The sequence below is a fragment of the Gracilimonas qinghaiensis genome (assembly GCF_046602855.1).
Lineage (GTDB): Bacteria > Bacteroidota > Rhodothermia > Balneolales > Balneolaceae > Gracilimonas.
In genome coordinates this window covers 2,071,389-2,129,059 of the sequence record NZ_JBKINJ010000001.1, presented here as the reverse complement: position 1 = coordinate 2,129,059, position 57,671 = coordinate 2,071,389, and the positions used below count along the sequence as shown (strand labels likewise).

The window sequence follows — 57,671 nt, the reverse complement described above, 5'->3', positions numbered from 1 at the left end:
CCGCAGGTGCCAACGGCCCCGAAAACGGTAGCACGGATAGCCATTTCTATATCAGCATTTTCTGAGATGATGATGGCATTGTTACCGCCAAGCTCAAGAATGGTTTTACCCAATCGGGAAGCAACGGTTTTGCCAACTTCCTTACCCATTGGGATAGAACCGGTTGCTGAAATAAGGGGAATTCGGGTATCTTCTGTCATCCATTCTCCAACTTGTCGGTCTCCGGTAACAAGGTTGAAAATCCCTTCCGGGAGATCATTTTCTTTCAGTACTTTTGCCACTATCTTTTGAATTGCTACTGCACACAACGGCGTCTTTTCAGAACCTTTCCAGATCATTACGTTTCCACAAACGGCAGCAATCATAGCGTTCCAACTCCACACAGCTACAGGAAAGTTAAAGGCTGAGATAATCCCGACTATTCCAAGTGGATGCCATTGCTCATACATTCTATGTTGTGGACGTTCACTGTGCATGGTCTTACCGTAAAGCATACGCGATTGTCCGACTGCGAAATCGCAAATATCGATCATCTCCTGAACTTCACCGAGGCCTTCCTGATAGATCTTACCCATTTCGTAGGTTACAAGTTTGCTTAATGGCTCTTTAAATTCGCGTAGTTTTTGTCCGATCTGGCGAACAATCTCACCACGTTGAGGGGCCGGCATGTCTCGCCATATTTGAAATGCCTTTTGAGCTTCTTCAACCACATGGTCGTACTGATCTTTAGTAGTGACTCCCACAGTAGCAATTTTTTCACCGTTTGTGGGTGTGAAGCTGCTGATTGTCTCTTTACTTTCAATATGTTTTCGTCCGGTGCTTGTTCCCGGGTTAATGCCTTCTATTCCAAGTGTTTTCAGAAACTCCATAATCATAATTTATTTACTGGATTCTAAGGAAGATAGGGAAGTAAGTAGTCAGAATACAGAAGCAGAACATCGAACATCAAAAAAGGAACACCGAGTATTAAAGTTTTATACCTGTACTCTGAATTCTGAGTTCTGTATTCTTACGACATGAGAAATGCATCGAACAACGAAGTCAAATTACTTAGAAAACTAAACCGCAAAAAATATCGTGAGAAAGAGCAGCGGTTTATCGTGGAAGGAGAGCGGGCGGTAGAGCAGGTGGTTGAGAATGGATTGATAGAAGTTGTGTCGGTTTTTATAGGAGAAAGGTTCAAGGTTCATGGGCATAGGTTCAAGGGCCTCGACGTTTGTATTTTGGAGGATGAAGTTTTTTCTGAGGTGGCGGATACGGATAATCCGCAGGGGATATTGGCGGTCTGTAAGATGCCGGAGGCAATTGAGCATGAGAATTTTGCAAGTGAGAAGGGGCTCATTGTAGCTACAGATGCTATTCAGGATCCCGGAAATATGGGCACGATACTCAGAACGGCTGCCTGGTTTGGAGCAAAGGCGTTGATCGCTGGAAAAGGCAGTGTGGATGTTTATCACCCCAAAGTGGTAAGAAGTACGGCCGGGGCAACTGGGAGTATCCCTGTTTTATCGGGTGTGCTGGGTGAGGTTTTTGAACGGTTTGAAAAAGTGGGTTGGCAAGTTTTGTTATTGGATGGGGGAGGAGAAGCTGAATCTTTAGTATCAGTTCAAACCGCAGAAAAAATAATATTGGTTGTGGGAAATGAAGGGAGTGGGATCAATGAAAAATTGCTTAGTTCAGGAAGAAAAAAAGTAAAGATCGAATCCGCTCTGGGTCAAGAGAAAGTAGAAAGCTTGAATGCAGCGGTTGCAACAAGCATTGCACTTTTTCAGTTAACAACGATCAGTAAACATTAATTAAGAAACCCGGGTATAATTTTGGCTCTACTGTTCGTTTCAACCAGGTTCTGATAACTGCTAATAATTTTGTGTTAAATCTTCAAACTTCGTTGCATAAGAGTTTGTCATTAGCTTTATTTCGTGGGTTACTCATTTTTCATCTACATACAGTGTTTGGTATAAACCATCTAAAAACCAAAACTTCCCATCTATGCCAAAGAAGAAAGAGAAGAAGATCTTCGTTCTCGACACCTCCGTTCTGCTCTACGACTATGAAGCTGTCCGAAACTTTGAAAAAAATGATGTAGCCATACCCATTACCGTTCTTGAAGAGCTAGATACCTTCAAAAAAGGTAACAACGTGATCAACTTGCACGCAAGGGAGTTCATTCGCTATCTGGACGGGATCTCTGATACCAACATGCTTCAAAACTGGATCCCATTGAATGGAAGGTCACATGGTAAACTTCGGGTTATTACTAATCAGAACAGTTCACTGGATGCTACAAAGGTATATGGTTCTGATAAAAATGACCACCGCATTATAAATGCAGCTCTACATCTGAAAGAGGAAAATCCTGATCAGCGAGTGATACTTGTTTCAAAGGATATTAATCTCAGGCTGAAGGCCAGGGCCCTTAACCTGGAAGCGGAAGATTATGAGACCATTCGTATCAAGGATATTGAACACCTTTACAGAGGGAAGACTGAAATTGAAGTCGAAAACCCTGCTACCATTGCAAAGTTCTATGAGGAAGGAGAGATTGATCCTAAGGATCTGGGGCAGCAAGATCCTTCATGTAATCACTATTATATCATGAAAGCTCATGGAGCCTCGGCATTAGGTTGGTATAATCCAGGCTCTGAAATGATTGAGGTGGTAGACAAAGTTCATGCCTACGGCATTCATCCCAAAAATGCTGAACAGACCTTTGCGCTACATGCACTGCAAAATAAAAAGGTACTTTGTACTACTGTAACCGGTGCAGCCGGAACCGGAAAGACATTGCTTGCCTTGGCGGCGGCTTTGGAACAGCGAAGTGATTTTAAGCAGGTTTATATGGCTCGACCTATAGTTCCCTTAAGTAACAAAGACCTGGGTTATTTACCGGGTGATGCGAATCAAAAGATCGATCCCTACATGCAGCCACTTTGGGACAATCTTAGCTATATAAAAAATCAGTATAAAGAAAGCAGTAAGCATTTCAAGAAAATTGATGAGATGCTGCAAACGGATAAGCTCAGAATTGTTCCACTTGCTTACATACGGGGACGAAGTCTATCGAATGTGATATTTATCATTGATGAGGCTCAAAACCTGACACCTCACGAAGTCAAAACTATTATTACCCGGGCAGGGCAAAACACAAAGATCGTATTTACGGGTGATATCTTTCAGATCGATACGCCATATCTGGATGCACAAAGCAATGGTCTGAGTTATCTTGTTGACAGGATGCACGATCATGAATTATATGCTCACATAAATCTTGAGAAAGGCGAACGATCTGATCTGGCTAATTTAGCCTCTAAACTTTTGTAGTGTAATAGGCGCATGATTTTAGGTTCAAAGTGTAAGTGGTAACTTGGGCCTTGTACCTAAGATTAGTGTTCTTTGGAGGGGCTTAGGAAGTCAACCTGGAATCTGAAATGCTCTGTTTCGAGGGCCATAATATCATAAAGGTCCTTAACTACTTTAAAGACTTCTTTCGGAGCTCCGATGATGGTAGAAGACAGATATCCAACTTCAATTTCCACATCATATTGAGCCAGATGCTCCAACAGGTCCTGTACTTTTTCTCTTGGATCGTCTTCTGATAACGGAATATAGGTTAGCTGGGCAATCGTTCTCATAGGCTATTATGCTGAATTTGTTTGATACTTTTGATTCATTTAAAGATAAGGCAGAAGAGGTAAAGAGGCTAAAAAAACCTTTATTGCTTGAGGTTTGCTTATTTGTCATATTTGCAGAAAATTTATAAGTAATCAAAAGATTTAAATGAAAGACTTATTCAAAGAATTTAAAGAGTTTGTATCACGCGGTAATGTAGTAGAACTGGCTGTTGGTTTGATCATGGCTACGTATTTTGGAGCCATTACAAAGTCATTTGTTAACGACATCATTATGCCACCGGTTGGTTATATGATCGCAGGAGTGGATTTTGCTGAACTGAAATGGCAGTTCGCTGAAAAAATACTTCAGGATGGAACAGTTGAAGCGGTGACAATAAATTATGGGGCCTTCATAAATACGATCATTACATTCGTTATTGTTTCTGCAGCCATCTTTTTTGTTGTGAAAAGTTATAATCGGTTCATGAAAAAAGAAGAAGCCAAACCGGAACCTAAACCCGTCAAGCCCTCAAAAGAAGAAGAATTACTGACTGAGATAAGAGATCTGCTGAAAAATTCTTAATAACTCAGCAAAACTAAAATTCTGATACCTTAAAACATAAGCTAACCAATGAGTAAAAAAGATACCTTAACCCCATTTGTTTCTGCTGATGATGATCTTCCACAAATTACCGTAAAAGCTGTGATCTTGGGGTTTTTGCTCTCTGCTATTCTTGCCGGAGCAAATGCCTATTTGGGCCTGAAAGTCGGGATGACGGTCTCTGCATCCATTCCGGCCGCAGTGATCTCGATGGCCGTGTTACGACTTTTCAAGGAATCCAATATACTGGAAAATAATATCGTTCAAACGGCAGCATCAGCTGGTGAATCACTGGCTGCGGGAGTTATATTTACCCTTCCTGCTTTAATTTTACTCAAATACTGGCTCGATTTTCCCTTTATGCAAACAGCAGCTATAGCTATGTTTGGGGGTATTCTTGGCGTGTTGTTCACTATTCCATTGCGACGTGCACTGATCATAGAAAGTGAGCTTCAGTTTCCTGAGGGTGTCGCAACCGGTGAGGTTCTCAAAGCAGGAACTGAAGGTGGGAAAGGAATTAGGACTATAATTCAGGCAGGTGTTGCGGCTGCTTTGTTCAAGCTGAGTCAAACCGGATTGAAAGTATTTGCAGGTTCTGTTGGAGGCTCAGTAAAAGCCGGAAAATCCATATTTGGAATGGGAGCGGATCTTTCGGTAGCCTTGCTAGCCGTAGGATATATAGTTGGTCTTAATATTGCTGTGCTGATCTTTGCAGGTGGGCTTATTTCATGGCTGTTTGGTATTCCGATCTACATGGCTTTTTCAAGTCCTGAGGAGATCACTGCAATTGTTGGGGCTGCTGAAGGTTACGATGCTGCTCTAGCTATTTGGAGCCAAAAGATCCGTTATATGGGTGTGGGGGCTATGGTTGTTGGGGGTGTCTGGGCTCTGATATCTTTAGCCAAACCATTGGTAGATGGCATCAAGTCATCCATGGCTGCTGTCAAGCAACTTAAGAAAGGTGGCAGTGCCAGTGTTCCAAGAACAGAGCAGGATACTCCCATCAATATTGTGATCTGGGGTGTAATTGGGTTGGCTATTCCGATCTTTATTGTATTCATGTATGTGATAGACATTGATCACTTAGCGGTCAGTTCCGGCGCTTACTGGACGGCTATTACCTTTGGTGTGGTATTCTCATTATTTGCAGGATTTTTGTTCTCATCAGTAGCAGGTTATATGGCGGGTTTAGTAGGGTCTTCCAATAATCCCATATCAGGTGTAACGATTGCTACAGTACTGGCAACTTCCCTCTGTCTATTGGCTATTTTAGGTGGAGAAGTTGATTTCGCTGCAGATATTGAAAAGGCCAAAAGTGCGGCTGCCGCGGCTATTATTGTTGGGGCGATGATCGCTTGTGCAGCGGCTCTTGCCGGAGATAATTTACAGGATTTAAAAGCCGGTCAGATCGTAGGGGCTACGCCATACAAACAGCAGATCATGCAGGTTGTGGGTGTTGTGGCCGCTGCAATTGTGATAGCCCCGATATTGAGCCTGCTTTTTAATGCCTATGGTTTAGGAGGTGTCTTCCCTAGAGAAGGAATGAATCCACAGGAGATGCTAACTGCTCCTCAGGCCACGCTTATGCAGTCTGTGGCAGAGGGTGTATTTGCAAGGAATCTTGAATGGCCCATGATCATTATTGGCGGATTGATAGCGGTCGCTATAATTATTCTTGATCAGATCCTGAAGCGTAAAGGTTCTGAATTTAGAACACCGGTATTAGCTGTTGCCGTTGGTATCTATCTTCCGGTTGAACTGTCTGTACCGATCTTTATTGGTGGAATGATAGCCTGGAGTGCTTCTAAAGTAGTGCGGAACAGAGCCCGAAAAGCTGGTAAAGATATTCTTGAGGCAGAAGGAAATGCTGAAAGGAATGGTCTGTTATTTTCTTCAGGTTTGATCACGGGGGAAGCATTGATCGGAATAATTCTGGCTATTCCCTTTGCTTTTTTTGAAAGCACCGATGCCCTTCGCCTAATGCCCGAAGGAATGGAATGGCTAACCAGTCTGCTGGGTGTAGGTGCAGCTATTTTCTTTATGATCTGGTTGTATAAAGTTGCTATCAGAAAAGAAGATTAATAATTAATTTTACTTATCGAGGCTGACCACATCAACGGTGGTCAGTCCTTTTCCTAAGAAACGTTCTGCGAGTTCATGAAATCGCTGGGGGCGATCGCTGACGTAACAGTGAAATTTTCCACCTTTAGTATTGAGAAGGTCCAATTCAGTCAGTTTCAGCTTGGCAGATCTTGCTATTGATTCTGCGGAATCAACGATCTTTACTTTTTTGTCTTTCAGTATATGTGGGATTGTTTCTTTGAACAAAGGATAATGTGTGCAGCCTAGGATCAGGGTTTGGATCCCCGTATCATCAAAATGATCCAGATAATGGTGCAGAGTTTGAATGGCAACTTCATTATCGATCCAACCTTCCTCAGCTAAAGGTACCAGCATAGGGCAAGCCTGCTGTTCAACGTTGATGGTGGAGTCAAAAGCATGTATAGATTCCACATAAGCACGCGAATTGACGGTTCCAAGCGTGCCAATCACACCGATATTCTTATGTTCGGGTATTCCGACGGCGGTTCGTGTTCCGGCTGTGATCACGTCCAGTACAGGAATGTCTCCGGCTGCCTCAATGATCTCCTCTTTTGCAGAAGCAGAAACGGTATTACAAGCAATGAGGATCATTTTTACTCCCTTGTTGAGTAAAAACTTTGTGATCTCAAGTGCATAGGCTCGTACTGTTTCTTCTGATTTAATACCATACGGTACACGGGCAGTATCCCCAAAATAAATGATATCTTCATCGGGTAGAGCATCTATGACTGCTTTAGCAACTGTAAGCCCGCCAATACCGGAATCAAAAATACCTATGGGCTGATTTTTATTTATCAATTTATTAGTGATTTGTTCCAAAAAGCAAAAGGTACAAGTAATGTGTTTGATTTAATAGTAGAGGCTGCCGAAGTTTCCTTTTTTAGATTTTATGAAATTTTTAATCAATATCTTTGATCCATGGTTAAGATATTTTTTATAAAGTGCTTATAAATTTTATTACCATCTTAAATGTCTGTCAAATATTTTAAATACTATTAATGAGTAGAGAAAGGCAATCTCAAAATAGAGGAGAGCTAGAACGAACTCTTGGGCTTGGTCCTGCCCTTGCTATTGGTATCGGAACTATGGTAGGCGCAGGTATATTTGTATTTCCAGGTATTGCCGGTGGAGATGCAGGTCCGGCCGCGATGTTCTCTTTTCTGATAGCCGGAAGTATAGCCATGGTTGTAGCCATATGTACCACCGAACTAGCCACTGCCATGCCACAAAGTGGAGGAGGGTACTATTTTGCCTCTAGAATATTTGGCTCGTTTACCGGCTCTTTGATAGGTATCGGTCAATGCGTGGGGTTGATATTTGCCAGTGCATTCTATTTAATGGGGTTTGGTGAATACGCCAGTAAGATATTCAGTGAACTGGGATTATCTCTTGGGGATCCTATTGTATTATTCGCTTTAGGAACGGCAATATTTCTGACTATAGTAAATTTGGCTGGAACTAAGGGTGTTGGGAAACTTCAGAATGGTGTAGTTATAATTCTGACCGGTATTTTGACAGCATTATTTGGCTATGGAGCCCTTGAGGCATTAGGTGTGATAGGGCCGGTAGAACTACAGTCTGAGTTTGTTCCAAAAGGGTACAAATCAATATTTACCACGACGGCTTTGATCTTTACATCATATTTGGGTTTTGTTCAGATAGCAACCGTTGCCGGCGAGATAAAAGATCCACAGAAAAATCTTCCCAGAGCTCTTATTGGCAGTGTAGCGATTGTGACACTACTTTATGTTCTCACTTTGTTTGTCAGCACCAGTATTTTTAGCGCTGAAGAGTTGTCCGAGTTAGGTGAGACAGCCACTGTTGAGGTAGCGCGTTCTATTATCGGCCCAATAGGAGGATTGCTTGTTTTGGGAGCTGGATTACTTGCAACTCTATCATCGGCAAATGCTTCAATTTTAAGTTCGTCCAGGGCTATTTATGCATTGAGTACAGATAGATTATTACCCCCAGGGATTAGTCAGGTAAATAAAAGATATGGAACGCCTCATTGGGCATTATTTATAGTCGGGGCCTCAATAGCAGGCGTAACACTTTTTGGGAGAATTGAGCTGCTTGCTGAAGTTGCCTCTCTTTTACATCTGGTGCTTTATGGCGTTATTTGTCTTGCGCTCTTCTCAGTGAGAAAAAAATCTCCAATTTGGTATGCCCCAACATTCAACGTTAAGGCAGCACCTATGGTCTCGGTAGTGGGTGCTCTTGCCTGTTTTGGATTGATCGCTTTTATGCAGAGCACGTCAATTATTATAGGAACTGTAGTCCTGATATTTGCAACAGTTTGGCACTGGTTATTCGCACGTGAAACAGAAATACAGAAACCTATACCCCCTCATATTCAACCCTCCATGCGAAATCCTAAAATTCTTATACCGCTTGAAATTTCTGACCCCAAGGAAATACCGGATGCACTTCTCACACCTTTTAAAGAATTGGAAATAAACCTTTTGTGGTATAAAATAATCAAAGAACAAACGAGTCCGGAACAATCAAGGGAGAAACTTGATGATGAGGAAAAGGAGAAAATGGAAACTATTTCTGATGAGATCAGAAATAAAGGATATAAGGTTGAGACAAATCAGGTTTTCACTCCTGATCTTGGGAAAAGTATAGATCGGTATATTGACGAAGAAGAATGCAATGCCGTGCTTACTGTAGAATCCGTTCCATCCATAGAACGGTTATTGGTTCCTGTATATTCTAAAGATCAACTTAATAAACGACTTTCAACTATTCTTCACGATCTATCAAAATCGAGTGATCTGCCAATAACTTTGATCACCTTATCCAGTGATGAAATGGAGACTGAAAGTGAAAATCGTGAAGAAAATCTGGAATTCGTTGCCAAGAGTTTGTTGAGAGAAGCCGGATTAGATGAGAATAGGATCTTTTCGAAGAGCGTAAATGTTGATGATGTGACTAAAGCCGTGGAACAGATTTCAGGAGAAGACGACCTGGTCATTTTAGGAGAAACAGGATCTTCAGACCGGCAAAGCTTTTTTAATACAGTACACAACAATATATCAGAAACGGTAACTTGTCCCGTATTGTCTATCATTAACACGGAAGAAGAAAACAGTTAAATCATTTTTAAGTATTTTATGAAACATTTTTTTTTAGGTATCAGCTTACCATTACTGATTTTGCTGTATCCAGCTACAATTTTTGGGCAGACTGAACCGGATACTCTTCAAGGTGATCTCGGTGATATAGTAGTTGTGGGCTATGAGGGTAACCGAAGTCTAATGGAGACACCCGGAGCGGTTTCAAATATCAGGGCAGAACGAATTTCGGGCTTTGATGAAAGCTCTATTGTATATGGCCTGAATGCTGTACCGGGTGTGAGGATCGAACAGCGTGCACCGGGCAGTTACCGAGTGGCTATCAGGGGGAGTTCTCTTCGGGCACCCTTTGGAGTTCGAAACATTAAGATATACTGGAATGATATTCCTTTTACAGAACCTTCAGGCAGTACACCGCTCAATTTACTGGACGTGATAAACATGCAGGAGGCGGAGGTTATCAAGGGGCCGGCCGGCAGTATTTATGGAGCCGGAAATGGCGGTGCCATATTATTCGATAGCAGGCAAAGCAACCGGAATGTTGTTGGGGCCGGCGCTATGATCGGTTCATATGGTTTGAACCGATATACGGCATTTGCTGAACAACAGACTGACAAAGCTAATTTGAGGTTTAATTATTCGAATCAGAGTTCGGATGGTTATAGAGAGCAATCCTTTTTGGAAAGGCAGACAGCTGAACTCTCTTCTCGATTTCAGTTGAACGACAAACAGATCATTAAAACCAGCTTCTTATATTCTGACCTTTATTATGGCATTCCGGGGGGATTGACATTACAGCAATATCAAGAAGATCCAAGCCAGGCCCGGCCGGGTAATCCTTTTGTGCTGGGAAGTGTTGAGGCTAATGCCAGTATCGATCAGCAGGCCTTTCTTGCCGGTATCAGTCATGATGTGGAGATCAACGATATTTTATCCAATCTGACCACCCTGTATGGAACATTCAGTGCATTTGAAAATCCTTTTAACCTGGATTATAAAAAAGACAGCCGTAAAACAGGTGGTGGCAGAACCCGTTTTTACCTGGATACTGAAATTGGGGATGTTAGAACACGGTTTACTTTTGGTGGTGAATATCAGGCCGCAAATTACGCTGCCCGAAATTATGAAAATGCAGGTGGTGTAACAGGCGATTTGAATTTTGATGATGAGATTAAGCTGAAGTCATCATTATTTTTTGTGAATACTGAAGTGGATCTGCCCAGTGAAATTTATCTGACAGCGGGACTAAGCTATAATAGATTAAAATATCGCCTGAATCGATTAGAAACTAACTTGCAGGATGATAATACAGGCATAGCGCAAAAAACTTTTGACCCGGAGATCATCCCAAGAATTGGAATGGCAAAAAAGTTTTTTCCAGGCATGTTAGTACACGGTAGTATCAGTTACGGATTTTCTCCACCAACCATAGAGGAATTCAGGACTAACGAGGGTAGCATCGCCTTGGACCTGGAAGCGGAACAGGGAACTAATTATGAATTAGGTTTCAGAGGCAGTTTTTACCAAAGCCGTTTCAGTTACGATATAACCGGTTTTATCTTTAAACTGAGTGAAACCATCGTTCAGCAACCTTCTGACAGGAATTCGACTGTTATTTTTGAAAATACAGGTGCCACTGATCAATATGGTATCGAAGTTGCGACAAGTTGGCAAGTCATCCAAAACCCGGATCAATTTATAGAAGGACTAGCTTGGGATCTCTCATATAGTTATCACAATTTCAATTTTGTGGACTATCAAAGAGGAGGTGAAGATTATTCCGGTAATGAACTGACCGGCGTCGCACCACATACCTTGAACACCAGCTGGAAAGTAAACACTGCTCTAGGTTCATATTTGAATCTGAATTATAATTTCACGGATGAGATACCACTTAACGATGCAAATACGGTTTATTCAAAAGCCTATCATTTATTACAGAGTAAAATAGGCTACAGGTTGGAGCTTTTTTCCGATTTTAACCTTGATGCCTTCTTCGGGATAGATAACTTGCTGAATGAAAAGTACAGCCTTGGCAATGACCTCAATGCCTTCGGTGATCGTTTTTATCAGCCGGCTGCACCCAGAAATTGGTTTGCGGGTGTAAAGCTGAACATTAAATTGTAATATGTGATCGTTACAACGCAGAAAAGATATTTACAGGCGAGGATTTACAACATTATTATAGATTGAACCAAAAGAAAATGACAGCCCAAATCTTATTTCGTAAGAATATGAGGTGAATCGCTGTCGAAGATTAAGAAGCTGTTCAGCATCTGTAATGTTGCCTGCAGGTATGGATAATTGATTACGGATCCAAGCATATTCACCGGATACGTAAATAGAAAAACCTCTGTATATTCTGAAATTAAGGCGTGATTCTGTTACCAGTCGGTTTTTACTTAGATCCTGCATGTAGGCGGAAGCATTGATTTCAGTCCGAAATTCTCCCCAAGGCTTAGTAAAACGGATATTTGATCTAAGTTGGTGTTCAAGCAAAAATTCAGATGATTTTCCATATATAGTCCGTTCATTATAGTCGTTGTAACCACCGGTGAATCGATATAGAAATGTAATTTCACGTTCAGTGAATTCTTCATAAGGAAAAATACTGTACTCCAAAGCTAGACTTCCATCTGCTAAAAGGGCAAGGTTGTCGCGCGTAGAAGAACGTAGATTAGATGAACCTCCGAAAGACCAATGGTCAGTTAGACTTTTTACAAGCAATAAATCTGCTCTGCGACTTTCGGTATTAAAAACACGAGTTGTATCGTCGTCGTTGAACTTTCGACGTTCATAATACTGTTGAATTTCAAATTCCAGCTTCCATTCCGGTGTAATTCTTTCAGCTTTTGCATCCCCCCGTAGAGAAAATTCTTTTTCAGACTCTTCACCTTCTAAGTCCATATCAGCATTTAATTCAAATACCCAAGAATCCCACTCATCTACCGTCTGTGTTTCGTCCTGTAAATCTGTAGGAATGTAGTTGATTGTCAAGCTTTCAGAAACGGGTAGATTGGCTAAGAAAAAGAATAAACCCTTCTTTATATAATCATTGAGATCATTTCTTATTTCGTCATCTGTATCTGATTCAGCAGAAAAATACGTTAATGTTCTGCTCACTTCAGTGAATTCATTATTCCCGATAAATTGAAGAGTGAATTCATTACCACCGCTTCCGGTTCCTTGCGTCGTTATTAGCAGATGAAGGTCAGCATCATCTTTATTCCTAACGTAATTTATAAATGGGATCTTCTCTCTAATGTAAGATTCATCGCAGCGCCATGTACGGCAATCTAGAAAGACATCTATTGTTCGGGGTGGGGGGTCGGATGATTTCTGAGCGGATGTAACTTCTGGTGGCAATAGAAAAAAAAGAATAAAGGAAAAAAAGATAGATCTTTTTAGAATCACCAGATCAATAAAGCTGTGAATTATTTTTAGTTTCTTAATAAGAAAAGTCGGCATTCAACAATTTTTCAGTCGGAAATTTAAATTAGTACAAGAATTAATAATGTATATAAATAACGATAGTATCCATCTAAAATCATGTAAAACCAATGTTTTGCTGACCTTAAGCTTGAATGTATTGTTGTGCCTTTAACATCATTACAATAGTTTAAGTTCATTAAAATTTCCTTGCCAGAACTACCGTTTTTTTAAAAGTCTTATTTTTCCCTTTAGCACTGTCGTAAGCCTCAAACAGTATAATATAGATGCCAACTCGATTTTTTTTGTGGTCATCGGTCAGCCCATCCCACATAAGCGAACCATCAAATCCGGCTGGTGAGCCGTCTGCCAATTTTTTAACCTGACGACCATAACGATCAAAGATCCTGACCCGCAACATATAGTCGGATTCATCCAGCTTATAATTGATAAACAGGTAGTCTTCGAAGCCGTCATTATCCGGAGAAAAGGGATTGGGGGTAAATGTCAGCCCTGTCTCATCAGGCAACGAGCCGGGTATCTGATAAATGGAGTTTTTCTGAGCCGGGGTGCCTCCGTTTACCCGTGTGCTTGAGCTCCAGTTGGTTTTATCATTGCTCGGTCCGTTTGGGTCAATTCGCTCAAGAGCTACACCATCAGTGTCAAAGAGATTAGGATTATGCCAGCTTTCATCATAGAATACAGAATCAATAGCTGTACCTGTGCTGTCAGCTATATAAATAGCATCATTGGCTGAAGTTAAACTTAAACTCGAACGATCTATTCTGATCTTGAAGTCTTCGGTTGGATTTGATATTTCAAAGAATTTTGCCAGACGGCTATTGGCAAAATCAACGGATTGATCTTCTGCATAGACTAAAACAAAATCGCCGGAAGGAATCCATTTGAATTGGGAAGATACAGGATCTATGGAGCGTACTTCGTTATTTTCATCGGGTGCATCATGGATAAACAGACCCTCCAGCGAGATAGCATGATCTGATCGGTTATAGAGTTCGATATACTCAGTTTGATCCGGTAGGTTATCCTCAGAATCTGCAATAGGGTCGAACAGGATCTCATTAATAACTATGGAGCCGGGCGTAAGTGGTTGTGAGACCTCAATACTGAGTTCGTGACTGATGTTTCCCCGGTAATCTTCAATTTTCGTAATACTCAGATTTAAAGCTTCACCGAAACTGGCTGCTAGCGGCCCTGCAATGATCTGATTTCCGTTGTTAGGATCAAAATCATAGATCGAAAGAGGACTGCCATTAACCGTCAGGGTTGTATTAGTTGGAATTACAAATTCTGAGAACACCAGAGATATACGACTATTATCTACGGTTTTAGCAAAGATGATCTGCGGTGCATCCTGATCCGGTTCAAATACGGAACTCTGAGATCCAGCAGTATTGCCAGTCTGAGCCTCACTGCTGGCCCAATTATTCGGATCGTTAGAGGCGGAGAGTGGATCTTTTCGTTCTAACGAAACTCCGCGTGTATTCCCTCCCCACGTATTTTTATAACTCAAGCTATCGATCACCATACCGGATTTATTTTTGATGACTACTATATCCTCATTATCATTTAACGTGGGCAAACCGCTAAGGTAAACAGCATCAGTACTTTGCAGGCTATTTGTTGCAGTAAAATCTTTAGTATCAGTAAGTATCAGGTATTTACCACTTTTGATGTGTGTACCAGAGGGTATTGTTGTGGAATTTGAAGCATCAGAAAAAGTCCAGTTAGTTAGATCAAAGTTTTTATCACTTTGGTTGTATAGCTCTACGAATTCAGGAGAATCACCGCTCAGTCGTTTGTATAGGATCTCGTTTATTATGACATCTCCGGGTAATGCATTTGAAAACTGAGTAAATTCAATATCTACACTCGCAGTATTCTGCAGATTGCCGAAAATATCCATCTGATCCTGAATGTTGACGCTATAATATGTGCCATCGGTCATTTTAGATGACAGTGCGATTGATATCGTGTTGCCTGTGGTTTGGATAATGTCTCCGATTTGAATAGATGGCTCAACAGAATAATTAGAGACATCTAAAGCTGGCACAGATTGAACCCGTTCATTGTAACGAAGGCACAATGTATCTGTGCCGATTGTGAAGGCATGAATTATGATTGGCGCGTCTGTATCAGGCGTAATCTCGTTCGGTTTGCCCGGAGTGGCCAGATCAGGTGAGGGTGAATTACGCCAATTCTCAGAATATATGGAAGCTGCTTGGGGATCAAGTCGTTCTAACGAGATCTGATCACCGCCCCAATCAGAAAAGTATGTAAGTGAATCGATCAGCGTGCCGTTTTGATCTCTTATTACAATATCGTCAGAGCCGTTATTGAGAGAAGGGAAGGCGGTACCGAGAACTAAAATATTTTTGTCCGGGAATTGATCAAAAAGAGTACTGTCAGCTACGAGGACCACATATTCTCCCTGTACCAACTCCGCTTTGGAATTTGCGATACTTCGCCGGGTTCCTGTGTTATCGTTCAGCGTCCAGTTTCGCAGGTCTATATTCTTATTACTTTTATTGTAAAGTTCGATGAACTCAGAATATGCAATAGCCGGATCGTACATAAATTCGTTGATCACAACATCGCCTGAATCAGCCTCCTGAATATCGATCAGGAAAAATGACTGTGATAGGGAACCGGCTATATTTCCGAATACATCAGCCTGATCCTGAATAGTGAGTAGATAAGTCGTCCCCAGATCTTGCTTGGGCAGAGAACTTTGAAATTGAATGATGACGGTATCCGGTTCCAGAAAAGTTATAAATGATATTGGTGGAACCTGAGTTTCAATTTCAGCCGGTACGAACAGTTCAAAGTTTGCTATGTTTTCAGCTGGAGTTTGTTCTATTCGCTCTGAAAACAGAACTTGCAAGGTAGTTCCATTGATTACATTCAGTTCCACAATATCAGGTGAAGTCAAATCTTCTGAAATGAGATTCTCACTTCCCGGAGTACCGAGTTTGGGTGAAGGAGAGTTCCCCCAGTTTTCAACATAAGTTGGTGAAACAGATACACTTCTCCGTTCCAGTGAGGTCTTATTGCCGCCCCAGGTATTGCTGTATGTCAAAGAATCGATCAGAACACCATCCCCATTCCTGATTACAATATCATCAGCAGTTGTACTATTCAGGTTGGCAAAGCGTGAATCCATTACTATGAGGTAAATTTCAGGGAAACTATTTTTAATGGTACTATCGGGTGCAAGCACTACACGTGACCCAGGAAGCAGTGTAGATTGTTGGTCAGTCAGTGACCTCCTGTTTCCTGAGTTGTCATTGAACGTCCAGTTTTGCAGGTTATAGGCACTGTCTGTTGCATTATATAATTCTATGAAATCTGTAAAACCATCAGAAGGATCGTACATAAATTCAGTAATGAATACGTCGCCGGAATCCGCTACTCCATAGTCAATTATAAACAAGTTTGGAGTTAAGGTTGGACTGATATTTCCAAAGAGATCCGTCTGATTCTCAATGCTCAGTTGGTAAGTAGTACCTTCGGGTTCGCTGGGAAGGTCCATGGTCAGTTGCAATAGAACAGTATCCGGTTTAGTGTAAATGATACTTTGAATGCCAATGCCGGTATCCGTGCTGTTATCTGCCTGAAGAGTGTAATTAAAAATTTCAATTGCTTGAGACTCCTGAATTCTTTCTGAATAGATCAGCTGAATTTGTGATCTGCTAATCAAATTTATTTCGCTCAGTTGAGCGGGCTCGGTATCCGGTTCAATTAGGTTTAAATAACCGGGTGTACCGAGATCGGTTGAGGGTGAGTTTCCCCAGTTTTCTTTATAAATGGATGATACGGTTGGATCTCTTCTTTCGAGTGAAACATCTTCACCACCCCAGTTCGTCTCATATTGAAGGGAATCGGCAATTGCACCGGCTGAGGTTAAAAGCCTGACCTGGTCGGAAGTTGTGCTGTTTAGGTTTGGTAGGGAAGCCTGAATATAATAAGCAGGGCCAAATATGTTGATCAATGCTGTGGTATCGGGTGTAACCACAGCAAAGCTGTCAGGATATAAGATAAGATCAGAACCAGAGATTGTGGTGAGTGAAAGCTCATCTCCAATTTGCCAGTCTTTGAGATTGAGATATTTCTCTGAAGTATTTTTCAGCTCCACATAATCTGTAGCACCAGATGGTGGGTCTTTCATAAATTCATTGATAATCACATCTCCGGCCGAAAATTCATCGAAGGTGAAGAATTCAAAGTAGGTATCGTCATTGATCGTCCAGCCACTTACACTTTGCAGATCATTAATAATTATGTCACTCGGACCTGACAAAAGAGGAGATGTAAGATCAAGCTGAATTTGATCTCCGGTTGGTTGAGAAATTCCGGTGGCAGCATCAATTTGAATACCCTTGATAATAAAATCGCTCGGTTGTATGGACACAGGGTCGATGCTTTCGCTGAATTCAAGAAGTAGTTGCTCTCGGTTTATAACAGTTAGATCTATGAATACGAACGGGTTTTGAAACTCAAATTCAAAGATGCCATTCGCATTGTTACCAAAAATATCAGTGAGATCGGCTGCATTAAGATTCCAGCTTCCATCGTATTCATTGATCTCAGTATCTAAAGTAAGTTCAGTAGTATCTGCCGCAACTTGAATGGCCGTTGTTATAGAAGGAATAACCGGAGTGTTGGCACCCGCTCCAGGGTTTAAACTCAAGCTGTAATTACCGGGATTTTCAGCTGTTGCATTTTCAAGACGTTCGGAAGTAACCATCAAAAGAGTGAGAGGTTTCTGAAGGATCACTTCCATGATCTGAGGGGCTTCTGTATCTGCTGAAACTTCGTTAGGGAAACCGGGAGTGCCGAAATTTGGATTGGGTGAATCACCCCAGTTTTCAAGATAGATGGAGGCAGCAGCCGGATCTCTTCGTTCAATGGCCACATCTATACCTGCCCAATCCGATGTATATGACAGAGAATCAACAGTAACCCCTGTACTATCAAAAAGGCGAACCTCATCACCCCCATTGTTTAGAGGAGGCAGTGAAGCCTGAATATAATTGGCAGAACCGTAAAAGGAACTTAATTTTGATGTATCGGCTGAGATAACTGCATAGCCATAAGGTAAGATAGGCGTGTCGGAAATAGATATTGTAGTAAATGTCCCATTATCAGCGACCTGCCAGTTTTTTAGGTTTAAATATTTGGCCGAAACATTGTGGATCTCCACATATTCAGCTGTACCGGTGGGAGGGTCTTTCATGAATTCATTGATCACAATATCCCCGGGTACAAAATTATCAAAAATAACAATCTGAAAAGTGGTATCAGCTAATGTGGTGGAACCTGAAATGTCGTCTACACCTGAAATATTCAGATCATTCACACCACTTGGGATAGGGTCTGCAAAACCAATCCTGACTGACTCTGCACTTATCTGACTATAAGACTGGGGATTTAGCGAGCCGGGAAACAGGGTGAAATCAGTGGTTTGAACTGATGCCGGATCATAAGCTTTATTGAAGATGATATCGATCTCAGAATCATTAAAAAGGGCTATATTATCAACGGCTACTGGCGGAATATAGATCTTGAAATCGAAAGCAAATTTATCGGTTCGGGTTGAGGTATAAGTGGTTACAAATCCGAAATGTGAGGCTGAAGTATATGTGTTATCTGTTCCTGAAGCTTCCTGAGCGAGTAACCCTGTGTAACCTTCAGCGACTTGAAGTGACCAGTTGCCGGAGGCATCTCTTGTGACTTTTACCCTAAAATCTCCACCAGAACTGATGTCTGTAGTCCCTGTCAAAACTTCTACATCTTTGTTTCCCGCGGTTATCCTAAATAATCTGAAAACATCACCGGAAAGATTCTCACCGGCCTGCAACATATAGCCATTTATGGGAGTAGTGAAGTCTGCTGCATCACTCATAAGATAAATTTCAGCTTTGTTTCCATCAGACGGAGAGAAGCCATCCAAACGGAGGAAGAATTCCCAGTATCCAATAACGTTACTGGAAGGAATACTTAAAGAGGAAGTTCCTGCAGATGCTGCATTTTGTTGTAGTAGAACGTTGTTGCCTTCAGATATAAAGGTGAAATCTGCAGTTGTACCCGACCAGTCAGAGATATCCTGATCAGAGAAATCATCCTCGAAATTTACCGTTTGTGCGCAAATTGACATCGGCACAAAGATCAGTAAAGTGATGATATGCAGTCGTAAACTTGACATATTGTACCCAAACCATGTTACAAATAGTTTTTATTAGAACACAGTCATGCAGTTTTAATTAAATGATCTATAAACGTCTCTTGGAATTATATTTATCCGTTTATTTACTTTTTCTTTTGAAAGCTTTTCTAAACTTGGAATATCAATTAGTGCATTTATCTCATTTTGTTGTGAGAAGGCAAAAGATCTTATTTGTTCAAGATAATTGAGATAGAATTTCCGGAATGGTGTATTCCCCTCAAAACCCAGTCTTGGTTCAACAGGATCAGACCCCAGTTTATTAAGTACCAGCAGCAGATTTCTCTTCTGATCAGAAAGTGTTTTGGGATCAGTAAACTCACAAGAAAATGCGGATCTAACCTGTTCCAAAATTGGGTTTTTGATTTTTTCAGATATCATACCTGAATCGGCCCTCAACAATGCCTCAAGTATTACGGTTTCTGCATACTTGATTGTAAGTTCCATTTGAAGGTCTTTGATACCATACTCAAAGGCAGGTTTATAGGTCTCATCTACGATCTTCAGAAGATCTTCAGGCGCTTGAGCTGTTGATTTCGAATGCCAGCCTCGAATAGTGACGTCAATCAATTCAATAATTTTTCGAATGCTGCCGGCGCATGCAAAGTTTTTATCCCGGGGAGAAATGAGAACCTGGTGCTTATCAGCATATTCGTACAAAAAATTAGCGTCGGCAGGTTCAATATCATTGAAAAACAGTTCGCCTCTTTCGATCATCTTTCTGCCGACCATGAAAACGCCGGCCACCAGTTTGGTCTGAGAGGTAAGTTCAACAGGCACGTGTTCGTTTTCGTAATCAAATTTTTGAGACCGGATCAAATAGGCTGTGGTAGCAACTAATAATTTAGAGAATACAAACAGGTCAACGGTTGTAAGTTCTTTATAGCTGATCTTGAACTCACTCTTATAATAATTCCTGAACCTATCGATCAGATTCATGACTTCAGGCCACAGCTTCATCATATCATGCAGTGCCGTCATGTTGTACTGCTTACCGTCTCGGGAATCACCGAATTTACAGATATGGTATTCAGTGGGAATAGGCTCACAGTAAAAAGCAGGTGAAGCATTATCTTCACCTAAATACCTGCCATCGCTTCCTTTTACAGTTGAAGTACCCCTCCAGGCTCCATACATGAATTCCATGTCATTCCTTAAAAAGGGAGGAGGGTTAATCTTTGAACCTATCTTCACAACCGTTCTTGATAGTAAAGGATTAGAAGAGGCCTTTGTTATAACATTTACTATGATATTTTTGATATTGTTCAATGTACCCGAGTGTTTTTCTCTAATCTATAAAAATGAAATGAGCTTTTCTCTAAAGTTTAAAAAAAAATAGGGTAAAAGGATCGTCAACCTTTTACCCCTGAAAGGACATTGAGGATACTCTAAAATCCTCGTGTAATGATTAGTTATTTCTCTCTGTGTTAGCTGTAGGGTTAGAGCGATGAGATAGGAAGTCCTTACAAAATTTTTGTACTTTTTTTGAATAAATATTATTTGGCCTAAATGAATAAAAATCAGGTGACAATATGAGGGCTTTGCCTTTTACTATCGAAAATTTGAACGGCGGGTTCATGAAACTGGAAGGAATTCTGAGAGTGAAGGACGACCATTTGCTTTTTGAATTCAAAAAAAAGGATGCTGTGATCGAGGCATATCAGTCTGAACTTAAGACTGTTGAAATTCCATTATCCGAAATTGAGATGCTGGAATTCAAAAAAGGATGGTTCAGTGCAAAGCTGATACTTCATGGAAAGTCGGCATCAAGTTTCAGGGAACTGCCGGGTAAGGACCTGATCGAAAGGGTATTGAAAGTAAAGCGCAAACATAGGGAGGTGGCTGCAAGAATCTCTTCAAATCTCAATCTTATGATATCGGAAAAAAAACTTCAGGAAATGGACGGTGACGAATGAGTATTCCCTATAAATATTCCATGTATGAATCAGATGATGTGAATGTGAAGGCCAAAGAAGTTAAAGGCATTATTAGTTACGCACATGATGAGCTATTGTTTGAATATAAGGTGTATGATGCAGCTGGAAATGGGATCAGTAATCTGTCCAAGTTTGCCATTCACATCGATAATATAAAGCGGGTGGAATACAAAAAAAGGTTTCCATTTTCGGGAGGGAAAATGATTGTTGAGGCCAATAAATGGGCATTTCTGGAACCTTTGCCTGGCAGTGAACAGGGTAGGATCAAGTTAAAGATCAAGAGAAGGGACAAGGGAGAGGCTATACGGATGTCAACCAAGCTGAACCTGTATATGTCCCAAAAACGCCTGGATGATATGGAAGGATAAAAATTATTTCAGGAATCCCTTCTTTACCAACAATTCCGCATTCAGTATGGCCCCCCCGGCCGCACCGCGAATGGTGTTATGTGCCATGGCGATGAAACTGACGTCGAATACTTCAGCTTTTCTCAACCTTCCAATATGCAGCTGCATTCCGTTTTCAGCATCGGCATGTAAACGTGGTTGTGGATATTTTTCCTCTTCATGCAGCTTGTAAAGATTCTTTGGTGAGAAAGGGAGATTCAGATCAGCGATCGGATTTTTCCAGTTCGTGTACGCTGCTTTCAACTCTTCAAAGTTTACAGGTGGCTTTTCCAGCTTAGCTGTTACCGAGATCATATGTCCGTTGATAGTAGGCACTCTGGTTGCCGTGGCTTGAACCTGGAAATGTGGTTTCGCCAAGGTAGTTCCTTCCAGTTTGCTAAGAAGTTTTCTGGTCTCGGGACCAACTTTAGGTTCTTCTCCCGAAATGAATGGGATCACATTCCCCAAAATGTCCAAACTTGCTACACCGGGGTAACCCGCTCCGGACACTGCCTGCATGGTAGTCAGGATCAGAGATTCGATGCCAAAAGCATCATACAGTGGTTTCAGTGCAATAGCGAGAGGAACAGCTACACAGTTTGGATTGGTGACTATCCATCCGCTTCCGTCTTTGGTAAAAGTCTGCTTCTTGATGAGTTCGGTATGATCCGGGTTGATCTCAGGGATAAGCAGCGGAACCGTGGGATCCTGACGATAATTTTTGGCATTGGATATGACCGGGATTCCTGAAGAGGCAAAATCTTTTTCGATCTCTCCGGCCACAGATGCGTCTAATCCCGAAAAAACAAAATCGACATTACTGAACTCAGAAGGTTCACAATTCTTTACCGTCATCTCTTTGACGTGCTCGGGCAGCACCACGTCTTCGATCCAGTTGGCGGCATCTTTATATTCCTTGCCGGCCGAGCGTTCGGAGGCTCCAAGAACTTCAATTTCAAACCAGGGGTGACCCTGAAGTAAACGAATAAATTTTTGTCCAACTGCACCAGTAGCGCCTAAAATTCCAACTTTCATGATGAATGAGTATGATTTAAAATCAAATCTTTGTGAGCAACAAAAATAATCAATCTGCAACCTTTATGTGAGAAATTTAGATAAATTAAATTCACTTTCCCTCGTTCCCAACCTCCCGGTTGGGAACGCTCGCCCGGACCTCCGGTCCAAATAGTTTAAATTGGATTGGTTGCTTGTCCTCGTTCCGTTGCGGAATGTATGATAACGGCAATAACTAACTGAATTAATAATTAAATAATCCTCTGAGGAGCTTTAATTTTGTTTAAAAACAATAGGTTAAACTAAAATTACATTGCAAATAAGGATACACAATCATACCAGAACCAAGTTGTTATTTAACAGCCACAATTTCATATATACCGATGGTATAATTGTCAGGATTAAAATCTTCAATAAAATATAGCTGATTATCATGCGCTCCAAAGGGAGTAGAGGGAACTGAAACTTCCTGAATCAATTCTAAGCTACTTTTATCATAAATAACTAAAAAATTATCCTTAGAAGAATAATCCATAGTGTCAAACCACTCCTCCGTTAGATTTTGCATATTTTGTATAATGTAACTGTCAGTGACAAATATATGAGCCACAGCACTAGTGTTTGCTCTGTGTTTGAATTTTTCAGAAATAGGCATTGATGGTGTCAATTCTCTTTCAGGAATAAAAAAGTTATCAGTCTTTTGACCTTCTCTTCCGATTAAAACCTTTTTCTTTAAATCATATATCTGAAAGTAGGGTGAAGTTTGAAGGTTAGTATAGGCTAAATCAGTTTCCTCATCCAAAGCTATGACTGTATTGAAAGCAAGATTATTATCATCTTGAGAATATTCATCAAACCTCCCAAAGATAGATTCAGCAATTCCACTAGTGTCAATTAATCCTACCAGTCTGGATTTATGAGTTTCAAACCTTACATCAGTTTCGTATATAGTTGCGACAATTTTATTGTTATACCATCTCAAATTATTTGCTGTGGGGTTAAACGTCTCTCTTTCCAAAAAATCTGTGGAATGCAATAAGTTCCCATTCAGGTCAAAAACCTTTAACATTCTTTGCATGGAATCATAAATAAATACCTCATTTTTTTTATTTACATCGTATCCACTTACACTTAAAATGCCTTTTGGACCTCTGCCATTTACCCCAATCACTGAATGGAATGTACCGTCAGAGTTGAAGACAAAAACCTGATTTCTTATTCTATCACTGAATAAAAAATATTCTTTATCTCCTGTGATTTTAATTTGTTCAAAAAAATTGCCAAAGATCTCCTGGCCTTGTTGTAATACTACCGAATCTATTTTGACAATATCTACTTCGTTAGTTTCTATTTCTGAATCACCAGTTGAGCACCCCATAGCAAGGCTGAAAAAAACGACAGGCAAAAAAATAAACTTCATATTCTTATCTAGTCTAGTCATTGTAAATCATAACCCTATGCTTAATATTCATAATATAATACGAATTTAAACCTAAGCATATGATGTTAACAAGTAATCATAAATATTCTAATCAGCTTAAATTTGGCCTTTTCTCCTCATACCCAACCTCCCGGTTGGGTATGCCTGCCTGGACCTCCGGTCCAAATAATTTAATAAAGAGGGGTTGCCCGTATCCACAACCCCTCTATGTTTCTCCCATTTTCTAGAGGGAGAAGGCTCTTTGATGAGTTCATTAATTGATCAGAGAATCCTGTCCAAATCTTCCTTCCATCCCACACATCTGTGCTCTATCTTTGCGGCATGAAATTTATCTATGACAAACTGGAATCCCGTAATCCCCAAATTTATGCCTGGCTGGTTCTGGGACTCCTTTTTCTGATATACATCTCAAGTTTTGTGGACCGGCAGATCGTGGCGGTACTGGGAACGGCCATTCGGGATGACCTAGGTTTCACTAACACTCAGATCGGTGTGCTTTACGGCCCTGCCTTTTCTCTGATCTATGCGATCTGCGGTATATTTATGGGATGGTTCGCCGATCAATTTTCCCGAAAACGGATCATTCTGATTGGCTTGGTGATCTGGAGCCTGATGACCGTTGCCAGTGGTTTTGCCAGCTCCTTCGTTTTTCTGGTGACGGCGAGATTTTTTGTCGGGGTAAGTCAGTCAGCACTGAGTCCGGCCGTGTATTCCTTATTGGCTGATTACTTTCCTCCGGAAAGAAGGGCGCGTGTATTCTCGGTGTATGCCTCCGGGATATTTGTTGGGGTAGGGCTTTCATTTTTGATCGGTGGCTCGGTAGCGCAAGCCTATGACTGGCGGGAAGCCATGAAGATCGTGGGCTGGCCCGGACTGGTGATCGCCGCCATTGGTTTTTTGTTGATCCGTGAGCCGGGCAGGTCCACCAAAACAAGTGATCGTTCGGCCTCAGATTTCTTTGACGTTTTGAGATACATCCTCAGGAAGAGAAGTGTGCGTTATTATCTTGCCGGATTTTCACTGCTATCCCTGAGTGGTTATACCATTTTGGCTTTTGTTGGAACCGTATTGAACGACACCTTTCAGGCCCCATCCATGATCTCCCAATATGGGTGGTTCATGTTTTTGGCCGGCGTGGGGGTAAATATTTCAGGCTGGCTGGCTGATAAGCTGGCGGTCAGATACGGCCCTGAAAAGCGATTTGTGATGGGCATTGTAGCCGCCCTGGGCGGACTTCCATTCTATTATTTTGGGTTGATGGCTGAGTCGGTGATGATGGCCTTTATACTGATCGGGATCGGAAATGTGATCGCCTCATCATACAACGGAGTGGCTGCGGCCCTCATACAGTATTTTGTAAAGTCGGACATGCGGGGAATGGCCGGCGCGGTGTACTTATTTGTGATCAGCATTGTGGGATTTGGGATCGGACCGCCCGTAACCGGCTGGCTGATCGATCATGTGTTTACGGGTACTTATGGACCTTCCAAAGCGCTGATACTGGTGTTTACGGCATGTGGGGTACTGGCCACCTATTGCTTCATGCAGGCCATGAAAAGCTATGCTAACGACGTGGTAACTTAAGCCCCCGATCTTATCAGGCATCTGCCACCATGCCGCATTGAATAGAGCCTTTTGTGTTCAATCAGGTTCGTTTGATCCATCACACGTGATCGTTTGGAAAATGACACGTGATTCTTCCATCCAACACACGTGATTTTTAGATCGATGACACGTGATTGTTTCATCCAACACGTGTGATCACCTAAACCATACCACTCAACCCAATTTTAGAGGACGCTTATCTTTGCTTGCAACTAACCCATAAGGTGTTATCTTACGGGAACTTAGATGGATGTTTTACGACGATATTATCAGGCCAATATGCAGTATAATATGCCAATATCACTGAATTACTAATGTGAAAGGGTACGTACGGGTCTTATACAAAGTCTCATAAGATAGCCCCCGTCGCATGTTAATATGTTGGGCTCAGTTGTCATGGAAAAGAAAGCCTACAGATGAAAAGTCCCTAAACAAGGAGACATCAAGACACATTATTCGGACAACTTCACTGGCTTCTTATTCTATTTTGTTGACTTACCCAATCAATGGTTTCAGATCTCTACGATTAGCTAAAATACTAACATCCTTAGTATTCTCAATACGCTTCAACTGTTCTAATACTCTTTGTTGCGTTTCAGGAGTCCAAAAAATTTGAAGTTGATTACGTGCCCTAGTAACCGCAGTGTAGAAAATGCTATGTGTAATATCGTCCTCATTAGAGTCTGTTATAACAATTTTTACAGAGTCGTATTCCAGTCCCTGAGCTTTATGTATCGAAACTGCATAAGCAACTTGAAATGGAACTGTTGTATTATTTGAGTCGTCATCTTCATCACTTGTATCAAGATCAAAAACTGAGAACCGAACAATTGAATCTCCTAACCATTCTAAATCAACTCCAAATACATCAAACTCTGTCAGAGGCCTATCAAGATCAATATCGAACTGTATTTGTCCTTTTTGGTAATCTATCCCGACAATAGTACCCTTTAAGTTATTATAAATAACGGGTCTAAATCTTTCGGTCTCATAAAATAGAATTGGGTCACCAACTTTATATGTAGCCACACGCCAAGTGACTGCTTCATTTGGGTTACTGCTTTGTAAGAAACGATTAACATTATTGATTCCATAAAGACCATCATAGTTAAGACAAAGAATAATTTCATCTTTTTCCTTGGCTTCAAATAGTGACTCATCAAGTACAGAAGAGTAATTGTTATGAGCCATACATTCTGAAATATCATCTTTTATACCTCGAACCTTACCCCAGAAATCTAGTAATGATTGATTTGTAGTTCTATAAGGAGTTGTCAACTCAAAAATTGAGGTGCTTGGTATAAAGGATCTTATGATTCCAAACCAGTTTCCAAACTGAATTGACTCAATTTGATACACATCCCCAACCAAGACAAGTAACCTAAACTTAGTATTATTCAAAACTTTAATTAAATCATCATTACTTACAGTACTACACTCATCAATAATGAGAAGGTCATACTGAATGCTATTTGTACCTTTGAATATTTGGCTACTTATTGTTCTAAACTCTGAGTTCTGGGCACTTACTCGGCGTTTTAAATTATCAATTGCTGGATTTGTATGAGCCAAAAAAAGTTTATCCTTATCATTAAAATATTGTGCTATATGGTCTACCATAGTAGACTTACCAGTACCAGCTGCCCCATAAATTAATGCAACACAAGAGTTACTGAATAACCGTTTTAAAGCATCTTTTTTTATAGGGTCATCTATTTTATTAGCTCCTTCTTTTATCCAGTGTTCTACAGCTTTGGTATACCCTGCAATCCCTGAGGATGCTTTATCCTGTAAAGATTCTACTATAGAAACTGTATCATTCTCGTAACCAATTATAAATACGTGGCCCATATCTTTAATAAGCCTACGTTCCTTGTGTGTTTTATATAGATAACTGTTATAAGTAGAAATCAAGTTATCTATATCCCCAAATTCCTCAAGGTCTGCAAGTGGGGTGTATAGTATCCCATGTTGTTCAACATTATTTTTAACTCTTCTTGCCAGTAATTCATGGTTTCTATTTTCAATATCGAGGCTTTCGACTAAATCCCAATACCGAGGATTATGACCAAGCAAAGAAGTGCAAAAAGGCATGGTGTCAAAAGGGATGCAACCATAACCAAGTTTCATGCCTGAAAGAAGATTACAACTCTCGGTGCTATACTGTAGCTTAATTATTTGGTTATTCATTCTCAGTAACAAATACCGAAGAATATTTTGACCTGAAGATGAAGACTTTACAATTTGGCGGACATTATCCAATAATGGAAAAATTATTGGTTTAGAGACACCTGATGTACCTACATTTCTTACTCTTGCGAATTCATTATCAGATAACTCAACAAGATCTAGGAGGCTCCCAGAACCCGCTGTTAATCCTTTCATTAAATATCTATACTCTTTAGAGTTAGTACGTGTTTTTATTTTAGAACCTAGTAGACGAGCGAAATTATCAAACTCACATGGCCGGATAGAAACTTCCCATTTTCGAATCACTATAATCGGCATTTTCTGACCAAATACTTCGATCGATTCAGGCTGAAGTGTCAATGTAGCAGCATATTTATCAGTCATCTCTATATCAGTAAATGCGATGATCCGATCAAATTTGCTCACCTTATTTATTGCACGGTTAAAGGTCACTTCATAATACACACGACCTTCAAGGAAGAATGGACGAATTTTATGAATATAATATCGATCACTTCGATACTGACCTGTTTTAGTTTTACGTACTAGATCAATTTTCTCAGCTATCTTGAGGTGATATTCATGTAGCGATGGATCGAGATCTACAGGAAAAGATTCAAGATTAGCAAGAATCTCTAATTCAAAATATTCTTGAACTAAACTCCTTAATCGGTAGAGATATTCATAATACTTAAGCATCAAGCGCTCTGAACCATCTCCATCAAAGGTATAATGAGATGAGCTTTTCTGTAATAGTTTGTGGAATTTGTCAATAAACCTAAACTTTGCCCTTGTCTTGATAAACTTAATTCCATTTCCTATTGCAGAGTAATCAAATACAGCATTAGGTGATCAGGTCTCGAGTAATACAGCAACACCTTCGACTAAGTTTCTAAGTTGAGAAAGCAAATTTTGTGAAAGTAAAGTCCGGTGTTCATCAAGTGATTCGATATTATTACAAATAACTTGATCTGCACTCTTTATCTGTTCAATTACTGTGGCCATATATATATTTTTTATGCCTATGTGTGAAATAAAATACCTAAAATCTTCTACATATATACCATAAGCAGGATACACCAAGCATTGTACTTAATGAAAAGAAAATCATTATTAAGTATGTTGTCATTTGAACGCCTAACAAGCGCATCAACTGTGGACGCGGACGGAGCTTCGGTTTCCAGCATTGCTTGTTTTAAAATTATCACCGTTAATCTCCAAGCCGCTTATCGCGTGGGTCCTTAAACAGATCCTTACAATTCTACCCTCAATTACCAGCACTTCAGAGCCAGCCGGAGTTGAGAATTCAGAAAGATCCGGTCAATAGGTTTGGACCGAAAAGCCGCTATGTAAATAGAGGGGTAGGTTTTACTTCTTTTTTAGATCCCATAAAATGATATCGGAAAGATTCAGGTTTAAAGAGGCACATCAAACAAAGCTGAAAATTTCGAATAATTAAATAAAAAGGATCAAGATAGATATGAGTCAACCACTATTAGAAGCCTACGATATGAACGGCCTGCATTTAAAGAATCGGGTTGTTATGGCACCCATGACCAGAAGCAGGGCCGCCAACGAAGGCAATGTGCCCACGGATGACTTGCAGGGCGTGTATTATGAACAAAGAGCCGGGGCCGGACTGATCATTTCGGAAGGCTCGCAGATCTCTGAGGAAGCCGTTGGTTACATCAATACACCCGGAATATATACGGAAGAACAAGTAGAAGGCTGGAAAAAGATCACAAGCCGCGTACATGACAAAGACGGAAAAATATTTTTACAGCTTTGGCATGTAGGCCGGATTTCTCACCCTGATTTTCATGATGGAGAGCTGCCATTAGCGCCGTCCGCAATAAACCCCAATGAGAAGTCGTACACGCCGGAGGGTTTTAAAGATACGGTAACCCCTAAAGCCATGACCAAAGATGATATAAAGAGAACCATCGCTGACTTTAAACACGCGGCTAAAAATGCCATGAAAGCCGGCTTTGATGGCGTGGAAATTCATTCCTCCAATGGATACCTGATCCATCAGTTTTTCAATGCTACTTCAAACCAAAGGACCGATGAATACGGAGACAGTATTGAAAACAGGGCCCGTTTCTTTTTTGAAGTGCTTGATGCGATCAAAGAAGAAGTTCCGGAAAACAGGATAGGAGCCCGCTTCAATCCGTCATTACATGGCATATTCGGTATGACCATGGATGAAGAAACCATCCCTACCTTCGATCACGTGATCAATAAATTGAACGATTATGACCTGGCTTATATCCATTTGTCTGAGCCGTTCAATGATGTGAGTGATATAGAGTATGCCGAAACAGAGATCGCCAAAAGATACCGCCCTATGTACGACGGTACGCTGATGATCAACAGTGCGTTTGATCAGGAAAAAGGCAATGCCGTCATAGAAAGAGGGGATGCTGATCTGGTTGCATTTGCTAAGCCATTTATCTCCAACCCTGACCTGGTGGAACGGTTTAGACAGCATGCAGAATTGGCGGAATGGGATCAGGATACCTTTTACACCCCGGGCAAAGAGGGTTATATAGATTACCCTGCTATGTCGTAGTGAAAGAAGAACTAACAATTATTTTCAAAAAGGCTCCTTCGGGAGCCTTTTTTGTTAGGTGATGATCTCAGTATGCCCCTGCTTTATCTCGTTCCCAACATCTCTGTTGGGAACGCAATGTGGGACCTCCCGGTCCCAATGAATAAAAGAGGAAATAAATCATCCGCTAAACAACGTAACAGGAATCAATCCCCCAATTCCCTCATAATTTTTTGCAGATGAATACCTCCAATCAGTCGGCATATCCACAAAGCCGGCATTAACCGGATTTGCATGAATATATTCGATCTTTTGGCTAACCATATTAATTGAGCTTAGTCGTTTGGGATGAAGTCCTTCCTGCCAAACCTGATAGGTTCTATATATTTTATGTGATTTCTTATTCCATTCCAATTTTTCAAGCCAGTGAGAATGACCATCCAGTACTAAAACATCCAAAATTTGACGAGCGGTATATGACTTTGCAAGCCTAAGCTTCTTTGACAATTCCTGACCCTGAACTACTGCATGAAAGTGATTGTGCATGATGACATAAGCATATAAATTTACGGCTCTTTGTTGTTGTAGAAACGTTAATTGATCAAGCAGAATTTGAACGATATTTGGTTTTGAAAAAAGAGGTAATTCTTCTAGTAATGTACTGGTAATAAAATATGGATAGTGTTCTTCGTAAAATTTATATCGGCTTCGCCCCATGATTTCACTTTCTTTTTTCTATGTAAGAGGGATGAGAAATGGATTCCTTACAAGTTTTTTTCTTGTGGACCGGGAGGTCCGCCGTGGCGTTCCCAACAGGGATGTTGGGAACGAGAGTGAGGAGATCCGCTTGGTCGTGTAATACTGCCCTCCGAAAGTCAACTTCATGCTGTCCGAAATAATAAATTATATCTGGTAGATCGTGATCCTGAGACCAGGATCGATGTATATAGTGTAGAGCTTTAGATCTTGCACTAGTTCCCAACCCGGATGTTGGGAACGGGAGTATGTACTACCGTAAGGGCGAATCGCATTCGCCCTGATAAGGCCCAAAAATATAACGCAAAAGCTAATAAGGTCTAATTCAACTCTTGATCCTATTCGCCCGAAACATGCCATCAGCTGCCTGAAGGATCTTCATACGAAGTTGTTTGTTGTAATTGGGACGTTCAGCTAAGAACGTACGCACAGTTTCCACGGCTGAATCAGAAGAATAGTTGCCAAGCGTAACATCCAGCCAGCGCTTTGGGAAAAAGATATCGCCGGTGACCTGAATCTCCTGAAGCAATTCCAGGCTAGGCAAGATGTACTTCTCAGATTCCTCAATACGCAACGGATGGTGCAGGTAGCCTAAGGCCCCAAGCACCCATGATTCGACCTGTCGGTTTTCTTCATCCTTTAGAGACTCAAAGAATGCGTCCCGAACTGTTTGATCATTAGATAGTGCAGGACGTATGAATTCAAACCGGCGCTTTCGGTCCTCATTTTCGATCTGTTCTGACTGAACGGATACGATCTTCGAGGCCTGTTCAGGTATTTTTAGAGCTAAATTACCGGCCATCGATATAAAGTCAGACTCTGACAGGTTGAGTCCTTCAATTTCAAGATCACCACTCCAGATATCATAGACCTTTTGGATCTCGCTTGCTGACATGGTAATATCCCTGAAAGCATTGAAGAACAGTTTCTTTTTGGAGCTTTCTGACTGTTCCATCACCATGTCCCAGAGGATACCTTCGGTTTCTTCCATGATATCGTTTCTCTGATCATCCGTTAAAAATCTCCAGTAGATGGTTTCGATATAACCCAGGATCTGATCCTGAAGAAGTTGGTTTTCCTCAACCTGAATAAGATTTAACAGCTTGTTATATAGACCGATCGGTTCCACATCATTTTGCTCCAGCATATTCTCATACAGATTGATGAGATGGGATCCTTTGCGAACATTCCGCATGTTTTCCCAATACTGAAGCGTTTCAAGATCTGCAGGAAATAGACCGTAAGCACGTCCATTGGCATTAAAGACCTTGGTCTCTGCTTGCAGTTCATTCAGTGTGGCAAAGGTGGTCGGTTCATCACTTAGAATATCAAAGAACTTGAACGAACTGTCTTGTGGACTTATGGTCCAGATACCGACCTGTTGCGACCAGACCCTTTCCTTACCGGCAGGGTCAGTCTGAACCAGGATATCATAACGCAGAGGCTCACGACCGGGCAAATCGTCTTCTTTGAATTCCACAGAAAAATGAGGCCGGCCGGGCGTACTCACCCAGACGTCACTCCATGCAATCAGATCCTGATCGGTTTGTTGATCCAATATTTTAATGAGATCCGGCCATTTCGCGTTGTCAAAAGAATAGGTACTCAGATACTCCTGCATACCTTCTTTGAAAGGTTCCTCCCCAACTAATAATTCAAGCTGCCGCATCATAATGGGAGCCTTGTTATAGATGATGGCCCCATACATTTGTCCGGCTTCATTCAGGTTATCGAGGTTCTGGCGAATAGGGTTGGCTCCTTCAGTACGATCCACTGAGTAGGCGCTGGGATGGTGGCGCAGGAGGAAATTAAGGTCATGGTCGATCTCAGGAAAACCTGGATTGACTATTTTGGCGGCCATGAAATTGGCAAATACTTCCTTGGTCCACACATCATTGAACCACTCCATAGTGACGAGGTCTCCGAACCACATATGGGCCGTTTCGTGAGCGATCAAGCTGGCCCGACTCAGAAGCTGGGAATCTGATGGATCTTCATCCATAAACAAGGAAGAAGCACGATATTGTATAGCTCCAACATGTTCCATTCCTCCATATTGAAAGGATGGGATGAGAGCAAAATCAAACTTCTGAAAGGGATATTCAATTCTGGTATAATCTTCCAGCCAATCAAGAGAAGCCTTGTGAAGGCGGAAGATGTCATCCAGGTTTCTCTCCACTTTTTTCTGATCCGACTCCCTGTGAAGCATGGTCATTTCAACATCGTCCACCGAGCGGGTGACTTTCTCGAAATCACCGGCCACAAAAGAGAACAGGTAAGAGCTGATCAGCTCAGTAGGGGCAAAGTTCAACGTTTTTGAGGAATCCGATGCGTGCTCATAATTGATGGGAGCGTTGGCAATAGCTTCCCAGTCTTTAGGGATCTCAAGGGTCAGGTCATACACGGCTTTCAGGTCCGGCTGATCAAAAAGAGGGAATGCCGTACGGGCGCGGTCGGGAACAAACAAGGTGTATAGATAATCCGGATTGCGGTTCAGTGACGACTCACCGGCAATGAAATCAATATCAACCGTATTTTTTCCGGCAAAAAGAAATTGATCAGGCAGAATGATGTGTTCATATTCAAAGTTGATCTCGACGTCTTCACCGTTGATGGACAATGACTTGAGGTGATGTTTCGATTCGCGGAAATCGAGTTGTATATCCTGACCATTTTCTTTCAGCTCAAATGATATTGTTGCCTGAGCTTCAATAGAATCTGATTGCTCAGCAGGAATATTAAAGTAAAGTTCATAGGTGATGTCCGAGATATTGGCTTTACGAAACTGAGCCAGTTTCAGAGAAACACCGGGCTCAATATTGGGCGAGGTGGAACATCCCAGGGTTCCAAAGATCAAACTGATTGTAAGTATGTAGTTACGTAATGAAGAGTAATTCATAGACCTGATTTTATTTTTTGACCGCATGCAAAACTACCAACAATCAGGAAGATATCAAGCACCTAATTTGTTAAGATTCGTGATAGAAAAATAATGGGAGGCGTAAATCGGCACGCTGTGCCGAGGTGTGGAACACCATCCAGTAATTAACCTTTTATCCAACAATTTGAAAACCTGGAAAAACAGACAGGGACTTTCTGTCCGACCTGAATAGATGTTTACTTACTCACCTACTTTTGGCTTGATCCGCAAGTTGACTGATAAGCTCCAAAAGTAACAAAAGGTCAAGGCTGTGAAAAAAGAACTAAAGCTGACTACTTTTCACTAATAGAAATCAATGCTGCTTCACAGGGCTTGCTTGTTTTATTAATTCCATGCGACATAATTTTTTTAAATGCCTGGTCATTACGGGCTTATAAAAAATAAAAAAAGCACCCCGTTTGATCAGGCTGCTTTTTTAATGTGTAGTTCTTACCAAGATTTGAATCTGTCAAATACAGATTAAGCAGGTGTTTCCACATTGAATTTCTCTTCGATCAGTTTTACAAACTGAGCTTTTGGCAGAGCACCGGCGGCCATTTGTGGCTGTCCATCAACCGGAATAAACAAGATGGATGGGATACTTCGGATCCCGAAAACAGCAGCTAATTCCTGTTCTGCTTCAGTATCTATTTTATAAATATCAACCAAGCCTTCATACTCTTCGGATAACTCTTCCATAATGGGAGCTACCATTTTGCATGGACCGCACCAATCTGCGTAAAAGTCAATTATTGCAGGTTTTTCTCCTTTATAGTCCCATTCCTGATTATTTTCATAATCAAATATTTTTTTCAGGAAACTCTCTTTTGTTAAATATTCAGTAGCCATGTTATTCTCTTTTTATTAATGTATTCCAAATGGCTGTAAAGTGGCCAAGTGGTTATTAATTTGTTTATGTATCCTAATGGTTAAAATACAAATATTACCCGACAAGTAGAGGTTAGATCAATAGATATTGGTTATAAATGGCATAGTTAAGCAGGAGAATTTACCGTTATTGTTAAACCCAGTTTGGAAAAACGAGTCATAACCATGTCTCTGTCGGCAGGTTTCGGTCAGATCTTTTGGCGATCAACACTTTACTTATGGTATTAACTATAATTGTAATGAGCTCAAGAAGTCGTGAAAGTGAGCTAAACCGACTCCCGTAAGCCATTAAAATCAATGTTTTTACCAAGAAATTCTTAAAAACTGAAAGGCAATAAAAAAAGGCAGCCTGATAAAACCGGCTGCCTTTTGAATAATTATTTACTATGAAATGAAGTAATTATTTCAGATCGAAACGATCGAGGTTCATTACTTTGGTCCATGTATTCACGAAGTCGTTGAGGAATTTTTTCTCGCCGTCTTCTGCTCCGTACACTTCTGCAAGGGCACGTAGTTCTGAATTGGAACCACAGATAAGATCAACTCTTGAACCGCTCCACTTTACGTCACCGGTTTTACGATCACTTCCTGCAAATACATTTTTCTCATCTGTAGTTGCCTGCCAGGTTGTATTCAGGTCAAGCAGATTTTTGAAATAATCGTTAGTCAGTGTTCCGGGCTTATCGGTGAACACGCCTTTTTTGGAACCGTCAAAGTTGGTATCCAAGACACGCATTCCACCAAGCAGGACCGTCATTTCAGGGGGGGTCAGTGTCATAAGCTGAGCTTTGTCCACCATCATTTCTTCAGCTGAAGTATGATGCTTAGGGGCAAAGTAGTTTCGGAAAGCATCTGCCGGGGGTTCAAGCCATGCAAATGATTCTACGTCTGTTTGCTCCTGAGTGGCATCAGTACGGCCCGGTGTAAATGGCACGCTTACATCATGGCCGGCCTCTTTAGCGGCTTTTTCAATAGCTGCAACACCACCAAGTACGATCAGGTCAGCGATAGAAACTTTCTTATGACCTGACTGGGTATCGTTAAATTCAGACTGAATGCCTTCGAAGGCTTCAATTACTTTAGCAAGCTGTTCCGGATTGTTCACTTTCCAGTTTTTCTGAGGAGCCAATCGAACACGAGCGCCATTTGCACCACCACGTTTATCAGAACCGCGGTAGGTAGAGGCAGATGCCCATGCTGTTGAAACAAGTTCAGAAACTGAAAGTCCTGAATCCAGGATCTTACCTTTGAGTTCTTCAATGTCTTTATCGTTAATCAGTTCATGATCCACTTCGGGAACAGGATCTTGCCATAGCAACTCTTCCTCAGGAACTTCAGGTCCCACTAAGAGTGATTTTGGTCCCATATCACGGTGTGTCAGTTTATACCATGCACGAGCAAAAGCATCTGCAAATTCATCGGGATTTTCGAGGAATCTTCTGGATATTTTTTCGTAAGCCGGATCTTCTCTCAGTGAAAGGTCAGTTGTAAGCATGAATGGCTGATGCTTTTTCTCAGGATCATGAGCATCGGGTACAGTACCTGCACCGGCTTCGTCTTTTGGTTTCCATTGCCATGCACCGGCAGGACTCTTATGAACCTCCCATTCAAATCCGAAAAGATTCTCCAGATAGAGCATGGTCCATTCAGTTGGCTTTTGTGTCCATGTTCCTTCCAAACCACTGGTGATTGTATCGGCACCTTTTCCGGTTCCGTATGAATTTTTCCAGCCAAGTCCCATTTGCTCAATAGGTGCAGCTTCAGGTTCGGCTCCTAGGTGTGATTCAGGTGCGGCACCGTGAACTTTTCCGAATGTATGTCCACCTGCTATCAGAGCAACCGTTTCTTCATCATTCATTGCCATACGGGCGAATGTCTGACGGATATAATCCGCTGCCTTTTTAGGATCGGGTTCACCGTTAGGTCCTTCAGGGTTTACATAAATAAGACCCATGTGGTCGGCACCGAGCGGCTCTTCCAGATCGCCATCTTCAGTGTGGCGCTGATCTGCCAGCCATTCTCCTTCGGAGCCCCAATAAATATCTTCTTCCGGTTCCCAGACATCTTCACGACCGCCACCGAATCCAAAGGTCTCAAAACCCATAGATTCAAGAGCTACGTTTCCGGCCAGAATCATAAGGTCAGCCCATGAGATCTTTTTCCCATATTTCTTCTTGATCGGCCAGAGTAGCAGTCGTGCTTTATCAAGATTCACGTTATCAGGCCAGCTATTCAGGGGTGCAAAACGTTGATTCCCTGTAGCACCGCCACCACGGCCGTCTACCACACGGTAGGTTCCGGCACTGTGCCAGGCCATGCGGATCATAAGCGGGCCATAGTGACCAAAATCAGCCGGCCACCATTCCTGAGAATCCGTCATCAATTCTTCGAGGTCTTTTTTTACGGCTTTCAGGTCAAGCTTTTTAAATTCTTCTGTATAGTCAAAATCTTCACCCATTGGGTCAGACTTTGAAGAATGCTGCCGCAGAATGTTCAGGTTCAGTTTATTGGGCCACCATTCTCGGATCTTTGCACCATCGTTGGCAGAGTGCTCCATTGATCCATTATGAAACGGGCATCCATTTTCTTGGTTTACTTTATACGTTGAAGCCTTGTTGTCAGAGCTTCCTTTATTATCAGACATTTTTTCTCCATTAAATTCTTACTTCGATAGGTTACTAAGAAAGCGATTCCAAGCACCTGAACCAAATCAATAAACATTTAAGTCGTGATAGGTTTTCTTTATGAAGAAATTGTGAAGGGGTGGAAATGGAAATTATTGTACGCTGATGAGGTCAATTTCAAAGATCAGGTTAGCATTTGGGGGTATACTTTCACCTGAACCCCGTGATCCGTAGCCATAGGCAGATGGAATATACAGTGTGATGGATCCACCGGACTGAAGTAAAGGAATTCCGATCTGCCAGCCATAGATAAGATTACGCAACGGGAATGTGACGGGATTTTGGGACTGATCGAATGTGGTGCCATCACTCATCAGTTTACCCTGATAATTAACGCTAACCTGACTGCAAAGTCCGGGTGTTTTACCGGAACCTTGTTTATTTATCACATATCGCAGACCGGATGAATGTTCTTGCACGTTTTCGATATTATTTTCGGTCAGGTAGGTATCAATGGCAGTTATATCCTCCTTAAGTTGTGTGGAATCAACGCCTGCAAGATTCAATTCGTAATTACAATCATCAGAGTTGCTGAAACAACCGCTTGAGAAAACAATGATGGAAAGAAAAAGGACTGCCAGTACAGCTTTAATATAAAGATGCATTTTTAACTAATGAGAAATGTAGATGATCTGATTTATTTAAGCCTCAAAGATACTACAGAACTCTGCATAAATGCATCTTTATTTATACATCATTCAGAGCTTCGTTCAGAGCCTGAAGACTCTTCTTGGCATCACCGAAAAACATCTGATTTTTCTCATCGTAGAACAGTGGGTTGTCGATGCCTGCATAACCGGGACTCAAACTTCTTTTGAATATAACGGTACGTTTGGCTTCATCGACATCTAGAATAGGCATGCCGTAGATTGGGCTTCCGGGTTCTGTCTTGGCAACCGGGTTTACCACATCGTTAGCTCCGATAATCAAGACAACATCTGTTGTTTTGAATTCAGGATTGATCTGATCCATGTCAAGCAGTTGATCATAAGGAACGTCTGCTTCAGCAAGCAACACATTCATATGACCGGGCATACGTCCCGCTACGGGATGAACACCATATTTGACCTGAACACCACGTTCCTCAAGTTTCATTGCCACTTCTTTGAGAACGTGTTGAGCCTGGGCAACAGCCAAACCATAACCCGGCGCGATAACTACTTTGGAGGCATAGGCCACCTGAATGGCAAGATCTTCTGCAGAAGTTTCACGAACGGTTTTGTCTCCATCTTCGCCACTTCCTGAGCCGGCAGAATCACCGCCGAATGCTCCGAATATCACATTAGCCAGAGATCGGTTCATGGCTTTGCACATAATTTGGGTCAGAATGAGTCCGGCTGCGCCAACGAGAGCACCTGCAATAATAAGCAGGTTATTGCCGATCACGAAACCGGCCATGGATGCTGCCAGTCCCGAGTAGGAGTTAAGCAGAGAAATGACCACGGGCATATCAGCTCCGCCAATTGGGATAACAGAAGTGATACCGATCAACAAAGACAAACCGAGGATCACCCAGAATATAGTTTGGTTAGTGGGATCAAAGGTGAAAAAGCCGATCAGAACCAAAACTGCGATCATGGATCCGATGTTGATGATATTGAGTCCGGGGAAGGTGATCGCGTTACCTGAGATGAACCCCTTGAGTTTTCCGAAGGCAATGAAGCTACCGGTAAAAGTGAGTGAACCGATAAAGATACCGAGTCCGGTGGTAACCAGGCTGTCCGGCGTCATGGTTGTTGGATCCACCAAACGTGAAAATTCTCCCCAAGCTACCAATGCTGATGCACCACCCCCAAATCCGTTGAATACGGCAACCAATTCGGGCATGGCGGTCATAGCCACTTTTTTGGCCAAAATGACACCGACCAAAGCACCGATCAGAACACCGGCTATGATCCATTCAAAAGAAATAATCTGCTGGTCGAAGAGCGTGACCACGATACCGATGAACATCCCGAGAGCCGCATATTGATTTCCTTTTCGGGCTGTAGCAGGGGAGTTCAGTAATTTCAAACCGCGAATAAAAAAGAAGGTGGCGATCAGGTAAATGATCTGAATGGTGTCAGGTAAATAGGGCAGGAACGCTTCGGGTAAAAACTGACTCATTTCTCATCCTCCTTTTTCTTGAACATCTCCAGCATGCGGTCGGTAACCATAAATCCACCCACCACGTTGATGGTGGCAAACACAATAGCCACAAATCCGATGATCTGACTCATCTGAGAGTCAACGCCGGAGTGGCCGGCCACAATAAGAGCCCCAACAATGGTGATCCCCGAAATGGCATTGGCACCACTCATAAGCGGTGTATGCAAAGTCGGAGGGACTTTGGAAATTAGTTCAAAGCCAATAAAGCAGGCCAAAACAAAAATAAATAAGGAAAATATTAAGGCTGACATGGTTTTTTTAATTTAGAACATTCAACATTCAACACTGAACATTGAACTTCGAAGTTGGATGTTCGGCGTTCGATGTTCGTTATTTTTTCAACATCGGGCTTATGACTTCACCCTGATGCGTAACAGTGGTTTTTAGCAGTATTTCGTCTTCGAAGTTGAAATTTGGTTTGCCGTCTTCGATCAGCAGATCTAAAAGTGCGTACATATTCTTTGAGTACAGTTTGCTGGCGTGAAGCGACAGTTGACTTGGCAGGTTGTTGGGCCCTACAATGTTCACACCGTATTTTTCAACGGTTTTTCCGTGTTCGGTAAGTTCACAATTTCCGCCATTCTCTGAAGCGATATCCACGATCACTGAACCGGGCAACATATCCTTTACCATAGCTTCGGTAATAAGAACCGGAGCCGGGCGGCCGGGAATGAGTGCCGTGGTAACAACGATATCTGATTTTTTGACATGTTCGTGGATGGCCTGTCGCTGAAGATCTTGTTTATTTTCATCCAGTTCCTTGGCATATCCGCCTTCAGTTTGGGTTTCTTCACTACCCAGTTGAACTTCCACAAATTTGGCGCCCAGACTTTCCACTTGCTCTTTTACTTCGGGGCGGATATCGAAAGCTTCTACCACCGATCCCAGCCTTTTCAATGTGGCTATAGCTTGAAGACCGGCTACTCCGGCTCCTAATACCAGTGATTTGGCAGGCGGGATGGTTCCCGCTGCGGTCATCATCATTGGTAGATATTTGTCGAGTTCGTTGGCAGCGATGAGTGCAGCTTTGTAGCCGGCAATGGAACTCATGGAGGAAAGAACATCCATACTCTGGGCTCGTGAGATACGCGGAACGGCATCCATTCCCAAAGCAGAAATTCCTATTTCTTTAAGCAGTTCAACAAGCTTGGGATTCTGCAAAGCCCAGAGAAAGCAGATCAAAACGGTGTCTTTTTTTAATTTCTTCAGTTCCTCTTCGCCCGGAGTTTGAATGGTTAACAGGATGTCGGAACCTGAGAGGATCTCATTGCGATCACCGGCGATTTTTGCCCCTGCATCTATGTATTGTTTGTCCGGAAAGTTAGATGCGTTACCGGCACCCGGTTCAACCCAAACTTCAAGCCCTTTTTCGATGAGCTTTTCTGAGATTTCCGGGGTTAATGCGACTCTGCGCTCGAACTCTGCTGTTTCTTTTAAAACACCTACGATCACTGCAAATCCTCCTTTAAGGTTATACCTGCAATAAGTAAGTTAATTGCCGATAAATCGCAAACATAAATAGATGTTCCAGAACGGTGATTGGTATTCCATTAAACAAGTAAGTTTTTTTACCTTCGGATCATCAGGGGAGCAAAAACAAGATACTTTGTGAATTTAAGATGAAGTCAGAATAAGCAAAGTCTATGATTTATATAGGATAATTTGAGGGGTTATTTTGTCTATTTAACCTTATAATTCATGCTGAATCAAAAAAGGATATTATTATGGAAGATATTGCAGGAAAAACATTTAAAGTTGTAATCGTCGGAAGCGGTCCGGCTGGATTTACTGCCGCTCTTTATGCCGCAAGAGCGGATCTGAACCCGATCGTATTTGAAGGACCTGAGCCAGGTGGGCAGTTGATGACCACCACCGATGTAGATAATTTTCCCGGTTACCCGGAAGGAGTGATGGGGCCGAAAATGATGCAGGATTTCCGCGAACAGGCAACCCGGTTTGGTGCCGATTGTCGTTATGGTATGGTTACGAATATCGATTTTAGTCAAAAGCCATACATATTAACTATTGATGAGAAGACGGAGATCTTTGCTCATGCCGTGATCGCATCAACCGGTGCTTCTGCGAAATGGCTGCACTTGCCAAGTGAACAAAAACTGCGCGGTAAAGGAGTGTCTGCATGCGCAACCTGCGACGGGGCTTTTTTCCGTGATCAACATGTTCTTGTTATTGGGGGCGGGGATACCGCCATGGAAGAAGCCACGTTCCTGACCAAATTTGCCAGCAAAGTAACTGTTGTGCACCGACGTGATGAACTGCGTGCTTCCAAAGCCATGCAGCAACGTGCGTTCAATAATGATAAAATTGATTTCATGTGGGACAGTGAGTTGGTTGAAGTTCTAGGAGACAATGTAGTGGAAGGAGCCAAAGTCAAAAACCGGAATACAGATGAGGTCACCACCTTGGATGATGTAACCGGTGTATTTGTAGCGATCGGGCACAAGCCAAATACCGATCTTTTCAAAGGGGTGGTTGAGATGGATGATGTGGGCTATATTCAGACTAAAGGTCAGACAACAGAAACGGATCAGCCGGGTCTATTTGCCTGCGGAGATGCCATGGACGCAGTGTATCGACAGGCCATTACAGCCGCCGGAACCGGATGTAAGGCTGCTTTGGATGCTGAGCGCTATCTCGGAGAGCTGGAAAGCAGAGAAGCAATCGCTGAATCACACTGGAAGTAATCAATAAGTTAGAAAGTGATAAAGTGAGCCAAGGTTGAATAACGCCTCACTTTATCACTCCTTATTTATCACTCTTCTTTTTTCCTACCGTTTTCTCTTCTTTATCCTCTTCTTTTTTAGGGCCTGATTCTGTCTTAGCTTTGTTTTTTTCTTCAGTCTCGCCTTCAGACTCATGCTCATCATCATCTTTGATATTAATGAATTCAGCATCCACGGAATACTCGTCTTCATCAGTCACTTCCCGCTCCACGAGGATCTGATAATCATTGATGAACATAGCAAACATCCCAATAGCTGCTATAACCGGCGCCATAGCAGTTGCTAACGTCACCCCTCCAACGCCAACCGTCAAATTGGTCTGAAATTTGACTTCTCCCTCTTTGTTCTTGATGATCAGCTTACGGGCACTTCCCTCTTTGATCATTTTTCGGATCTGACTGATCACTTCATTAACACCGCCCTGGATCTCCTGATAGATCGTTTTTGCCTTCTCTTTAGCTTCTTCTTTTTTCATGATATGTATGATTTATGAAAATTTTTTGTAAGGATTTGCTTTCTCACAGCTCTAACTACGTAAAGAGAATAAAAAAGATTCAGGTACAAAACATGCTTTCAAGAGTTTATTGTGCGTCAACGGTCGGGGTAGATGCAAAGATCATTGACGTAGAAACACATCATACAAATGGAATGATAGCCTTTTTCTTGGTTGGTTTGCCGGATCGGGCCGTCAAGGAATCGCGCGACCGGGTTGAAGCCGCTATTCGAAATACCGGATCCTACTATCCTCTGGGGAGGATCACCGTAAATCTGGCACCGGCCGACCTGCCTAAAGAGGGAAATGGATTCGACCTGCCCATTGCAGTAGGAGTTTTGAATATGTCAGGGCAGCTGCACACCGATAAACTGGATGATACGGTGATGCTCGGCGAATTGGCACTGGATGGAAAGATCCGTCCGGTGAAAGGAGTATTGCCGGTTGCGGTTGAAGCAGCTAAAAAAGGCTTCAAATACCTGGTGGTTCCCAAAGAAAATGGCGGGGAGGCGGCCGTGGTTGAAGGAATTGAGGTATTTCCGTTTGAGCATTTAAATCAGGTAAAAGACTGGCTTGAAAATCGGGGCAGTATGGATCCGCTCAGAAGTAATGTTCAGGAGTATTTCCATCAGAATGGAAAACACAATCCGCTTGATTTCAGTGATGTGCGCGGACAGGAAAATGTAAAACGCGCATTGGAGATCGCTGCGGCAGGTTCGCATAATGTTGTAACATTGTAGCAAATTCTAACGCCGATTGTATAATAATATAAACGACACTGCTGCGCTAGCTGTGTCAAATTTACAATCAAAGCAAAAATAGAGAAATACAATGAAAAATCAGCCCTTAGCATACAGTTACATACGTTTTAGTAAACTACGCCAAAAAGATGGAGATTCTGAACGTAGACAGACGGAAGATGTTAACCCGGAAGCGATAGCCCGTGAACTTGGTCTACCACTTGATAACAAACTTAATCTTATTGATAGAGGTAAATCAGGCTTTACAGGAGAACACCGTACCAAAGGTGCGCTTGGAGAATTTGAGAAACTAATTGAAGAAGGAGAAATAGCACCCGGCAGTGTTTTAATCATAGAGGAAATGGACAGGTTAACACGGGAGGCACTTTTAGAATCTGTTCATTTAATGACAGGTATTCTTTTGAAAGGAGTCGGTATCTATACTGGAATGGATGAACAATACTATACCAAGGAAACATTTGATTTCGGGCAGCTTGTTTTATCTGCCAACAAATTACAGACGGGGCATGAGGAGTCGCTTAAAAAATCTAAACGGGGAACATCCACGTGGAAGGAAAAGAGGAAACAAGCTGAAAAAGGAAACAAGAAACTCACAGCCGTTTCTCCTATGTGGTTGGAGCCAATTTGGGAGGATGAGACTAAAAAGGAAAACGTAATCGGATTTGAACCAATCCCTGATATAGTAGAAGCCGTACGGGAGATATTTAGGCTCAAAGAAAACGGAATGGGAAATGCTAAGATTGCAAAAGCATTAAATGAGGATGAAAGGTTTTTTAGTCCTGAACCAAATAACCGAAATAAAAACGGAGGCTGGCCGGGTAGTACCATCCAAAGATATATACATGACCGCAGAGTTTTAGGAGAGCTACAACTATACAAAAAGAATAAAGACACTGGTGGGAAACGGGTTGTGGATGGAGACCCAATCAAAGACTATTATCCTGCTATTGTAGACGAGGACTTATTCTATGCAGTACAAAACAGGCTCCAACGGTTCCGAGAAAAAAACGGGTGCCCAGGTGGTAGGACAGGTAAGGTTAAAAATCTATTCTCCCATATCACCAAGTGTGGACAATGTGGAGGTTCTATGCACTTTATTGATAAAGGTAAGCCACCAAAAGGAAGAACCTACCTACGTTGCGATGTCTCCCGAAGAGCATTAACTGATGAGAATGGAAAAGCAATATGTACGGCAAAGAATATCAGGTACGATGATTTCTTTGACATCTTCTTTAAGTACATAGACGAACTGGAAATTTCTTCCATGTTACCAAATCCAGAGAATACCCATGAGCAACTTGAACAAAACCGCAGGTTAATTGATGCTAAGCATGGACGGATAAGAGAAAGCAAACAACAGGAAAAGAACTTAGCGGACAGTATCGCAAACACTAAGAGCTCTGAAGCCCGTGAGTCGTTAGAGAGTCGCTTATCTGACCTGTTAGATGAAAGGAAACAACTACACACCGAGTTAGAGAAGTTAGAACGGCAGAGAATGGAATTATCGCGGGAAGCGGAAGACCTTCGCCAGTCCGTTGATAATATAGAAACGGTTCGGGAACTACTGGACTCACAGGAAACAGAGGGAGAACAGATTGAAACTCGTCGCAGGCTTCGAGGTCTTATCCGAAAACTAATTTCTCGGATTGATATTTACCCGTTGCAAGAGGACTACAAAGAGATGGAAGAACTGGAAGATGAACCCGGTGTTTATCTATACATGGAGAGCGAGTATATCGAGAAAATTCGAGTGTGGTTTAATACTGCCAATAACCACAAAGCGGTTATCCAGCTCAAACGGCACAGGGTAGCATATTAGCCTAACTGATATTTTACTCCAATGAATGAAGCAATTCCAGTGATTAATGCACCAACGAATACGCTTAATAAGTCTAATGTCATTTTTTTTTTTTGGTTTGTTCAAAATAAACTTTCAATAATCGCTACCCTGCTTCCGGCGCTCCTCCATCTTATGGCTAACCCATCCTTCCAGTGGGAGGTACACTTTCCACCAAAGGGCGAGTATCAAAATCCCACCGTACAGGATGCCAAAGGCAATAAATAATATGTTGGTGATTAATTCATTCATCTGCTTTATATAGTAAGAGTGATTTCAATGCAATTCCTTACAAATAAATATTAGTCACACCTCAAATATTTTATCTATCTCTTTCTGAATATCTTTGGCAAGAGTTGGGATTTTATCTAAAATTATCTTTTTATTTTCATCATTTAGCTTGCCACTGGATTGCAAAGCTTCTGCGGAGTAATCTTCAAAATCACTTAACAGATTGCTTAGCTTTGTATAATGAATCCATCTTCTATTTGAACCAAAAAGATCAGATACTTCAGTAATGTAATTGTCAGCACCAGGGAATTCAGATAAATTCTTCTCAATATTTTTAGAAACCAAAAAAGCGACTTTACTAACCTGTTCACTTAGTTCAAGAAGTTTATCGGCATACCTATCCCATTTTAGTTTTGCCACCTCTACTTTTATCGTCTTATCCATTTGATATTTTACTCCTATAAATGAAGCAATTCCCGTGATTAATGCACCAATGATCACGCTTAATAAATCAAGACTCATAACGAGTAAAATTATAATACTTTTTCGATTTTAGAGACCGTTTTGCTAAAACTGTCATCATATTTATGTTCAATAAGTAAGCATTCATTTTCATTAGCCAATTCTTTTTTTCTTCGATCTCTAGCTTTAGTTTTATGAAGCCCTGATTCACCACCAAATATTTCAACAGGTTCATAATGTTGTAGTCCATTATATTCTACTGCTATTTTTTCAATTGGAAAATATATGTCAAAAGATTGTTTACCCAACCATTGAGGACTTGCCTGAAATTGGATAAATTTATTTTTGAACGTTTTCTGCAAGTTTAAAAACAAGCTATATTCAGATTTCCAGCGTACTTTATCAAAGCCAGCAAATTCATAATAATCATTATGTAACTCATCAGCTAGTTCATATAATCTAGCATCCATAATGTCCCCCACAATATTTAGATAATGATATACTTTAGGATAATCTTTTTGCCTTGCTTTTAATTTATTTTGATCCTCAATAATTTCTGAGTTAAATAGAGCTAAATCTCCTTGAAAGTAAGACTCATAGTCTGACAATAATTTTTCTTTATTAGAAATAGCGGCACTAAACCAATTAGTTTCCATTTCATTTGGATCAATATTATACCTTAAGATGCTATAACGACGGTTTTCATCTATAAATTTTTCCCTATTATTGTAAAGGTAATTTGGATCATTTAGAGCATCTACCTCCTTGCCAAATTCAATAATATATTTTCTATTGTTCTTTAAGTAATTACTAAATTGTTCGTAAGATTCATTAATAAGCTGATCATCAAAATAGCTTATATGAAAGTCAGCTGTTGTTTTAACCTCGTATCCAGACTTATATAGTGAATACATTGTGTGATAGTTTGGGTCATAACCACTATGATAATAATCACTTTTATAAAGCCACTTTACCGTTTCTTGAGGTCTTAAATAATCAACAGCAAATAAAAAGGCATCATTTATTCTCCAAAGATCGACATTTCCTAAATTCCATATTTTTTTTGTATGGGAAATTAATTCTTCAAATGATATCTCGTTATTTATTGCATCATTGACAATACTTTTATAGTGACTTAGTATAAGTTTATTGCTGGAAGAAAAGTCAAAATTATCGCTGATCTCACCATCGTAGAAGAGGTAATTTATTACATCGTTATTCGCATTTACAGATTTATTCTCATCTGTTAATACAATCAAATTGTATAAATATGATTTATCATATTCAGTTTTAGTATTGTATTTCTTTTGTAATTTCTTTTTCCTTTTATCGTATTTATCTTGGTCAATAAGTTCAAATTTTTTTGCTATCTCTAATTGGCCAGTAGAATAAAATGTGAGAGGGTGTCTATTTACTGATGTGTCAATATCATAGAGTTGATATATCTCGAAACAATCACTGTCATCTATATTTTTAGTGTTGCAGAAGGCCTTGAACTTAGTAAGTTGTTCTATAAATGTTTCATAAAACCCAGTATTTGGTATTTTGATGTATTCTTTTATGAAATTAATATTAGAGCCAAGGATTTCTATTATACTTTCATAATCGTAAGTATATACCCTATACCTTAAATCGGATATAAATAGGGCAGTTTTTATATAATCTGTTATGAGATCAGCTAAAGACATGTATGGTTCTGATTTGTTTTTTTTACTGAGATGAGGCAAATCATCATATATAACAGATTGCTCTTCCTTAAAGGAGTGCTCTAGGTCATCAATAAATTTACTTTGAGGAGTTTGAATTATATAAAACAGATCAAATAGTTGATTTTCAATACCCTCAAAAGAATCAAAAAGTTTACGCCTTTCAATATGAGTGGTGAGCTTATATGGGTTGGACTCATATTTTATTGATTTAGAAAAATTTATCAATGCTTCATATATACCATTGTAATCATTCTCTTCATAATGATTCAGTTCATTTTCTGGGTTGTAGTTAATAAATACTTGATTATGGTATAACGGATCTTCGGATGGTTTGAAATATCTAAGTTTAAATAGAAATTGGTTTTCTGACAGTATTTTTCCTAATTCATTGAAATATTCAAGTACAGATTCTTCATCTAATAATTGATTAACTGACTTTAGTAAATCAGATTTATATCTATTTAAGTTATAATTTCTGATTTCTGACCTAGCCATTCCTTGCATCATGAAGTAATCGAATATTTGTTTTCTTGAATTAGTTAGCATAGACTCAAAGTTTACTCGTTATTGAGAAAGCCCGGTGCCGGAATCGCTGGGCTTTTTCTATTTTCTGTTCAGATTTTAAATTAATTCTCTTCTAGCTCAACCGGACTTTCCAATTCTTGTTTAATTGATATGTAATCATTTAAAAATTCATCAAGTGATGAGTTTAATATATTCCTTAGCGTTGCTTCTAAGTCGTTTTCCGAAGTAATAGTAATTCCACTACTTTGCCATGTAATTGAAAAGATAGGTAACGGTATTTGATCAAGTGAACTTATCTGTGTTAGTTCCAAATCATAACGAGCAGCTTTACCAAAATTGTCACCACCTTTGAAGCCAATATCTAGCATTAATACATTGAAAGACAATGTGGCTATTGTATTTGCACTTGCACCAATTCTAATATCATTCTGACGCAGACGAAGTTCAGTTCTATTCTTAAGCTGATTTTCCAACCTAGAATATTCTGAGTCTTCATCAATATTAACTACAACTTCTACAGTATCAATATTAGCTAAAGATAATTGTCTTAAAAATTGACCGTTTGCAGAATGACTTATTCCAACACTCGTCAGAAATGTGATGATAAATAATCTAATTAAATTCATTTTATCATCCTCCATAATTAGTCTTCTTTATCAATAGCGAAACCACTAACTGTAACTACTTCTCCGGAACGATTAATGTCAAAATTTGCGATAGCATCCGCACCCCAGCCTTTGGCGACTTTGAATATTTCATCAATAGCTTCTTGAGCATCAACATTCTCAGTAGCATAATAATGAGCTCGACTACCTTCGTATCTTTTCCAAACTCTGAAACTTTTTCCATCTGAATCAATAACACCATCAACGGCAGAATTGTAAAGGGAGTAGCTGATCTCTTTTGTTTCTGGATATAGTTCAACGGAAACTAATCCGATAGACTTGTAATCCCCATATGGTTTTTCAATAGTTATTTGAAACCCTTGGTCACTATATTTTTTAAAATCAATATTGTAGTAAATAAATCCCCCTGGTGAGGTAGGATCAGTTTTTGTGGTTGCGCATGACGCTAGAAATGCAATGGAAATAAATAATAAAATTAACTTGTTCATTTTTTGTACTCCGATTTCTTAAAATGTATTTGTTGAATTGGGAGATTCTCATCAATTAGGTTCTCTAGGCTACCTATCTATATACTCTTTGTTCTGTCCCTTCTTTAAATGACTATTCAATTCCATGATCTCAATGTGCATTTGATCCAATTGCTTATTCGTTTTTTTGATCTGAGTTAATATTGACCCAACTGTAAATGGGAGGATAATCCACAGAATTGCTACTATAATTCCAAGAATTGATAATATTAACAGTATTCCTGATAAAGCTTCCATATTGTACCTCGATTTTATTGTTTATGATTAGTGATCTAATACCTAAAACTCAAAATCCTTTTGTTGCTTCATTAATTCTAAACTTTATGGTTTTGGGTGGCACTTATTGAACCACTGCCACATGCCCCCTCAAAATTTTTGTTAATAACAAACTTGATTATTTATTTATAAGCAAGGGACTACTTTTAGATATACTTCCGTGATTAATTATCATTTTCAGCATTATTGAACGCATGCAATAAGTGAATTTCAATTTCAAGCACATCTAACCATGCTGGGTCTTTCAAAAACTCAATCCAAAGTTTATCAGCTTCTGCCCCTGATAGCGTTCCCCGAACATACGAATGTATCCGTTTCATTAAATAAATGATTCTTTTCTGTTCCATATAGCAAAAGTTTGGTTCCGGTTGCTATAAGTAAGAGCGATGGGAAAGCAATTCCTTACAAAAAAAATGAAGCTTGAAGAGTTAATTTGGGAATAACCCGTACCTTCCTTCATTTTCATTTCTCGTAAAGTGAATTGTGTTTATATTATTTAAGTCATTACTAGGGGCTTCATTTTCTATGATTATCACCTGATCTTTATTGAAATGCGAAGAAAGATATTCATAGAATTTTTCCTTTAAATCAGTGCCTACTAAACTATCATCATCTCCTTCTGGCTTATAATATGCTAAGAGTGGTGAGTCAAGAACCAAAAATTTTGGATGGGGTAAATCTTTTGTAACACAATATTCCATTAATGTGCATGAAATGGCAGCGTGAGTAATTGCCCTAAATCCTTTACCTCTACTACCTCTAGGCACTCCATTGATTACAAAGTCAAATTCAGTTTTATCAAAATGTACTCTTTCAGAACCCGGATAATGCCACTCTTTTAAAGTGTTCTCTAACATTTGTGAGAATTCATTAAGCAATGTTTCACTTAATAATCTTTTATCCTTCTCTGAGCTACCTTCGTTTTTATCCTCTATAGGGGCAAACTTGTTTCTTTGAACTTGAAGGTTCGATTTTCTCTCAATTAATTTTCTTAAGTACTTCAAATCCTGCATATTACTAATGTAATTTGAATAAGAATCTTTAGTTGAGCTCAGTTCAGCTGTTAAACTAGTATTTATTTTTTGGGTAACCTCTAATAAGTCTATATTTGATTTTAAATTTGCGTCTAAGAGCTCTTTTTCTTCAATGTTTAAAGACTCAATTGTTTCCCCCAAATCTTTAGCAAGAATGTGAATTTTCTTTGTTTCTTGTTCAGCTGCTTTTACTATCTCACTAAAATTTGCATCGCAGTCTGTATCAGTGTTTTGATGTTCTTCACTCGCACCACAAAGTGGACAAATATCAGAGCCTTCAAAAACTATTAAAGACCCACTTTCTATAATTGCTTCTAATCTCTGTATATCTGTTGAATAGTGCTCAGAAAGTAATTTAAATCTAGAACGAAGTTCATTTATTTCATCAATTCTATCTTTTCTTGACTCTATTTTTTGAACTAACGAACGCTTTTTATCTAACTCTTCGTCTATTGTCCTTTTTAAATTTTCAATCTTTTCTTTCTCTTCAGTTAGCAGCCCTTCTAAACTCTCCTGAAGTTTATCAATTTCCTCTAATGAAGATACTGGTTCATTAATTTTATTAGAGTGTTGTTCGATTTCTATATTAATATCAGATATCCATTCGTCTATCAATTCTACTTTTGGTACAGACGCTAATTCATTTATATCCTTTTCAGCAAGATATTCATCACTGTCATCTATACCTGTTAGTAAATATTTAAAGGTAGATTTTTCGGGTGTTACTAGTAAAAATTGCCCTGATAGAAATGGGGAGGTTCTCTTATGGATTTCTGTTTCTTGAACAATAACGAGTCGAGCAAAATCTCGGAATGATAAGTTTTTCTTATCGCCCTTTTTATTCCTTTTTAGTTTTTTGTGTAATGAATCAATAATACTTAATAACCATCCACTAATTGAATCGGTCTTTCCAGCTATAAATTTCTGTGATAGAGTCTCAAGTTGCTCTAATTTTTCACCATTTTCATTAGAACTAAATAAAACAAAATCACCTCCATCATATCCTCTCTTGAGTAAATAGTATCCTTGATCTTGGACATATAGTGTTAATTCAATGCTAGAATATCCGACAGCTTCTGGAATGTCCCTAGGTGCATTACTTCCTCCAAACATATAATCTAATGTTTCCGCTATGTAGGACTTACCAGTGTCTGAAGCCCCATAAATAACATTAAGACCCTGTTCGAATTCTATTAAAGCATCAATCTTTTTATTGCCTAGAAACCGAAGTTGTTTTATTTGTATAGCTTTCATTCTGAGTACCTTTCAGTACTTTGGAAATTAGTTGTCCACCGGTCGAAAAAATTACTTATTAATGCTCTTAATGCTTCATCACTAGTAGATCCATATTCTTCTAAAACCCAATTCGCCCGATCTGTAAGTTTTTCTACATACTCAGAATTAAGAGACCTGATAAAGGGTCTGCCATTTTCATCTAGATAATACTGTATGCCATCATTGGTTGCTTTTCTTTTAATCAACTTCTTGTTAATCATTAAGAATAATGCTCTTTGAATTAGCTTTCGCTTGATAATGATTTCACCTGTTCTCAATGGTAGAGGAGGATGTAAACTTTTGGGACCGTCTATATCACCAGAGTGTATCAATAAGTAATCAAAGTCTACTAACCTATTAACGTCTAAACCCGTTGGATAAGAAGAGTCCAATAGTGCAAGACACCTTATCCCAATCTCTAGTGGGCTGTTAAATGGGGAATTCTTACTACTCATTATTCTTAACCCAAATTAATTTATCGTCGTTAGATAGGTGGTGACAAATGCCTGTTTTATCGTGAATCTTAAGTACCTGAATTAATGGGTTAGATGTCAAGTTTAATTGAACAGACTGACTTATTGTTTCCCTCATTCTTATTAGACCATTATCGTATTCACAATTACATTTATCGACGACTCCCTGGTAGATTTCATCTTTTAAATTATCAAATGTACCCTCAGGGACATTATCTCTTGCAAAATTTCTCAGTGATTCCGCATGATAATACCTTTCTCTTTGACGATGAAAATCTTCTGCAAACTCTTCATCGAGATCATCAAAGTTGGACACTATCTTTCCTTTATAGTCTGAATAAGCCTCAAAAAGTTGATTTATGTACCTAAACTCTGTTTCCACAATTTCTTGTGGAGGTGTTTGAATTTCATCTCTTGAAGGTAAGCCTCCTCCAAAATAAGTACTATGAAATGGTGTTTTTGAGTGCGCCTCTAATAATTCGAGAGGGGAAACTGAACTGAAGATTGAGAAATCAAATGACTCAAAATAATCTAATAAATCTCCTTCAAGATTTACTTCACCTGTAGAGGTAATATTATCTTTACACCTAGTATCCCAATGTTTTCTAATATCTTCTTTTAGCTCATCTGGTTTGGAAATTAAATTTGATAGCTTAGTACCAATATCTTTTGGGGCAACGAAAAAGTATTTCAAAGGGGGTTTATATTCACCATTTTTAGCATGATAAATTAATTTACCAACTTCTTCACTAACCATGCTTGGTGAGAGCGGTTTATCGTAACGCTTACACTGATAATTATCCCAGTCTTTGTGAAAATCAACCTCATCATAAAAACCAACTACATCAACACCTTTATCTCCAGCACCACCCATCCTTCGAATAAAATTGTATTGATCTGACAGAGTTGATGCCCATTGTTCAACTATAACTTCCCAATCATCAGCGGAAATTATTTTTAATCTTTGAATTTTCGGGATGGGAACACCATAGTTCACCGATTGTGAAGTTGCTGGTGCAATATCTTTGATATCTAGTCCCCGAAGTTCTTCTGATAAAGGCATAAATCCATATGAGTTATACCTATATGAAAGCAAAATTATCTATTAAAGTCACATTTTTTTTAGTTTTTAGAAATTTAAACTATTCTTCTGGAATAGATTTTATAGTTCTAATTCATGAATTGTCAAAAAATTCATTTTTAACGGTTTTTAGGTAAGCACCAATCAACGCCTAATTTAGTTAACCAAGTAATTCACTAAAATCCTTGTTTATCACGTTTTAAGGCATGTTGGGAAAATATCACTTTACATAATGTTAGTTATCACGCCAATTCATGACATTGAAAATCAGGTGCTTAAAAAGGCGATTCTCTCAGTATTCTAACACGTTGAAAGGCTGTAGGTAGTGTAAGTACTAAAGAACATGGATAGAGTTAGTCTACGAACCGTATACTAACGAAAACGGGTAGTTGATAGGTAAGATACTACCGCCCGCCGTTCCGCTTAGGCAATGATGGATTGTTCTTGCGGTATTCTTTGAGCCAGTCGGGGTCTTCGTTTAAATCAAGGTTGTCAAGATCATCAAGTTCTAAGTCCAGTCCATCATCCCATAGGTCAGTTGACCCGGCTCTTTTAGTATGTTTTGCTTGGTTGGGGCGGTTTCGTGGGGAATCCGAACCTGATGCCATCTGCTTATTCCTGTGCTGTTGGTCGTAATCATTTGAACGACTGACACTATCAACAAACATACGGGTTACCGGGTCAAGTTCATGGTCGGGGCTCTGTGAATGTACCTTAGACATCAACTGGGTCAGTGCCTTTAATTCGTTATCTGTCAGGTGTTCCAGTCCTCCGCTGATATGGCTGGAAACTAAACCATCTTCCCGTTGCTGATCCTTATGCTCGAACTCCTTCACCTTCGCTATCATCTTGGCAAATAATTCATTGGCTGATAGAATGGTTTTAATAGCATCAAGTGATAGCCTGTTTTGTTTGTTCTCCCGGGCTTCCTTTAGAATTTCATTCGCTTCATCAAGTGCATCCTGAATATTGGAAAACAAGTCTTGGGCGTGGGCTCGTTCTTGCTTGGTGGTATGGCGTACCAGTTTAGCTGGGAGATGGTTTTGACCATGCCTCCAGACATTCTGATAATCCAGTCCTTTGTAATCACGAGCTATGGAATGGGTGGACTCACCTTGTACCAATCGTTTATCAATTTCATGTGTTTTCGGGTGTGCGCATACTTGGCATTTCTGTGGCATTGTTTCTCCTATTTATTTATCTGTCAATTCAGGCGCTTTATTCTATAACCTGTATTCTTATTCTTCTATCAATCCTACCTATACTCATTATCTATTACCTTATCTCATACCTTTTCTATCCATTATGTTCGTACTTTCTTTCTAAACCGTTGTGACTCAATAAATACAACTCCCGGTTCTCTGGAATATCAATCATCTCAGCTTCCTCATCCTGCCTTGTGGTGCCAGTCCTGTAACTGTCGTTATCGTATCCACCATTATACTCCTGACAGACTCCAAAGCGCCGGGCTTGTTAGGCATCAGTAACCGTACGGGTAAGATGCTGTCGTGCTTTGTCAGCATATCCATATCGGGGTGCTTAGATTCTATCTCTTTTACTACCCGTTCCAGCATTGTGTAAGATTCAATCCGTTGTAACAAAATTGCCAGTTTGTTGTGCTCTTTCCGTTTAATCCGGTTGAACACTTTATTGACAGTTGGAAACACTTCCTTAAATACCCGTGCGGGTTCTCCGGCTTTACCTTTGAATTTATACGTGTATTTATTTCCGAAGAAAACCGATTTAAAGAGATAGGTCTTTAATTGCTTTCTGTCGGCGAACTCCGTTAACCCTCTATCCTGAAACTGTTGTGCCATATACTCATAAAACTTACCACTTGATACTAAAGAACGGTACAGGTTAACATCATGAGCTTCAATGGATAACAAAGGCTTTACAGACATAAGATCGCTATGAGGTAGATAGTCCTCCATCACTTCCAGTACTTCCTTCGTGGGATTAAACAGAGCTCCGGCAAAGTAGGGCTGACTATTTCTTATATCCATTTCAATGAACGACTGTCCTTCAATATGACAATACTTCAGCAGGTAGCCGGGCAGGTTGGTAAAGTTACTATCAAGACGGAAATTGGTGGTATTGGTTTTGATGTAAATTTCCTCCGCGTGTATTCTCATTATAGCAGACAAGGCATACGTTCTGCGTGCTTCTGCTCCCTCGGCATCCATACCTTTTTGAATATTCTCTTGGTACTTTTCATCAACTGCCTGCCGGGCTTCCTCAAAGTCTATGTTCACCTTCCTGATAGCTTTGTTAAGAAACGGGTGCTTTTTGCTGTTACGTCGGGCAAGGTGAGATTTATTTTTTTCGACCCTGCGGATGATTTTCATATCAGTGATTGGTACCTGTTCTGTCCAACCTTCATTTATCAGTCGGTACCATCTGCTGTTTCGTCCTGCACTATGATTTATCCATTCGATGATACCTTCCTCACGTAACAGGTGGAGGTACTTACTTGCCTGTGGAATAACATTGTTCATGTACTCCATATTCAAGATTGACCAGGCATTGCAATAATTATCATTGTCTACCTGTTTTCGGGTGAGTATCAGATGAATCAGGTATTCCATCCGTGAAACTGAAAAGCCGGGAATATCAGGGGGATGTTGTTCAAAGTATCTCATCTTTTCTTTAAGGTTGACAGCTATCAACTGATGATGTTTTTTTGACACCCGTTGACGCTTTGTCTTTGCCTTTACCTTCTTTTTTTTCTTTCGCCATTTTGTGCGTTTCATATCTACTTCCTAATTCTACTTCCTATTAAAAAAGAGGAACCGGAAGAGCATTTGGATAGATGGGGGAAGTAGATAAAAACCATCCTAAGCTTGTCAGGGGGCTACCCTGTCCGGTTCCATAAAGTTGTTCATTATACAATCAGTGGTTCATATTCACTGTCTTACTGATCTCTGACACCTTATCTGTGGCTCCGTAGTGTCTTAGTATGTCTTTATATTTGGAGCCGTTTTATCCATTAAAAAAAGTGCCGAACGAACCAAAGGAGGAAACCAAAAGCCGTCCGGCTAAGGAGGTGCGTATGTTTGATCGCACCAAAAATTTAAGGCACCCGACACCTTTCAAAATGTCGGGGCTCTCTACGAAGTTTAATCAACCAACATGAAGAAGCATTACGCCACTTCAATTTCGTGAATGGGTTTGGCATCTTCAGGCCAGTCGGGAAAATCTTTTTCCGAAATCTTTGTCAGTTTCTGTTGTTTCAATGCTTTGATCCCCATTTTTTTCGAGGGCAGTACGAGTTTTTTCAGAACAGCATTTTTTTGGGCTTCCTCAAATAGTTTATCACGCTCTTTGAACAAGGAATCATTGTCTAAGCCCATCTGCTTTATCCAAGCCTTTGCCATCTTGAAGTAATGGTACAGAGGCATACCGTAATAAGGTGAGTCTTCGGAACTGATGAATGGTATACCATCATCATTACGGCTTATTTCTTGACCATCAATTTCGCTCCACTTCTTACGTTCTTCTTCTGTCAATGATGACGGCACACCTGTTGTAAGTGGACCATGTTCAAGCATCTTCAATTTGCGTTTCTTCTGTGCGGCTTTCTCCTGTTTTGCTATGGTTGCTTCCAGTTCTTTGACCTCCAACTTGCGAACATCAAGTATGGCTTGGTTCTTTAGTTTTAGATCAAGAAGCATATCTGGCCATTCTTCCGAAGGTGTCAGCAGTTGGCCATTTTCTACTTGTTTTCTTTGCCATGCTTTGAACCGTTCATTCAATTGAGCAAGTTCAGATTTGTAATATGGGATCGCAGCAAGTTTCCAATCTGTGCCCACTTTGTAATGACCATCCTTACCCGGCATTCCTTTTAGTTCGTAGATTCCTGCCTCGGGATTGTTGATGGGATCTGTATTGTAGAGGTTCCTTGCGTTTTCGTTGAATATGGGCGACTTATTTTTAGCCTTTTCGAAGGCTTGGTCATACGCCGGATGCTTCCCAAATGGGTAGCGTCGGCTCTTTTCTTTTTTCTGTGTCTTGGTACGTGTCATCATCAGATGG

At 40.5% G+C, this 57,671-nt stretch carries 42 protein-coding genes and 1 pseudogene (1 of these 43 only partly in view); 13 read left to right on the top strand and 30 right to left on the bottom strand.

Annotated elements, in window-relative coordinates; genetic code table 11:
- Nucleotides 1-869, bottom strand: the 5' portion of a protein-coding gene (amaB, locus tag ACKGJO_RS09450) for an L-piperidine-6-carboxylate dehydrogenase (protein WP_411323177.1). The gene continues 640 nt to the left of window position 1, outside the view; only the first 869 of its 1,509 coding nucleotides appear in the window; its start codon is at nucleotides 867-869; its stop codon lies beyond the left edge, outside the window.
- A gap of 147 nt (nucleotides 870-1,016) precedes the next feature.
- Between amaB and ACKGJO_RS09445 the strand changes: the two genes are divergently transcribed.
- Entirely contained in the window at nucleotides 1,017-1,796 is a 780-nt protein-coding gene (locus ACKGJO_RS09445) for a TrmH family RNA methyltransferase (RefSeq protein ID WP_411323176.1), read from the top strand.
- 193 nt (nucleotides 1,797-1,989) lie between these two features.
- Entirely contained in the window at nucleotides 1,990-3,321 is a 1,332-nt protein-coding gene (locus ACKGJO_RS09440) for a PhoH family protein (RefSeq protein ID WP_411323175.1), read from the top strand.
- A gap of 62 nt (nucleotides 3,322-3,383) precedes the next feature.
- Here ACKGJO_RS09440 and ACKGJO_RS09435 read toward each other — a convergent pair whose 3' ends face one another.
- A complete protein-coding gene (locus ACKGJO_RS09435; RefSeq protein WP_411323174.1) occupies nucleotides 3,384-3,632 on the bottom strand; it encodes a YkoF family thiamine/hydroxymethylpyrimidine-binding protein in 249 nt (82 codons plus the stop codon).
- A 145-nt stretch (nucleotides 3,633-3,777) separates the two neighbouring features.
- Here ACKGJO_RS09435 and mscL point away from each other — a divergent pair, with 145 nt between their 5' ends.
- Both mscL and ACKGJO_RS09425 read left to right on the top strand, forming a co-directional pair.
- Nucleotides 3,778-4,194 carry a large-conductance mechanosensitive channel protein MscL gene (gene mscL, locus ACKGJO_RS09430; protein ID WP_411323173.1) on the top strand — a complete coding sequence of 139 codons (417 nt, stop codon included), beginning with the start codon at nucleotides 3,778-3,780 and terminating at the stop codon, nucleotides 4,192-4,194.
- A gap of 48 nt (nucleotides 4,195-4,242) precedes the next feature.
- Nucleotides 4,243-6,294, top strand: coding sequence for an OPT family oligopeptide transporter (locus ACKGJO_RS09425; RefSeq protein ID WP_411323172.1), 2,052 nt, complete (start codon nucleotides 4,243-4,245; stop codon nucleotides 6,292-6,294).
- A gap of 9 nt (nucleotides 6,295-6,303) precedes the next feature.
- Here ACKGJO_RS09425 and murI read toward each other — a convergent pair whose 3' ends face one another.
- A complete protein-coding gene (gene murI / locus ACKGJO_RS09420; protein WP_411323171.1) occupies nucleotides 6,304-7,113 on the bottom strand; it encodes a glutamate racemase in 810 nt (269 codons plus the stop codon).
- A gap of 200 nt (nucleotides 7,114-7,313) precedes the next feature.
- Here murI and ACKGJO_RS09415 point away from each other — a divergent pair, with 200 nt between their 5' ends.
- Together ACKGJO_RS09415 and ACKGJO_RS09410 are read left to right on the top strand one after the other, a co-directional pair.
- Complete coding sequence (locus ACKGJO_RS09415; RefSeq protein WP_411323170.1) at nucleotides 7,314-9,413, top strand: APC family permease; 2,100 nt, start codon at nucleotides 7,314-7,316, stop codon at nucleotides 9,411-9,413.
- An 18-nt stretch (nucleotides 9,414-9,431) separates the two neighbouring features.
- Entirely contained in the window at nucleotides 9,432-11,519 is a 2,088-nt protein-coding gene (locus ACKGJO_RS09410; protein WP_411323169.1) for a TonB-dependent receptor family protein, read from the top strand.
- Nucleotides 11,520-11,549: 30 nt separating this feature from the next.
- Here the strand turns inward: ACKGJO_RS09410 and ACKGJO_RS09405 are convergent, their stop codons facing one another.
- The 3 genes from ACKGJO_RS09405 to ACKGJO_RS09395 form a co-directional block, all read right to left on the bottom strand.
- Nucleotides 11,550-12,758, bottom strand: a complete 1,209-nt coding sequence (locus ACKGJO_RS09405; protein WP_411323168.1) for a hypothetical protein — start codon at nucleotides 12,756-12,758, stop codon at nucleotides 11,550-11,552.
- 262 nt (nucleotides 12,759-13,020) lie between these two features.
- On the bottom strand, nucleotides 13,021-19,047 hold the full coding sequence (locus tag ACKGJO_RS09400) for a lamin tail domain-containing protein (RefSeq protein WP_411323167.1): 6,027 nt from the start codon (nucleotides 19,045-19,047) through the stop codon (nucleotides 13,021-13,023).
- 54 nt (nucleotides 19,048-19,101) lie between these two features.
- Complete coding sequence (locus ACKGJO_RS09395) at nucleotides 19,102-20,211, bottom strand: hypothetical protein (protein WP_411323166.1); 1,110 nt, start codon at nucleotides 20,209-20,211, stop codon at nucleotides 19,102-19,104.
- 431 nt (nucleotides 20,212-20,642) lie between these two features.
- Here ACKGJO_RS09395 and ACKGJO_RS09390 point away from each other — a divergent pair, with 431 nt between their 5' ends.
- Both ACKGJO_RS09390 and ACKGJO_RS09385 read left to right on the top strand, forming a co-directional pair.
- A complete protein-coding gene (locus ACKGJO_RS09390; protein ID WP_411323165.1) occupies nucleotides 20,643-20,981 on the top strand; it encodes a hypothetical protein in 339 nt (112 codons plus the stop codon).
- The gene (locus ACKGJO_RS09385) at nucleotides 20,978-21,370 is read left to right on the top strand and encodes a hypothetical protein (RefSeq protein ID WP_411323164.1); all 393 of its coding nucleotides are present in this window, start codon (nucleotides 20,978-20,980) and stop codon (nucleotides 21,368-21,370) included. Before ACKGJO_RS09390 ends, ACKGJO_RS09385 begins: the two co-directional genes overlap by 4 nt.
- A gap of 3 nt (nucleotides 21,371-21,373) precedes the next feature.
- On the opposite strand, the gene asd is transcribed toward ACKGJO_RS09385, so the two are convergent.
- Complete coding sequence (asd, locus tag ACKGJO_RS09380) at nucleotides 21,374-22,423, bottom strand: aspartate-semialdehyde dehydrogenase (RefSeq protein WP_411323163.1); 1,050 nt, start codon at nucleotides 22,421-22,423, stop codon at nucleotides 21,374-21,376.
- A 331-nt stretch (nucleotides 22,424-22,754) separates the two neighbouring features.
- Nucleotides 22,755-23,843: a 6-bladed beta-propeller gene (locus ACKGJO_RS09375; RefSeq protein ID WP_411323162.1), complete on the bottom strand. Its 1,089-nt coding sequence runs from the start codon at nucleotides 23,841-23,843 to the stop codon at nucleotides 22,755-22,757.
- A 321-nt stretch (nucleotides 23,844-24,164) separates the two neighbouring features.
- Between ACKGJO_RS09375 and ACKGJO_RS09370 the strand changes: the two genes are divergently transcribed.
- Entirely contained in the window at nucleotides 24,165-25,427 is a 1,263-nt protein-coding gene (locus ACKGJO_RS09370; protein ID WP_411323161.1) for a spinster family MFS transporter, read from the top strand.
- 516 nt (nucleotides 25,428-25,943) lie between these two features.
- Here the strand turns inward: ACKGJO_RS09370 and ACKGJO_RS09365 are convergent.
- Nucleotides 25,944-28,643: pseudogene (locus ACKGJO_RS09365) on the bottom strand (ATP-dependent DNA helicase).
- Nucleotides 28,644-29,118: 475 nt separating this feature from the next.
- Here ACKGJO_RS09365 and ACKGJO_RS09360 point away from each other — a divergent pair.
- Nucleotides 29,119-30,210 (top strand): alkene reductase, encoded by a 1,092-nt coding sequence (locus tag ACKGJO_RS09360; RefSeq protein ID WP_411323160.1) that lies wholly within the window; start codon nucleotides 29,119-29,121, stop codon nucleotides 30,208-30,210.
- A gap of 159 nt (nucleotides 30,211-30,369) precedes the next feature.
- Here ACKGJO_RS09360 and ACKGJO_RS09355 read toward each other — a convergent pair whose 3' ends face one another.
- The 8 genes from ACKGJO_RS09355 to ACKGJO_RS09320 form a co-directional block, all read right to left on the bottom strand.
- A complete protein-coding gene (locus ACKGJO_RS09355; protein WP_411323159.1) occupies nucleotides 30,370-30,906 on the bottom strand; it encodes an REP-associated tyrosine transposase in 537 nt (178 codons plus the stop codon).
- Nucleotides 30,907-31,270: 364 nt separating this feature from the next.
- Complete coding sequence (locus tag ACKGJO_RS09350; RefSeq protein ID WP_411323158.1) at nucleotides 31,271-33,844, bottom strand: M1 family metallopeptidase; 2,574 nt, start codon at nucleotides 33,842-33,844, stop codon at nucleotides 31,271-31,273.
- Nucleotides 33,845-34,345: 501 nt separating this feature from the next.
- A complete protein-coding gene (gene trxA / locus ACKGJO_RS09345; protein WP_411323157.1) occupies nucleotides 34,346-34,714 on the bottom strand; it encodes a thioredoxin in 369 nt (122 codons plus the stop codon).
- A gap of 439 nt (nucleotides 34,715-35,153) precedes the next feature.
- Nucleotides 35,154-37,397 carry a catalase/peroxidase HPI gene (gene katG / locus ACKGJO_RS09340; protein ID WP_411323156.1) on the bottom strand — a complete coding sequence of 748 codons (2,244 nt, stop codon included), beginning with the start codon at nucleotides 37,395-37,397 and terminating at the stop codon, nucleotides 35,154-35,156.
- A gap of 132 nt (nucleotides 37,398-37,529) precedes the next feature.
- Nucleotides 37,530-38,042 carry an FKBP-type peptidyl-prolyl cis-trans isomerase gene (locus tag ACKGJO_RS09335; RefSeq protein ID WP_411323155.1) on the bottom strand — a complete coding sequence of 171 codons (513 nt, stop codon included), beginning with the start codon at nucleotides 38,040-38,042 and terminating at the stop codon, nucleotides 37,530-37,532.
- Nucleotides 38,043-38,124: 82 nt separating this feature from the next.
- A complete protein-coding gene (locus ACKGJO_RS09330) occupies nucleotides 38,125-39,543 on the bottom strand; it encodes an NAD(P)(+) transhydrogenase (Re/Si-specific) subunit beta (protein ID WP_411323154.1) in 1,419 nt (472 codons plus the stop codon).
- Nucleotides 39,540-39,836, bottom strand: a complete 297-nt coding sequence (locus ACKGJO_RS09325) for an NAD(P) transhydrogenase subunit alpha part 2 (protein WP_411323153.1) — start codon at nucleotides 39,834-39,836, stop codon at nucleotides 39,540-39,542. Before ACKGJO_RS09325 ends, ACKGJO_RS09330 begins: the two co-directional genes overlap by 4 nt.
- Before the next feature lie 79 nt (nucleotides 39,837-39,915).
- The gene (locus ACKGJO_RS09320) at nucleotides 39,916-41,037 is read right to left on the bottom strand and encodes a Re/Si-specific NAD(P)(+) transhydrogenase subunit alpha (protein ID WP_411323152.1); all 1,122 of its coding nucleotides are present in this window, start codon (nucleotides 41,035-41,037) and stop codon (nucleotides 39,916-39,918) included.
- A gap of 272 nt (nucleotides 41,038-41,309) precedes the next feature.
- Here ACKGJO_RS09320 and trxB point away from each other — a divergent pair, with 272 nt between their 5' ends.
- Nucleotides 41,310-42,287, top strand: coding sequence for a thioredoxin-disulfide reductase (trxB, locus tag ACKGJO_RS09315; RefSeq protein WP_411323151.1), 978 nt, complete (start codon nucleotides 41,310-41,312; stop codon nucleotides 42,285-42,287).
- Nucleotides 42,288-42,348: 61 nt separating this feature from the next.
- On the opposite strand, the gene ACKGJO_RS09310 is transcribed toward trxB, so the two are convergent.
- Complete coding sequence (locus ACKGJO_RS09310) at nucleotides 42,349-42,801, bottom strand: DUF4342 domain-containing protein (RefSeq protein WP_411323150.1); 453 nt, start codon at nucleotides 42,799-42,801, stop codon at nucleotides 42,349-42,351.
- Between the two features lie 92 nt (nucleotides 42,802-42,893).
- Between ACKGJO_RS09310 and ACKGJO_RS09305 the strand changes: the two genes are divergently transcribed.
- Nucleotides 42,894-43,559: a magnesium chelatase domain-containing protein gene (locus ACKGJO_RS09305; protein ID WP_411323149.1), complete on the top strand. Its 666-nt coding sequence runs from the start codon at nucleotides 42,894-42,896 to the stop codon at nucleotides 43,557-43,559.
- 91 nt (nucleotides 43,560-43,650) lie between these two features.
- Complete coding sequence (locus ACKGJO_RS09300) at nucleotides 43,651-45,399, top strand: recombinase family protein (protein WP_411323148.1); 1,749 nt, start codon at nucleotides 43,651-43,653, stop codon at nucleotides 45,397-45,399.
- A gap of 114 nt (nucleotides 45,400-45,513) precedes the next feature.
- On the opposite strand, the gene ACKGJO_RS09295 is transcribed toward ACKGJO_RS09300, so the two are convergent.
- The 12 genes from ACKGJO_RS09295 to ACKGJO_RS09240 form a co-directional block, all read right to left on the bottom strand.
- Nucleotides 45,514-45,669 (bottom strand): hypothetical protein, encoded by a 156-nt coding sequence (locus tag ACKGJO_RS09295; protein WP_411323147.1) that lies wholly within the window; start codon nucleotides 45,667-45,669, stop codon nucleotides 45,514-45,516.
- Nucleotides 45,670-45,723: 54 nt separating this feature from the next.
- Nucleotides 45,724-46,170 (bottom strand): hypothetical protein, encoded by a 447-nt coding sequence (locus ACKGJO_RS09290; RefSeq protein ID WP_411323146.1) that lies wholly within the window; start codon nucleotides 46,168-46,170, stop codon nucleotides 45,724-45,726.
- An 11-nt stretch (nucleotides 46,171-46,181) separates the two neighbouring features.
- A complete protein-coding gene (locus ACKGJO_RS09285) occupies nucleotides 46,182-48,365 on the bottom strand; it encodes a hypothetical protein (RefSeq protein WP_411323145.1) in 2,184 nt (727 codons plus the stop codon).
- 80 nt (nucleotides 48,366-48,445) lie between these two features.
- On the bottom strand, nucleotides 48,446-48,985 hold the full coding sequence (locus ACKGJO_RS09280) for a hypothetical protein (protein WP_411323144.1): 540 nt from the start codon (nucleotides 48,983-48,985) through the stop codon (nucleotides 48,446-48,448).
- Nucleotides 48,986-48,987: 2 nt separating this feature from the next.
- Nucleotides 48,988-49,458, bottom strand: coding sequence for a hypothetical protein (locus tag ACKGJO_RS09275; protein ID WP_411323143.1), 471 nt, complete (start codon nucleotides 49,456-49,458; stop codon nucleotides 48,988-48,990).
- A gap of 479 nt (nucleotides 49,459-49,937) precedes the next feature.
- The gene (locus ACKGJO_RS09270) at nucleotides 49,938-50,093 is read right to left on the bottom strand and encodes a hypothetical protein (protein WP_411323142.1); all 156 of its coding nucleotides are present in this window, start codon (nucleotides 50,091-50,093) and stop codon (nucleotides 49,938-49,940) included.
- A 108-nt stretch (nucleotides 50,094-50,201) separates the two neighbouring features.
- On the bottom strand, nucleotides 50,202-52,061 hold the full coding sequence (locus tag ACKGJO_RS09265; RefSeq protein WP_411323141.1) for an AAA family ATPase: 1,860 nt from the start codon (nucleotides 52,059-52,061) through the stop codon (nucleotides 50,202-50,204).
- On the bottom strand, nucleotides 52,058-52,537 hold the full coding sequence (locus ACKGJO_RS09260; protein ID WP_411323140.1) for an ABC-three component system middle component 2: 480 nt from the start codon (nucleotides 52,535-52,537) through the stop codon (nucleotides 52,058-52,060). The genes ACKGJO_RS09265 and ACKGJO_RS09260 overlap by 4 nt, the downstream gene beginning before the upstream one ends.
- Nucleotides 52,530-53,618: an ABC-three component system protein gene (locus ACKGJO_RS09255; protein ID WP_411323139.1), complete on the bottom strand. Its 1,089-nt coding sequence runs from the start codon at nucleotides 53,616-53,618 to the stop codon at nucleotides 52,530-52,532. The genes ACKGJO_RS09260 and ACKGJO_RS09255 overlap by 8 nt, the downstream gene beginning before the upstream one ends.
- 422 nt (nucleotides 53,619-54,040) lie before the next feature.
- Nucleotides 54,041-54,817, bottom strand: a complete 777-nt coding sequence (locus ACKGJO_RS09250; protein WP_411323138.1) for a hypothetical protein — start codon at nucleotides 54,815-54,817, stop codon at nucleotides 54,041-54,043.
- Nucleotides 54,818-55,009: 192 nt separating this feature from the next.
- The gene (locus ACKGJO_RS09245) at nucleotides 55,010-56,389 is read right to left on the bottom strand and encodes a hypothetical protein (protein WP_411323137.1); all 1,380 of its coding nucleotides are present in this window, start codon (nucleotides 56,387-56,389) and stop codon (nucleotides 55,010-55,012) included.
- A 390-nt stretch (nucleotides 56,390-56,779) separates the two neighbouring features.
- The gene (locus tag ACKGJO_RS09240; protein ID WP_411323136.1) at nucleotides 56,780-57,664 is read right to left on the bottom strand and encodes a hypothetical protein; all 885 of its coding nucleotides are present in this window, start codon (nucleotides 57,662-57,664) and stop codon (nucleotides 56,780-56,782) included.
- Nucleotides 57,665-57,671: the final 7 nt, after the last annotated feature.

Bases quoted from the DNA above. Each gene is read 5' to 3' on its own strand.
- ACKGJO_RS09445 (WP_411323176.1), top strand. From the start codon at position 1,017: ATGAGAAATGCATCGAACAACGAAGTCAAATTACTTAGAAAACTAAAC.
- ACKGJO_RS09440 (WP_411323175.1), top strand. From the start codon at position 1,990: ATGCCAAAGAAGAAAGAGAAGAAGATCTTCGTTCTCGACACCTCCGTT.
- ACKGJO_RS09435 (WP_411323174.1), bottom strand. From the start codon at position 3,632: ATGAGAACGATTGCCCAGCTAACCTATATTCCGTTATCAGAAGACGAT.
- mscL (WP_411323173.1), top strand. From the start codon at position 3,778: ATGAAAGACTTATTCAAAGAATTTAAAGAGTTTGTATCACGCGGTAAT.
- ACKGJO_RS09425 (WP_411323172.1), top strand. From the start codon at position 4,243: ATGAGTAAAAAAGATACCTTAACCCCATTTGTTTCTGCTGATGATGAT.
- ACKGJO_RS09415 (WP_411323170.1), top strand. From the start codon at position 7,314: ATGAGTAGAGAAAGGCAATCTCAAAATAGAGGAGAGCTAGAACGAACT.
- ACKGJO_RS09410 (WP_411323169.1), top strand. From the start codon at position 9,432: ATGAAACATTTTTTTTTAGGTATCAGCTTACCATTACTGATTTTGCTG.
- ACKGJO_RS09400 (WP_411323167.1), bottom strand. From the start codon at position 19,047: ATGTCAAGTTTACGACTGCATATCATCACTTTACTGATCTTTGTGCCG.
- ACKGJO_RS09395 (WP_411323166.1), bottom strand. From the start codon at position 20,211: ATGGAATTCATGTATGGAGCCTGGAGGGGTACTTCAACTGTAAAAGGA.
- ACKGJO_RS09390 (WP_411323165.1), top strand. From the start codon at position 20,643: ATGAAACTGGAAGGAATTCTGAGAGTGAAGGACGACCATTTGCTTTTT.
- ACKGJO_RS09385 (WP_411323164.1), top strand. From the start codon at position 20,978: ATGAGTATTCCCTATAAATATTCCATGTATGAATCAGATGATGTGAAT.
- asd (WP_411323163.1), bottom strand. From the start codon at position 22,423: ATGAAAGTTGGAATTTTAGGCGCTACTGGTGCAGTTGGACAAAAATTT.
- ACKGJO_RS09375 (WP_411323162.1), bottom strand. From the start codon at position 23,843: ATGACTAGACTAGATAAGAATATGAAGTTTATTTTTTTGCCTGTCGTT.
- ACKGJO_RS09370 (WP_411323161.1), top strand. From the start codon at position 24,165: ATGAAATTTATCTATGACAAACTGGAATCCCGTAATCCCCAAATTTAT.
- ACKGJO_RS09360 (WP_411323160.1), top strand. From the start codon at position 29,119: ATGAGTCAACCACTATTAGAAGCCTACGATATGAACGGCCTGCATTTA.
- ACKGJO_RS09355 (WP_411323159.1), bottom strand. From the start codon at position 30,906: ATGGGGCGAAGCCGATATAAATTTTACGAAGAACACTATCCATATTTT.
- ACKGJO_RS09350 (WP_411323158.1), bottom strand. From the start codon at position 33,844: ATGAATTACTCTTCATTACGTAACTACATACTTACAATCAGTTTGATC.
- trxA (WP_411323157.1), bottom strand. From the start codon at position 34,714: ATGGCTACTGAATATTTAACAAAAGAGAGTTTCCTGAAAAAAATATTT.
- katG (WP_411323156.1), bottom strand. From the start codon at position 37,397: ATGTCTGATAATAAAGGAAGCTCTGACAACAAGGCTTCAACGTATAAA.
- ACKGJO_RS09335 (WP_411323155.1), bottom strand. From the start codon at position 38,042: ATGCATCTTTATATTAAAGCTGTACTGGCAGTCCTTTTTCTTTCCATC.
- ACKGJO_RS09330 (WP_411323154.1), bottom strand. From the start codon at position 39,543: ATGAGTCAGTTTTTACCCGAAGCGTTCCTGCCCTATTTACCTGACACC.
- ACKGJO_RS09325 (WP_411323153.1), bottom strand. From the start codon at position 39,836: ATGTCAGCCTTAATATTTTCCTTATTTATTTTTGTTTTGGCCTGCTTT.
- trxB (WP_411323151.1), top strand. From the start codon at position 41,310: ATGGAAGATATTGCAGGAAAAACATTTAAAGTTGTAATCGTCGGAAGC.
- ACKGJO_RS09310 (WP_411323150.1), bottom strand. From the start codon at position 42,801: ATGAAAAAAGAAGAAGCTAAAGAGAAGGCAAAAACGATCTATCAGGAG.
- ACKGJO_RS09305 (WP_411323149.1), top strand. From the start codon at position 42,894: ATGCTTTCAAGAGTTTATTGTGCGTCAACGGTCGGGGTAGATGCAAAG.
- ACKGJO_RS09300 (WP_411323148.1), top strand. From the start codon at position 43,651: ATGAAAAATCAGCCCTTAGCATACAGTTACATACGTTTTAGTAAACTA.
- ACKGJO_RS09295 (WP_411323147.1), bottom strand. From the start codon at position 45,669: ATGAATGAATTAATCACCAACATATTATTTATTGCCTTTGGCATCCTG.
- ACKGJO_RS09290 (WP_411323146.1), bottom strand. From the start codon at position 46,170: ATGAGTCTTGATTTATTAAGCGTGATCATTGGTGCATTAATCACGGGA.
- ACKGJO_RS09285 (WP_411323145.1), bottom strand. From the start codon at position 48,365: ATGCTAACTAATTCAAGAAAACAAATATTCGATTACTTCATGATGCAA.
- ACKGJO_RS09280 (WP_411323144.1), bottom strand. From the start codon at position 48,985: ATGGAGGATGATAAAATGAATTTAATTAGATTATTTATCATCACATTT.
- ACKGJO_RS09275 (WP_411323143.1), bottom strand. From the start codon at position 49,458: ATGAACAAGTTAATTTTATTATTTATTTCCATTGCATTTCTAGCGTCA.
- ACKGJO_RS09270 (WP_411323142.1), bottom strand. From the start codon at position 50,093: ATGAAACGGATACATTCGTATGTTCGGGGAACGCTATCAGGGGCAGAA.
- ACKGJO_RS09265 (WP_411323141.1), bottom strand. From the start codon at position 52,061: ATGAAAGCTATACAAATAAAACAACTTCGGTTTCTAGGCAATAAAAAG.
- ACKGJO_RS09260 (WP_411323140.1), bottom strand. From the start codon at position 52,537: ATGAGTAGTAAGAATTCCCCATTTAACAGCCCACTAGAGATTGGGATA.
- ACKGJO_RS09255 (WP_411323139.1), bottom strand. From the start codon at position 53,618: ATGCCTTTATCAGAAGAACTTCGGGGACTAGATATCAAAGATATTGCA.
- ACKGJO_RS09250 (WP_411323138.1), bottom strand. From the start codon at position 54,817: ATGCCACAGAAATGCCAAGTATGCGCACACCCGAAAACACATGAAATT.
- ACKGJO_RS09245 (WP_411323137.1), bottom strand. From the start codon at position 56,389: ATGAAACGCACAAAATGGCGAAAGAAAAAAAAGAAGGTAAAGGCAAAG.
- ACKGJO_RS09240 (WP_411323136.1), bottom strand. From the start codon at position 57,664: ATGATGACACGTACCAAGACACAGAAAAAAGAAAAGAGCCGACGCTAC.